We start from the raw sequence: 55,350 nt of genomic DNA, 5'->3' as shown, positions 1-55,350 counted from the left end.
GGCGAGCATCACCGTCCAGGCGCGCAGACCGTCGCGGGTGGCGAGCACGGTCACCGAGTGGAGCAGCGCGGTCGCCGCGAGCCAGGGCATCAGCGAGGCATTCTCGACCGGATCCCAGAACCACCATCCGCCCCAGCCGAGTTCGTAATAGGCCCAATAGGAGCCGGCGGTGATTCCGAGAGTCAGGAAGATCCAGGCACCGAGCACCCAGGGCCGCATCGCCCGGGCGAACGCCGGGCCGACATCGCGCGTGACCAATGCGCCCACCGCGAAGGAGAAAGCGATCGAGATGCCGACATAGCCGAAATAGAGCGTCGGCGGATGGAAGGCGAGGCCCGGGTCCTGCAGCAGCGGGTTCAGGCCGTTGCCCTCGGCCGGCGCCGGGAACAGGCGGTCGAACGGATTCGATGCGAACAGCAGGAAGGCGTAGAAGCCGAGCCCGATCGCCGCCTGGGCGGCGAGGGTCGCAATCAGCGTCCGCTCGGGCAGCCGCCGCTCGAACAGGGCGACGGCGGCGCCCGCGCCGGCGAGCACCGTCACCCACAAGAGCATCGAGCCTTCGTGATTCCCCCAGGCGCCGGCGAATTTGTACAGCCAGGGCTTTGCCGAATGGCTGTTCGCGGCGACGAGCGCGACCGAAAGGTCGGTGCGCAGGAAGAGCTGGATGAGGAGCAGGAAGGCAAGGCCGACGAGCGCCGCCTGCGCGACCGCGACGGGGCGCATCGCCGGCGCCACGTCGCTCCCGCCCGGGCGCAACGCGGCGATGCCGAACAAAAGCTGCAGCAGCGAAAGCGCCGCCGCGAGCCACAGCGCGGCGAGCGCGGTCTCGGCGATCACTTCAGGCTCTCGCTCTTGTGCTCGCCCGTCTTCACGTCGAGCTGCGGCGGCATGTAATTCTCGTCATGCTTGGCGAGGATCTCGTCCGCGACGAACAGCCCGCCCGCTTGGAACCGACCTTCGGCGACGACCCCGCTCTCCTCGCGAAAAAGATCGGGCACGATGCCCTTGAAGCGCACGGGGATAAGGTGCGGGCTGTCGTCGCCGACCAGGAAATCGATCGTCACGCCGTCCGGCGCGCGACGCACCGAACCCTTGCGCACCATGCCGCCGATGCGGACGTTACGGTCCTGCGGCGGGCCCTGGCGGGCGACGTCGGCCGGTGCGTAGAAATAAGCGGCCTGCTCCTTCAGCGCAGACATGGCCAGGAGGACGGCGCCGAGCACGGCGGCGACGGCGAGGACGAGCAGGACCAGACGCTGGTTCTTCGCCTTCACCGCTCGCCTCTCAATGCGTCGGCCTGGCGCTCGGCGCGGCGCATCGCCGTCCAGCTCGCCGCAACCAGCCCGATCGTGCCGGCGCCGGTCACGGCATAAGCGGCCAGGATGAAGCCCCAGTGGCTCATCTCACATTCTCCTCAGCCGGGCTTCGACCTTCTGCCGCGCGAGCGCGGCGCGCATCCGCATCAGCACCACCGCGCCGAACAACAGGGTGAAGCCGAGCGCCGAGGCGAGCAGTGGCCAGAGCATCGAAGCGTCGATGCTGGAGCTCCCGCGCAGGAAGGAGATGCTCTGCCCCTGGTGGAGCGTGTTCCAATATTCGACCGAATAATGGATGATCGGGATGTTCACCGCCCCGACCAGGCCGAAGATGGCGGTGATCCGCCCCTCCCCGCCCCGCTCCCGCTCGGCGTCGTCGAGCGCGATGAAGGCGATGTAGAGGAACAGCAGGATCAGCATCGAGGTGAGCCGCGCGTCCCACTGCCAATAGGTGCCCCAGGTCGGCTTGCCCCACAAAGCGCCGGTAATCAGACAGATCGCGGTGAACGCCGCGCCCGGCACGGCGATCGCGCGGGCGGCCACCGCGGCCAGCGGATGGCGCCAGACCAATTGCATGAAGCTCGCGATCGCCAGGCCCGTCCAGCCGCCCATCCCGAGCCAGGCGGCCGGCACATGGACGTAGAGGATGCGCACGCTCTCCCCCTGGAGATAGTCGGCGGGCGAGGCGAACAGCCCGACGGCGAGCGCCGCGACGATCAGCAGGCCGCCGCTCCAGCCAAGCCACGGCGTCAGCGGGCGTGCGATTTTCAGGAAACGGGCGGGATTCGCGAAGATGTGCATTTTGCACACCCTCTAGAGCCTCGCAGCGCGGCGGGGAAGCGCCTCGCAAGCTTCTCCACGTCCAGGCGGCGGCGATCGCCGCCGGCTCGAGGGCAATCGATGGTAAGGGGTTTCGCGGCCGGCGCGACTAATAGAGAATACCGCAGTTCTTGCGGCCCCGAATCCAGCGCCACGCGATCGGGAGCCTTTCGTGTTGCTCTCGCGTCGCGCGCTTGAGCACGACTTCGCGGTGCTGGCCGCCATTGCCCTGGTAGGTGCAGCGGAAGCGCCCTGCGTCGCCGACTGGCGCGCATTCCAGATACCGGGGGATCTCACACTGGTAGCTCGCGCCGGGCTCGAGGGTCCGCGGCATCGCCGCGCCCATCGCATCGCTCACCTCTCCTGCGGAAGGCCCCGCGACTGGCGCGTCCTTGGGCGGCTGCGTGACCGCGGCGCAGGCGCCGAGCAGCAGGAGGAGGGAGAGCCGGCCGGAGAGCAAGCCGCGTGCCATTCCGCAGGATCGCTCAGTCCCGGCCCGGCCGCAACGGTGGACGTCACCATCCCGGATCGATCCACAAGCGCTTCAGCACGCGCCGCAACGGGCGGAGCCGCGCTCCGGGGTTGCGCACGCCCGCCGCTCCGGCGCAAGGCGGCCCTTGATGGCCTCCCCCGCGCGTCCCGAGCAGAACCGCGTCGTCGGTATCGCCCTACGGCTTTGCGCGGCGACCTGCTTCTCTTTCATGGCGGCGTCGATCAAGCTCGGTTACCGCCACGGCGTCTCGACGCCGGAGCTCGGCTTCTACCGCTTCGCCTTCGGCCTGCCGCCGCTGATCCTGTGGATCGCCTGGAGCCGCAACTGGACGGCCTGGCGCACCGCCCGCCCCCTCGCCCATGTCCGGCGCGCGGTGATCGGCCTCTCGACGATGCTGATGGGGTTCAGCGCCCTCGCCTACCTTCCCCTCGCGGAATCGACGACGATCGGTTTCGCCGCGCCGCTCTTCGCCGTCGCCCTGTCGGCGCTGGTGCTGAAGGAGCCGGTCGGCATCCACCGCTGGAGCGCGGTCGCGATCGGGTTCGCCGGCGTGCTGATCGTCATGCGCCCGGCGGGCAGTCAGTTGCCGGCGCTCGGCCTCGCCCTCGCCACCGGCGCGGCATTCGGGGTCGGCATTGTCACGATCACGATTCGCCAGATCGGCCGGACCGAGGGGACGCAGACCACCGTCCTCTGGTTCACCTGCCTGTCGGTGCTCGCGCTCGGCACGCTGCTGCCGGTCTACGGCCGCGCCCACGACGCGACCACCTGGGCGATCCTGTTCGCGCTAGGGACCGCCGGCGGTCTCGGCCAGCTCTTTCTGACCTCGTCTCTGCGCTACGCCCCGGTCTCGGTGGTCGTGCCGTTCGATTATTTCCAGTTGCTCTGGGCGGTGCTGCTCGGCTGGCTGATCTTCGCCGATCACGCGCCGGCGACCACCTGGGCGGGCGCCGCCGTGATCATCGCCAGCGGCCTCTACACTTTGTATCGCGAGCACAAGCTTGGCCGCGACCGGCCCAAGGCCGACGCGCCGCTCTAATCCTCCCCCAGCTTGCTGGGGGAGGGGGACCGCCGCCGCCAGGCGGTGGTGGAGGGGCAGTCCTGAATCCTCTCCCCGCCCCTCCGCCGCGAGGCTCCGCGTCGCGGTCCCCCTCCCCGAGCAGAGCTCGGGGAGGAATGGCTTATCTTCCGATCAGCCGCATCGCCATCGAGTCGGCGACCTCGGCCGGATTGCGGCCGGTGGCGGCGCTCTCCGCCCAGATCTGCTCGAGCCGGACCGGGACCTGCTCGATCCGCGCCTTCACCCCGGCCGCGTCCGCGTCGCGAAGGTATTCGGACGAGACGTTGATGATGCCGCCGGCATTGATCACATAATCGGGGGCGTAGAGGATGCCGCGCTGGTGGATGCGCTGACCGTCGGCCGGCGTCCCCAGCTGGTTGTTGGCGCCGCCCGCGACCACCGGCACGTTGAGCGCCGCGATCGACTCTTCGGTGAGGATCGCGCCGAGCGCGTTCGGGCTGAGCACGTCGGCGGCGATCGTCATGATCTCTTCCGGCGCCACGACGGTGCCGCCGACCTCGGCCGCCAGGCGGTCGGCGCGGGCGCGGTCGATGTCAGTCAGCGTGATGCGCGCGCCTTCCGCAGCCGCGCGGCGCGCCACGCCGCCGGCGACGCTGCCGGCGCCCTGGATGGCGAGGTGGAGCCCGTTCAGGCTGTCCTTGCCGAGCGCGCGGCGCACCGCCGCCTTGATGCCCAGGAACACGCCATAGCTGGTGTGCGGACCGGGATCGCCGCCGACCTCGCCCTCGCCCACCGGCAGGCCGGCGATGAAGCGGGTGTGCTTCGAGACGGCGTCGAGATCCGCGACGGTGATGCCGACGTCCTCGGCCGTGACATAGGCTCCGCCGAGGCGCTCCACCGCGCGGCCGAAGGCGGCGAGCATCTCCGGAGTCTTGGAGCGGGCCTCGTCGGCGAGGATCACCGCCTTGCCGCCGCCGAGCGGCAGGCCGGCCATCGCGTTCTTGAAGCTCATGCCCCTGGAGAGGCGCAGCGCGTCGCGCACCGCCTCGGCGGGCTCGGCATAATGCCAGAAGCGCACGCCGCCGGCGCCGGGACCGACATGGGTCGAATGCACCGCGATGACGGCGCGAAGGCCGCTCTCGCGGTCCGTGACGAAATGAACGATCTCATGATCGTCGAAGTCGGAATACTCCCACGGCAATTGCATCGACTGGTCCTGTAATTTTTCGGAGGGTGCAGGTGGGGCGATCGAGGGGACTTGAACCCCCGACCCTCGGTACCACAAACCGATGCTCTAACCAGCTGAGCTACGATCGCCACTGCGCACGAGGTGCGGGGGCGCAATTAGGGCGGCGGCCCGGAAGCGTCAAGGAAGTTTCGGCGAGCAGCGTGGAGGCGCGCGCGGCGCCCTCCGGCGCTCAGCCCAACTCGCTGACCCTGGTGCCTTTCGAGGGCAGCTGCAGCTCCGTCACCACGCCTGCCCGCGGATCGATGAAGCCATTGATGATCTGCAGCAGGCCGTCCTTGCCGAACATCTGGTAGAGAGCATGCAGGCCGTTGGCGAGGTCGCCGGTGAACTGCCAGGTGAACTCGTTGAGCCGGCAATTGTCCATCGACAAAGCCCCGCCGCCATAGATGAAATGGACCTTCTCGAAGCTGCAGTCGCGATAGCTGTTGCCGTCCAGCCTGACCTCGCCCTCGAATGCTTGACCGACAAATTCCATGGCCGTCCCTCTCTGTGTCGCGTCTGTCTAGCTTGCCGGTGCCCCCTGTCCAGCCCTCCCGTTCCTGTGTCGAGCACCGGCGTTCAGGACGACGCATGCAGCGCCGCATCTCGCGAAACCTTTCGCGGCACGGCTCATTGGGACTGCGAGCGCAATTTCGGAGGTTCGCCATGCCGAGGCACAAGATCGCGATCGTCGTGGGCAGCCTGCGCAAGGACAGCATCAACCGCAAGGTCGCCCGTTCGATCTGCGCCTTCGCATCGGACAGGCTGGATTGCTCGATCGTCGAGATCGGCAGCCTCCCCCTCTACGATCAGGACAGCGATGCGAACCCGCCCGCCGAATATGTCCGCTTCCGCGAGCAGATCGCGGCCGCGGACGGAATCCTGTTCTGTACGCCGGAATACAATCGCGGCGTCCCCGGCGTGCTCAAGAACGCGATCGATGTCGGCTCCCGCCCCTACGGCGCGAGCGTCTGGGACAAGAAGCCGGCGGCGATCGTCAGCGCGTCTCCCGGCGGCATCGGCGGATTCGGCGCGAACCACCAGCTGCGCCAGGCCTGCGTCTTCCTCAACATGCCGGTCATGCAGCAGCCGGAAGCCTATCTCGGCCACGTCACCGACGACAGTTTCGACGGCGAAGGATGCCTCAGGGAGGGGCCGCTGAAGCAGCTCGTCATGTCCCTCGCCGCCGCCTTCGCCGATTGGGTCGATCTCATCGTCCGCTCGCGCCGCCTGCTCGCCGAGGACCGCGCGCATGTCGACATGGCGGACGGCGTCGCCGGCAACGGCTGAGCGCGCCGTCTGGCCTCAGCAGTCGACGAGCCCGAGCCGCTCGCGGCGGCTCCAGCGGCCGATCATCAGCACGGCGACTGACGCGAGCCCCGTCGCCAGCCCCGTCCAGATGCCGACGCCTCCCCAGCCCAGACCGAAGGCCAGCGCCAGGCTCACCGAGATTCCGATCACCCAATAGCCGAGCGCGGCGTAGATCATCGGCACCTTGGTGTCGTTGAGGCCGCGCAGCATCCCCGCGCCGACGACCTGGGCGCCGTCGACGATCTGGAAGATCGCGGCGACGAACAGGAAGGAGACGGCTAGCGGGATCACCCGCGCGTTCGCCGGATCGGATTCGTGGAGGAAGAAGCCGACGAGCCGCTCCGGCATCGCGAGCATCACCAGGGCGGTGCAGGCCATGAAGCCGACGCCGAGGCCGAAGGCGGTCCAGCCGGCAAGCGCGATCCCGGCCCGGTCGCGGCGGCCGTAGGCGAGACCGACCCGCACCGTCACCGCCTGCGCGAGGCCCATCGGCACCATGAAGGTGAGCGCCGCGATCTGGATGGCGATGGCATGGGCGGCGATCGCCTCGGCGCCGATCAGCCCCATCAGGAAGACGGCGGCGTTGAACACGGTGATCTCGAGGCCGAGCGTGACCGCGATCGGCAGTCCGAGCCGCCAGACCTGGGCGAAGCGTTCCCGGTCAGGGCGCCAGAAGCGTCCGAACAGCCGGTAGCGGCGGAACTTCGGATGGACGCTGACGACCAGCGCCATGCCGGCGAACATCAGGAAATTTGCGGCCGCGCTGCCGATGCCGGCGCCGAGCAGGCCGAAGGCGGGCAGGCCGAACTTGCCGAAGATCAGGGCGTAATTGGCGAGTCCGTTGAACAGCACGGCGGCGAGACCGACGATCAGGGACCAGATCGGCCGCTCGAGCGCCGAGACGAACGAGCGCAGCACCAGATAGAAGAGGTAGGGCAGCAAGCCCCATTGCAGAGCGCGGACGAAGCGTTGTGCATTTTCGGCCAGCACCGGGTCCTGGCCGATTGCGACCAGGATGGCGCCGCTGTTCCACAGTATGATCCAGACCGGCAGAGCAATGGCGATGGCCGCCCACATCGCCTGGCGGACGGTGCGGCGGACGTCGCGCACGCTGTGCCGGCGGGCGCCGAGCTCGCGCGAGATCATCGGCGCGGCGGCGGTGACCAGGCCCATGCCGAAGATCAGGAACGCATAATAGATGTTCACGCCCAGCGTCCCCGCCGCGAGCGTGCGGGGTCCCGCCCAGCCGAGCAGCACGACATCGGTGGCGTTGATCAGCGCCTGGGCGATGTTGGTGAGGATCAACGGCCAGGCGAGCGCGACCGTCGCGCGGACCTCCTCGCGCCACGGAGGGCGTGCAATCGTGCCGCGCTGTTGCATGGCCGCGCCCTAGACGAAGATTGCCTGGCGCGAAACGGCCTTTCCTTGCGGGTGACGGTGGCGAAGTGGCGAGCGCCGGTTGCGGCACGCCCCCTCCCCTCCCATCTCCGCCGCAATGACACCGCTTTCTATTCTCGATCTCGCGCCGATCCCCGAAGGCTCTGACGCCGGCCGGGCCCTCCGCAACGCCCTCGAGCTCGCCCAGGCCGGCGAGCGGCTCGGCTACCGTCGCTTCTGGATGGCCGAGCACCATTCGATGCCCGGCATCGCCAGCGCGGCGACCGCCGTCGGGCTGGCGTTCGTCGGCGCGGGCACCCGCTCGATCCGCATCGGCGCCGGCGGGATCATGCTCCCCAACCATGCGCCCCTCGTCGTCGCCGAGCAGTTCGGAACGCTCGAATCCCTTTTCCCGGGGCGCGTCGATCTCGGTCTCGGCCGCGCTCCCGGTACCGATCGGGCGGCGGCAATGGCGTTGCGCCGCAACCTCGCCTCGGACGAAAACCAGTTCCCGCAGGACGTCGTCGAGCTGATCGACTATTTCAAGCCGGAGCCGCAGCGCCGGGTTCGCGCCATTCCCGGCGAGGGCCTCGTCGTCCCGGTGTGGATCCTCGGCTCCAGCCTGTTCGGCGCGCAGCTCGCGGCGATGCTCGGCCTCCCCTACGCCTTCGCCTCGCACTTCGCCCCGGCGGCGATGATGGACGCGATCCGCGTCTATCGCGAACGCTTCCAGCCGTCCGAGCAGCTCGACCGCCCCTATGTGATGCTCGGCTTCAACGCCTTCGCCGCCGACAGCGACGAGGAAGCGCAATTGCTCGCGACCTCGGTCATGCAGGCGTTCGTCAACCTGCGCACCGGCCGGCCGACGCAGCTGCCGCCGCCGGTCCCGGGCTATCGCGAGAGCCTGCCGCCGGGCGCCCAGGCGATGCTCGACGAAGTCCTGTCCTGCTCGGCGATCGGCGCGCCCGCAACGGTGAAGGCGGCGATCGAGGATTTCGTCGCCCGCACCGGCGCCGACGAGCTGATGGTGACATCGCAGATCTTCGATCCGGCGGCGCGGCTTCGCTCCTATCGCATCGTGGCGGAGGCGGCGGGGCTCGAGCCGCGTCAGGGCTGACGCGCGTCGAGCTCCTTCACCAGCCGCTTGGGGGCCTGGGCGCGATAGCTCTCGTCGACCCAGTCCTTGAGCTGGTCGAGGCTCGGCATCTCCTCCGCCGACGGCGTGAAGGTCACCCACCCGCTCTTGCCGAGGCCATAGCGGGTCGGCCTGGCATAAGGCAGGTCGAGCGCCACCGGGTGCGTGTACGGAAGCTTGACCGAGACGCTGAACGGCTCCCCGGCCGCGGCCAGATAGGCGAAGGTCTTGTCCTTGACGGCAAGATCGTCATGGCCCGGCCAGGGCGATTTCGAATGGGCCCCGGGGAAAGTGAGGCCCCAGGCGCGGATCTGCGCAAGTAGCTCGTCGCCTGTCATTCTTCCTCTCCTTCGTCTGCGAACCAGGCGAGCCAGCGGCCGACACAGGCGTCCAGCCGTGCCCGCTCCAGCACATAAGCACGTTCCCGCCCCCGCCTCTCGACCGACACCAGCCCCGCCTGGCGAAGCAGGCCGAGGTGCCGGCTCGTCGTCGGCCAGGTACAGCCGAACCGGTCCGCGATCTCGCCCGCGGTCATTCTCCCACCCCGGAAGCGCAAGGTCAGCAGGATCTGGCGCCGCGACGGGTGGGCGAGGGCCGCGAAGATCCGGTCCTCCGCGTCGATGCGCGCCCGCGGATCGCCGCCGTCAGGCGCCGCCAAGGGCAAGTGGCCGGAAGCGCGGGAACTCCATCGGCGGCCGCCCGTCGCGCGCCTCGACCATGCCGCCCATCGGCTCCCAGATCGCCATCACCTCGGGCATGCGATGCGCCATGTGCGGCGCCTCGGCATTGGCCCAGCTGAAGATCTCGACGAAGGTCGGCCCCTTCTCGTCGTGGGGGTCCTCCGAAGGAACGGCCTCGAAATGGACGGCCGGTGTCTCGCTGACCAGGCCCGCGGCGTGCAGCGTCGGCCAATGCCGCTCCAGCAGGGCGATGAAATCCTGACGCCGGTCGGCGCGGACTCGATAGGTGCAGATCACGCTGTGCTCGTTCCAGTGCATCTTCGCCTCCTTCGCAGCGGCCCATTTAGCAGTTTCGCTAAATGGCGCCAAGCAGGGGAACCCGAAACCGCCTCGCTCGCTCCTTTACCAAGGAGACGACCATGGCGGACGACAGGACGAAGATCACCAACGGACCCAACGAGCGTGCGGTGAACGAGAACATCGCCGGCACGGCGCCGGGCATTCCCGACGACGCCCGGGGGCCGGGCGAGGAACTGCCGGAGCCGCCGAGTGACGAAGAGGTCGCGCGCGCGGCCAAGACCCTCGGCGCTGCCACTGCCGACAGGCACTGACGTCCTGGACAACCGGACGGCCTCAGCTCGAAACCAGCCGCTGAACCGCCGCGGGCGTGACGCCGCTCACGCTAACCAGCTTCAGCCGCGACTTCTCGCCGGACACGATACGGGCCGCCGAGCGCGGCACGTTCAGGCTTCGGGTGAGAAACGCGATCAGGGCGGCGTTGGCGGCGCCCTCCACCGGCGGCGCGGCCAGCCGGATCGCCAGCGCGGTCTTGCCCTCGCCGACGTCGACCAGGCCCGCGACCTCGTCCCTGCGGGGCGCGCGGCGTCAGCCGAACCGCGATGCGAACCGCGTCGCCGTCGATCGTGTAGCAGGTCATCGCTGGAGAGCCGGCGTGGTGGGCGCGGTAGGGATTGAACCTACGACCCCACCCGTGTGAAGGGTGTGCTCTACCACTGAGCTACGCGCCCACGCCGTATCCGCTGCGGCCTCGTGGCTGTGGCGGACGTGAAGAGCGGCGCTGGATCGCGCCGCTTGCCGGCGTCCTTAATGCCGCTCCCATCCTCTGTCCAGCGGGGAAAACGGCGCACCGGCGATGGCGTTGGGAGGGCCGACGCCCCTCGGGGCGGTCCGCTCGGGGCGCCCCCGCGACCCTCCCCAGAAGGTCAGCGGCCGACAGAATCCTTGAGGCCCTTGCCGGCCTTGAACTTCGGCTGGGTGCTTTCGGCAATCTGCATCGGCTCGCCGGTCCGCGGATTGCGGCCGGTCGACGCCTTGCGGCGGGAGCAGGAGAAAGTACCGAAGCCGACGAGACGAACTTCGTCGCCCCGCTTCAGCGCGTTGGTGATCGCATCGAAGACCCCCTCGACCGCGCGGCTCGCATCCCCCCGGCTAAGCCCGGTCGTCTCGGCAACCTGGCCGATTAGCTCCTGCTTGTTCATCTCTCCCGAACCCCTGTTACTGGACTCGCGGTTGACCCGCGTGGAGGCATGTAAAGTCAGGAGCGCAGCGCGAGTCAAAAGGAAAGCGCGGTTTTCCGGAGAAAACCGCGCCTCCTTGGCACAGGATCGCCGATGCCGCAGGCCTTGGGGGCGGGCCGGTCGGCCCGATTTCGCCCCCCGTCGGCTCCGATGCGCCGACGCGCCACGGCGGTTCAGTGGCGGATCGGAAGCCCCAGCCCTTCGTCCTTCGACGCCAGCTCGGCGGCCGGGACGGTGGCGAGATCGTCGGCCTCCGTCCACTCGATCGGAGTCACCGGCGCGGCGAGCGCCAGGGCGAGCACCTGATCGACATGGGCGACCGGCACGATCTCCAGCGCCGTCTTGATCGAGTCCGGAATCTCGGCGAGGTCCTTCTCGTTCTCCGCCGGGATAAGCACCTTCTTGATGCCGCCGCGCAGCGCCGCGAGCAGCTTCTCCTTGAGGCCGCCGATCGGCAGGACGCGGCCGCGCAGGGTGACCTCACCGGTCATCGCGACGTCGCGGCGGACCGGGATGCCCGACAGCGTCGAGATGATCGCGGTGACCATGCCGATGCCGGCCGACGGGCCGTCCTTCGGCACCGCCCCTTCGGGCAGATGGACGTGGATGTCCTTGCGGCCGAAGATGCTCGGCTTCACCCCGTAGCTCGGGCTGCGCGCCTTCACGAACGAGAAGGCCGCCTGGATCGACTCCTGCATGACGTCGCCGAGCTTGCCGGTGGTGCGGATCTGCCCCTTGCCCGGGACGGTGACCGCCTCGATGCTGAGCAATTCGCCGCCGACCTCGGTCCAGGCCAGGCCGGTGACCGCGCCGATCTGGTCCTCCTCCTCGCCGACGCCGTGGCGGAAGCGCTGGACGCCGGCGAAATCCGCCACATTCTCGGGTGTGACCTCGACCCTCTCCGCCTTGCCTTCGAGGATCCGGCGCAGAGCCTTGCGCGCGACCTTGGCAATCTCGCGCTCCAGCGTACGGACGCCGGCCTCGCGGGTATAGTGGCGGATCAGCGTGCGCAGCCCCTCCTCGGTGAAGCTGAGCTCGCCTTCCTTCAGGCCATGCGCCTCGATCTGCTTGCCGATCAGGTGGCGGCGGGCGATCTCGACCTTCTCGTCCTCGGTATAGCCTTCGAGCCGGATGATCTCCATGCGGTCGAGCAGCGGCTGGGGCATGTCCATCGTGTTCGCCGTGGTGACGAACATGATGTCGGAGAGATCGTAGTCCAGCTCCAGATAATGGTCCTGGAACTTCGAATTCTGCTCAGGATCGAGCACCTCGAGCAGCGCCGAGGCGGGATCGCCGCGGAAGTCCTGGCCGAGCTTGTCGATCTCGTCGAGCAGGAACAGCGGGTTCGAGGTGCCGGCCTTTCTCAGGTTCGAGACGATCTTGCCGGGCAGTGAGCCGATATAGGTGCGCCGGTGGCCGCGGATCTCGGCCTCGTCGCGCACGCCGCCCAGCGACTGGCGGACGAACTCGCGGCCGGTGGCCTTGGCGATCGAACGGCCGAGCGAGGTCTTGCCGACGCCGGGCGGGCCAACGAGGCAGAGGATCGGGCCCTTCAGCTTGTTGGTCCGCGCCTGCACGGCGAGATATTCGACGATCCGGTCCTTGACCTTCTCGAGGCCGTAATGGTCCTCGTCGAGGATCGCCTGCGCCTCGGCGATGTCCTTCTTGACCTTGGACTTCTTGCCCCACGGCAGCCCGAGCAGGACGTCGAGATAGTTGCGCGAGACGGTCGCCTCCGCCGACATCGGCGCCATCGCCTTCAGTTTCTTGAGCTCGGAGGTCGCCTTCGCCTTGGCTTCCTTGGACAGCTTGGTGCGCTCGATCTTGCGGCCGAGCTCGGCGAGCTCGTCGCCCTCGCCTTCCTCGCCCTCGTTGCCGAGCTCGCGCTGGATCGCCTTCAACTGCTCGTTGAGATAATATTCGCGCTGCGTCTTCTCCATCTGCCGCTTGACGCGGCTGCGGATCTTCTTCTCGACCTGGAGGACACCGAGCTCGCCTTCCATGAACGCGAAGGTCATCTCCAGGCGGCGGACCGGATTGAGCTCGGCGAGCAGGGTCTGCTTGTCCGAGACCTTGATGTTGATGTTCGCGGCGACCGCGTCGGCGAGGCGCGACGGCTCCTCGATCTGGCCGAGCTGGACCGCCGTCTCGGCGGGCAGCTTCTTGTTGAGCTTGGAATAATTCTCGAACTGCTCGACCACGGAGCGCATCAGCGCCGAGACTTCGGCGCCGCTCGGCTCCTCGACCTCGATCTCCTCGATCTCCGCGACGAGGTGCGCGCCCTCGCTGGCGATCGACGTCAGCGAGGCACGGCGCTGACCCTCGACCAGCACGCGAACGGTGCCGTCGGGCAGTTTGAGCAGCTGGAGAATGGTGGCCACGACGCCGAGATCGTAAAGCGCATCGCGATCGGGATCGTCCTCCGCCGGGTCGAGCTGCGAGACGAGGAAGATCTGCTTGTCCTCGGCCATCGCGCTCTCCAACGCAGCCACCGATTTGTCGCGCCCGACGAACAGGGGCACGATCATCTGCGGGAACACCACGATGTCGCGAAGCGGGAGGACGGGGAATTTCTGAGTCATTGGCACTCCACTGGGCCCGTGCGGCCTTGTCCCATCATATATGGGAAAGCCGCCGAGGGCATCAATGGACACCCTGCCCTTCCCGGGCACCCGATCAGTTGAAAGCGGGCAGCCTGCCGCCGCCCCCTGCCGGGGCGGCGGCAGCGCGGATCAGAACTTCACCGAAGCTCCGAACTTGAAGTTCCGCCCGAGGATGCCCGGGAAGTAGGTCACGGTGCCGCCGAGTGCCGGAGTCGGGAACGGGTTCTTCGTGTCGAACACATTGTCGACCACCAAGCGCACGGAGAAGCGGTCGTTCACCTCGTAGCGAAGCGACGTATTGAAGAACAGGAAGTCGTCGACCCGCGGGAACTCGTACGTATTCTCCTCGGCGTCCGGGTCGTTCAGCGTCGGTCCAATATACTGCGCCTGCCACTGCCAGGTGAGGCCCTCGTTCTTGTAGGTCGCATTGGCGGTGAACTGGTGCTTGGAATAGCCGATGCTGTTGCGCAGCGTGGTCAGGTCGCCCTGGCCGACCCGGAACTCGAGCTCGTTGTTGTAAATGTAGTTGACGCCGAGGTTCACCGTGCTTCCGCCGCCGAGGACCGGGGTGTTAAGCCGCCAGGCGAGCTCGGCGACCAGCCCTTCGAACTTGCGGGACGCGGCATTGGCATAGCCGGTCCTGACAAAGGTCACCTGCCCGCCGGCATCGCGATCGATCTGGTCGCAGATCGGGCCGGGGAAGTTCGGATCGTCGTAGCACGCCTCGAGCGTTGTCTCCATGTCGAGGCTCTCGATCGCATCCTTGAGCTCGATGTCTACCCAGTCGACCGCCAGCGTGAGGTTCGGAAGGAAGCGCGGCCGCAGCACCGCGCCGACGGTCCAGGCGTTCGCCCGCTCGTTGCGCAGGTTGGTGTTGCCGGAAAGCGAGCCGCGCGAGGTGAAGTCGACGACGTTGGACTGGAAGTCTGCCGGCAGCCCGGCGGCGGCACAATTGGCCTGGCGGGTCGCCGGGTTGGGACCCGCATCGAGGAAGCGAGAATCGCACGGGTCGTTCGCCGTGTCGAAGATCTGGCTGGTCGGGTTGAACAATTCCGTGATCGCCGGCGCGCGCACCGAGCGGGTGAAATTGCCGCGGAAAGTGATGTCGCGGATCGGCTGCCAGGTCGCGCCTACCGTGTAGGTCGGATCGCCGCCGGCCAGCGAGTGCCAGATGTAGCGGCCGGCCGCATTCAGCTCGAGCGAATGGATCAGCGGGATGTTCTGCTCCTCGCCGATCAGCGGAATGGTGAGCTCGCCAAACAGCTCGTCGGTGTTGAAGTTGCCCGCCACCGGGTCGATCGGGATCGAGCGGCCGAACTGGGTCCTGTCGGCGGTCGGATCGTTCGGATCCGGCTGGCCGAAGTAAAATACGCCCGGATCGAAGTCGGCGCTTTCGCGGCGATGCTCGTAGCCGAGCGCGAAGCCGACGCCGCCGCCCCACACGTCGAACAACGTGCCCGAGAGCGAGGCCGTCGCCACCCACTGGTCGTTCTCGGCCCGGGGGTCGGCGATGGTGGTGACATAATCCTTCGCCGCCTGGCTGATCTGCTGGCCGAACGGGTTGAGCGGCGCGCAGGTCGAGTTGATGGTGGCGATCGGCGCGTTGGTGTGCGGCGCGCAGACGACGTTGCCGCTGGCGTCGCGGACCGCGTTCAAGGCGTTCTCCAGATTCTGCTGGACGAGCGCGCGCTCGCGTCCCTGGCTGACCGACTTGCCGTAATTGCCCACCACCTCGAACGTCATCTCGCGGCCGAGCGCGTTGAACGTACCGTCCAGGCCGCCGACGAATCGATAGACCTCGACCGTCGAGGATCCGGCGCCGGAAATGAGATCGGTGTTGGCGCGGGTCAGCAGGAAGGTGTCGTCGTCGTCGGCAAACGGGCTGGTCGCCAGGTTCTGCTGGATGATCGAACGCGCCTGCGAACTGAGGAACGGGTTATTGATGCTGATGATGTAATTGCCGTCGGTCCCGCCGGCGACGTCGAACAGCGCCGTGTTGTAGACCGGCTGGTCGCGCAGCTGCCGCCCCTTGCTGTTGGCGTACCAGGCTTCGCCGAACAGGCGGATCCGGTCGGCGACCTCATATTGCGCGAGCGCCGTCGCCAGATAGCGCCGGGTTGGGGTAAGCAGATTGAACGGCAGGACGAAACCGTTGCCGCCGTTGAAGTTGATCAAATTGCCGGTCTGCTCGCCGAACTGGATGGGAATCAGCTCGCCCTGGGCGTTGAATGCCAGCGCCTGTCCGGAAGCATCCACGACACCGGGCTGGAATCCGCCGAAGTCGGCGACTTGGCCCGGTGAGAGTGCGATGAAGTCGGTGACCAGCGGAATGCCGAACTCCGACAGGGCGGGGATCCGGCGATCCTCGATGAAGATGTTGCCGAACGGCGAATCCGGATCGAGCGGCGTGGTGAAGAAGCTGTTCAGCCGGTTGTTCGGACGATCCGTACCGACGAGGCCGCCGCGCCTATTCCATTCGCCGGCAATGACGATGCTGCCGCGCTCGCCGCCGAACGTCATCCCGGCAATGCCGCGGACCCGATATTCGGGCACGTCGCCTTCGTCGGTGATCGCGGTCTGCGCGTCGAGCTGGATGCCCTCGAACGTACGCTTGGTGATGATGTTGACGGTGCCCGCGATCGCGTCGGCGCCGTAGATCGGCGCGCCGCCGACCGCGATCGTCTCGATGCGGTCCGCGATGATCGACGGAATGACGTTGAAGTCGACCTGCGAACCGGCGCCGGTCACGCCGAAGATCGAGGCGGTGTTCGAGCTGACGAAGCGCCGGCCGTTCACCACCGTCAGGGTGCGCTGGTCGCCAAGGCCGAAGAAGTTGACGAAGGTCTGGCCGGCGCCGAACGCACCGGACTGGCCACCGACCGCGTTGTTGCCGGGAACGCCGAAGGCAGGCAGCTCGTCGAGCGCCTCGCCGAGATTGGTGTAGCCCCGGATCTCGATCTGCTCGCCGCCGAGGACGACCGCCGGCACCGGCGTGTCGAAATTGGCCCGCGGGATGCGTGATCCGGTGACCACGATCGATCCTTCCTCCTGCGCATCACCGGGTGCGGGCGGAATGTTCTGGGCGGTGAGGCAGGCGTCGCGATCGGCGCCGGTCAGGTCGCTGCACGCTTCCTGCGTTTGGGCAGCATCGACCTGCTGCTCCTCCGTCTGGGCAAGAGCGGGTGTCGCAGCGGCTGCGACGGCAATGGCGAAAAGAGACGCAACCGACGGAGACATGAAGCTGAAGCGCATGGCTAACCTCGCCTGTTCTGGTGCAGGTGAATCATGAGCCAATAATCGGGCACAGGAAAGCCCGAACCTGCCCAAGCACTTGCCGGAACTTGCTCGATGTATCCTTCGTGCAACAATCTTCGTTAGCGTAACGAAAAAAGGCCGGTGCCGTCCGCGACGGCACCGGCCTGACTTTTTACACGAAGCCCGCGCTTAGTAGCGGTAATGCTCCGGCTTGAACGGACCTTCCACCGGAACGCCGATGTAGGCGGCCTGCTTGTCGGTCAGCTTCGACAGCTTGACGCCCAGCTTCTCGAGGTGAAGCGCGGCGACCTTCTCGTCGAGGTGCTTGGGAAGCACGTAGACGTCGTTCTTGTAGGCGTCGGCCTTCGTCCAGAGCTCGATCTGGGCGAGCACCTGGTTGGTGAAGGACGAGGACATGACGAAGCTCGGATGCCCGGTGGCGCAGCCCAGGTTGACCAGGCGGCCCTTCGCCAGGACGATGATCTTCTTGCCGTCCGCGAACTCGACCTCGTCGACCTGCGGCTTGATCTCCGTCCACTTGTAGTTGTTGAGCGACGCGATCTGGATCTCGCTGTCGAAGTGGCCGATGTTGCAGACGATCGCCATGTTCTTCATCTCGCGCATGTGATCGAGCGTGATGACGTCGGCATTGCCGGTGGCGGTGACGAAGATGTCGGCGCGCTTCGCCGCCTCTTCCATCGTCACGACCTCATAGCCTTCCATTGCCGCCTGCAGCGCGCAGATCGGATCGATCTCGGTGACGAGCACGCGCGCCCCGCCGTTGCGCAGCGACGCCGCCGAGCCCTTGCCGACGTCACCGAAGCCGGCGACGCAGGCCACCTTGCCGGCCAACATCACGTCGGTGGCGCGGCGGATCGCGTCGACCAGCGACTCCTTGCAGCCGTAGAGATTGTCGAACTTCGACTTGGTGACCGAGTCGTTGACGTTGATCGCCGGGAACGGGAGCTTGCCCTTCTTGGCGAGCTCGTAGAGGCGGTGGACGCCGGTGGTGGTCTCTTCCGAGACGCCCTTGATCGTCTCGACCGTCTTGGTGAGATAGCCCGGACGCTCGGCGAGGAAGCGCTTCAGCGTCGCCACGAAGATCTCTTCTTCCTCGTTGGTCGGGGCGAACAGCTCTTCCCCCGCCTCGACGCGCGCGCCCCAGAGGGCGAACATGGTCGCGTCGCCACCGTCGTCCAGGATCATGTTGCAGGTCTGGTCCTGGCCCCAGTCGAAGATGCGGACGACATAGTCCCAATATTCCTCGAGCGTCTCGCCCTTGACGGCGAACACCGGCACGCCCGAGGCGGCGATCGCGGCGGCGGCGTGGTCCTGGGTCGAGAAGATGTTGCACGAGGCCCAGCGGACGTCGGCGCCGAGCGCGGTCAGCGTCTCGATCAGCACGGCGGTCTGGATCGTCATGTGCAGCGAACCGGTGATCCGCGCGCCCTTGAGCGGCTGCGACGCGCCATATTCGGAGCGGAGCGCCATCAGGCCCGGCATCTCGGTCTCGGCGATTTCGATCTCCTTGCGGCCAAAATCGGCAAGCGAGATGTCGCGGATCACATAGTCGTCAAAGCTGGTCTGGGGCTGGGTCGCCACGGACGGTCTCCTGAAAAGAAAAAGCCGCCAGAGGCGGGCGGCCGAATGGTGCGCGCTCTACAGGCAACGCTCCGCCGATGCAAATATAAAGATATCTTTATATGTGCGATCCAGCGTCTTCCGGCAAGGCCGCCGCCCGGCGTCAGCCGGGACCCGTCCCGCGCCCATAGATGCGGTCGAGCAGGGCAGCGACCTCCACCAGGCGCTCCGCCGCCGGATCGAAGCGCGCCCCCTGCCCCAGCCGCGTCGCCCAGTCGGCGGCCGCGCGTCCACCCCATTCGTCCGGCGGGGAGACCAGGGTTTCGCTGGTCGTGCCGTGGAAGCGTTCCGCGGTGAAATCGTAGAAGGAGCCGCCGACGTTGCGCAGCGCGGCGCCGCCGCCCGTGCCGTAGAAGGCGGCGGAGATCACCGCCTCGCAGCCGGCCGGCAGCCGCCAGGAGCAGGCGAGCCGCACCGAGGCGCCGCTCTCCAGGCCGATCTGGGCGACGGCATAATCCTCCACGCTGCCCGGGGCGAGCGGCGCCCCTCCGGAAAGCAGCTGGGACGACACCGAAGTCACCTTCGGGAAATCCAGCGCCCAAAGCGCCAGATCGACGAGGTGGACGCCGAGATCCATCACGCAGCCGCCGCCGGACAGCGCCGGATCGTAGAACCATGGCTTGTCCGGGCCATAGGCATTGTGGAAGACGAGATCGGCGGCAAAGACGGTGCCGAGCGCGCCGCCGTCGAGCAGTTCGCGGATCCGCCGCATGCCTTCGGTGAAGCGGTAGGAGAGATCGACCGCGAGCAGGCGGTCGGCGGCTCTGGCCGCCGCCACGACGGCGGCCGCCTCGGCCGCGTCGCGTCCCAGCGGCTTCTGGCAAAAGACGGCAGCGCCGGCCTCGAGGGCGCGGATCGACTGCTCGACATGGAGCGCGCTCGGCGTCGCAATCACGATGCCGTCGACCCCTTGGGCGAGCAGCCCGTCGAGACCGTCGACCAGCGCAGCGCCCGGCGCGAGCTTCCGGGCCTCGGCGGCCATGTCCGGAGACGGATCGGCAATCGCCGCCGCCTCGATCGCGCCGGTACGAAGCATGGCCTCCATGCGCTGACGGCCGATCCAGCCGACGCCGAGAAAGCCGACGCGGGGACGCTGCGAGGAGTCCGCCATCAGACCGTCACCAGCGCCTTGAGGAAGCCGTCCGGCCGATCGCGGGTCGCGTCGAGCGCCTCGCCGAGCCGCTCGAGCGGATAGGCATGGGTGTAGAGGGGCGACGGATCGAGGCGTCCCGACGCGACTGCGTCCACCGCGTCGCGTATCCCCTGCATCGCCACCTCGGGATCGCGCTCATGGGCATTGATCACGTCGATGCCCTTCCAGTTCCACATCTGCATGTTGATTTGGCGCGGCCCGTCCTGGTGATAGCCGGCGACGATCAGCTTGCCGCCCTCGCGGACGAGCTCGCCGGCAAGGTCGAGCGGCCATTGCTTGCCGACCGCCTCGACGACGCGGTCGCAGAATTTGCCGTCGGTCAGTGCCTTCACCTGCTCGATGATCCGCCAATGATCGTCCATCGCGATCGTCTCGACCGCGCCGAAGCGGCGGGCGACGTCGAGCGAGAACGGGCGCCGGGATACCGCGATCACGCGGGCGCCCGCGTCGGTCGCGAGACGGGTGAGGATCGCGCCGAGGAAGCCGATGCCGACGATCGCCACCGTCTGGCCGGCCCGGATGTCGCTGCGGCGGAAGATGTTCATCGCGCAGCCCAGAGGCTCGCCCGGGAAGGGCTTTCCGGCGAGCGCCTCGGGGAGCTTCACCACCGCGTCGGCCTCGGCCACGTCATATTCGCCGTAGCTCTTGAACGACAGGGCAGCGACTCGGTCGCCGACCGCGAGGCCGTCGACCCCCTCGCCGACCGCGTCGATCACGCCCCAACCCTCGTGGCCGAGCGCCCCCGGCTCGGTCGGAAACTGCATCCATTCCGGTCCTTGCCACGGCGTGAGGTTAGACGCGCACACGCCGCAGCCCTCGAGCCGCACCCGCACCTGCCCGGCGCCCGGCAAGGGCACGTCCACCTCGGCCACCTTCATCCGCCCCGGTCCTTCGAGGACCGCGGCGCGCATCCGACTTGCCAAATTGATCTCCACCCCAGAGGAAAGGAACGCCCATTCGAACCCGGGCAGACCCCGCAACGCATGTAGAAGAAGAAGGTTGCGGCCCCGAAATGCAGCGGCGGCCGCTGGAGACAGATGGATCGGAAGAGCTCGTTCGCGCCCGTCGCCGATGCCCGCTGCCGAATCCTCGTCCTCGGCAGCCTGCCGGGCGAGGAGTCGCTCGCACGGCGACGATATTATGCCAATCCCCGCAATCAGTTCTGGCGGCTCATTGGCGGCGTGATCGAACAGGATATCGAGGCGCTGGATTATGGGCGCCGGCTCGAGGCCCTGCTGCGCGCGGGCATCGGCCTGTGGGACACGGTGGGTTCGGCGACACGCCGCGGCAGCCTCGACGGCGCCATTCGCGACATCAGCGTCAACCCGCTCGCACCGTTCGTCGCAACCCTGGCGGAGCTGCGCGCCGTCGCCTTCAACGGCGGCCGCTCGGCGGCGCTGGGCATGAAGCAGCTGGCCGGAGCCGGGCCAGCGCTGGTCGCGCTCCCCTCGAGCAGCCCTGCCTACACTCTGCCCTTCGATGCCAAGCTGGAGCAATGGCTGGCGCTTCGCGTCTATCTCTGACCCGCTCCCGCACGATCACGAGCCGTCTCGTTCACCTTACAGACAGCTTCGCGGCGCAATGGCGCCCAGCCTGAGTAACATTATCTCATCGTCGCTCACAGGAAGGTCCTTCGCCTTGAACACGTCCCAGCTGCTTGCCGGCACCGCACTTCTTCTGATCGCCGGCCCGGCTCTTGCCCAGCAGACGGAGGCTGCGGCGCCGGTCCAGGCGCCGGAGAGCGCGGCGCCGGACGCCGACGAGGCGCATGCCGATCATACTCAGGAGATCATCGTCACCGGCTTCGCCCGCAACAAGGAAGACGTGCTCTCCGGCACCTCGGTCGTGAGCGGCGTCGAGCTCATCCGCGAGCTGCGGCCGTCGATCGGCGAGACCCTCGCGCGCCAGCCGGGCGTCTCCGCGACCTCCTTCGGCCCGAATGCCTCGCGGCCGGTGCTGCGCGGCTTCCAGGGCGAGCGCGTGCGCGTCCTCACCGACGGCATCGGCAGCCTCGACGCTTCGAACACCAGCGTCGATCACGCGGTGGCGGTGAACCCGCTGACGGCGGAGCGGATCGCGGTGCTGCGCGGTCCCGCCGCCTTGCTGTTCGGCTCCTCCGCGATCGGCGGTGTGGTCAACGTCATCGATTCCCGCATCCCGCGCCGGGTCCCCGACGAGACGGCGCATGTCGAGGCGATCCTCACCTACGGCTCCGCGGCGGACGAGCGCTCGACCAACGCAACGCTCGACGTGCCGGTCGGCGACGGCTTCGTCATCCACGCGGACGGCAATTACACCAAAACCAACGACCTCGAGATCGGCGGCTACGTCCTCTCGCCCGAGCTTCGCGCCGAGGCGCAGGCAAGCACCGACCCCGCGATCCGCGCTCTCGCCGACATGCGCGGGCGCCTTCCGAACACCGCGGCCGAGACGTCGGACGTTGCGCTCGGCGCCGCCTGGATCTCGGGACGGACCAACGTCGGCTTCTCGGTCAATCGCTACGACAGCCTCTACGGCGTGCCGATCCGCTACTCGCTCGATCCTGCCGAGGAAGCCGAGGCGCCGCGCATCGACGTTAAGCAGACACGGGTCGACGGTCGCGCCGAGATCGCGATGGGCGGCGGCTTCCTCGACCGCATCCGCCTGCGCGGCGGCTATTCCGATTACCGCCACAACGAGCTCGAGGAGACGGGCGACATCGGCACCACTTTCCTCACCGAGGGCGCCGAGGGCCGGCTCGAGTTCGTCCAGGCGCAGCGCGGCGCCTGGGGCGGCGGCTTCGGCGCCCAGCTCTTCCGGCGCGATCTCGACGTGATTGGCGAGGAGAAGTTCCTGCCGGCGAACCGCACCAGCCAATACGGCCTCTTCAGCGTCCAGAACTATCGTCGCGGTCCGCTCCGGGCGGAGGTCGGTGCCCGCTACGAGCACCAGAACGTGCGCGCGGAGGCGGATGCCGATCTCGGCACGCCAGCCCTCCGCCGCAGCTTCGACGCCTTCTCCGGCTCCGTCGGCGCCAATTACGAGATCCTTCGCGGCGTCCGCCTCGGCGTCAGCGGCTCGCACAGCCAGCGTGCGCCGTCGGCCGAGGAGCTGTTCGCCAACGGGCCGCACGCAGGCACGCAGAGCTTCGAGATCGGCGAGCCGGGCCTATCGAAGGAGAAGAGCTGGGGAGTCGAAGGAACGATGACCGCGGAGGGCGACGGCTTCAGCCTGTCCGCCTCGATCTTCCGCAGCTGGTTTGACGGCTACATCTACGAGCAGCGAACCGGGACGATCGAGGACGGCCTGCCCGTGTTCCAGATTACCCAGGGCGATGCCCGTTACTCGGGCATCGAGCTGGAAGGCTCGCTCCGCGTCACGCAGCTCGGCGAATTCGCGATCAACCTGGATGGCGTCGCCGATTATGTCCGCGCGACAATCGAAAGAGTCGGCCCAGCCCCGCGCATCCCGCCGCTCCGGCTGATGGGCGGGATCGAGGCGCAGTCGGACCGCCTGCAGGGCCGGCTGGAAGTCGAGTGGACCGACGCGCAGGGCCGCCTCGCCGAACTGGAGACGCCGACGGACGGCTTCACCCTGGTCAATGCCTCGGTCTCGTGGAAGCCGCTGCCGACGCTGCCGAACACCAGCCTGAGCGTGTCGGCCAACAACATCTTCGACGTCGATGCGCGCCGCCACGCCAGCTTCCTCAAGGACGTGGCGCCGCTCGCCGGCCGGGATATCCGGCTGACCGCACGCATGAGCTTCTGAGCCGTTCCGGGAGTCCGTCGCAACGCCCGCACGCCCCGTCGCGCGCCGATCATCCTTAATCTAGCGGAAAGCCGCGGATTAGTATGATGAATCCATTCGGGCATAAGGGCTTAGGAGCGGTTTAGTGGCTTTGGAATCTCGTCGTCTCGCGCGCATCAACATGAAGCACGCGGTGCTCGCGTCCGTGCCCGTCCTCGGCCTCGTGGCCGGCATCGTCCACCAGCCCGCGCAGAGCGCGCCGGCGGCCAAGCCGCAGACGGCGCGGGTCCAGCAACTCGCCCAGGCCGTCTCGACGGTCGCGGAGACGCCGGCGCAGCGGGCGCTGGCGGCGCAGATCCGCGCCCTGGGTCAGGCGTTCAACGGCGATATCGGCATTGCGGTGCGCGACGTGCAGACCGGCTGGGCCACCGCCTATGACGGCAACACCTATTTCCCCCAGCAGAGCGTCAGCAAGTTCTGGGTCGCGCTCACCGCGCTCGACAAGGTGGATCAGGGCGCGCTCAGCCTCACCCGCCCGGTGACTCTCACCAAGGCCGACATGACCCTGTTCCACCAGCCGATCGCGCGGCAGATCGGGGCGAGCGGCTATACCACCAACATCGGAACGCTGATGACGCGCGCCCTGCAGCAGAGCGACAACACCTGCAACGACGCGGTGCTGTGGCGCGCGGGCGGCCCCGAGGCGGTCCGCGCCTTCCTGCGCGAGAAGGGCATCAGCGGCATCCGCTTCGGTCCGGGCGAGCGCCTGCTGCAGAGCGAGATCGCCGGCATCGAGTGGAAGCAGTCCTACGCCTATAACGGCGCCTTCTACACCGCCCGCGACGCCCTCCCCCTCGCCAGGCGTCGCGCGGCGTTCGAGAAGTACATCGCCAGCCCGATGGACGGCGCCACCCCGCTCGGCGTCGTCGATGCGCTGGCGCGCCTGAAGCGCGGCGAATTGCTCTCCCCGGCCTCGACCGAGCGCCTGCTGTCGATCATGTCGCACACCAAGACCGGCCCGCAGCGCCTCAAGGGCGGCCTCGCGCCCGGCTGGCAGCTCGCCCACAAGACCGGCACCGGCCAGATCCTCGGCGGCGTCCAGGCGGGCTATAACGACATCGGCGTGATCACCGCGCCGGACGGCCATGCCTATGCGATCGCCGTGCTGATCCGCCGCACTTCGGCGCCGCTCGGCGAGCGCATGGCCGCGATGCAGAAGACGGTCCGCGCCACCATTGCCTTCCACGAGAGCGGCGCCCATGGCGATTACGCCGGCCGCCGCGACGCCCGCAGCGTCGGCACGCACTGAGAATCGCCCTCGATTCACAGCCCATTCGGGCTGAGCCTGGCCCCCATCTGGTACTCTTGCAGAGGAGGAGAAGGGGTGAGTGTCGACCGGCTCAGCCTGAACGCTGTTGGTGACCAACCCCGCTTTGGCGACGCGGCTGCGCGGCTCGCCTCAGGCGTCGTAGTCGAGCTCGAGGCCCTCGCCGCTCGGCACCGACTGGCAGGTCAGCACATAACCTGCGGCGATCTCCTCGTCGGTGAGGCCGTAGCGCGCGGCCATCTCGACGCTTCCTGAGACCACCCGGGCCCGGCAGGTCGCGCAGACGCCGGCCTTGCAGGCGAACGGCGCCGGCAGCCCGGCGGCGCGGGCGCTGTCGAGGATGTTGCCCGCTTCGGCGCTGAACGGCACGCGCCGCGTCCGCCCGTCGAGCGTCACGCTCATCGTCAGCCCCTGCGCCTGGCTCTGCAGCGCCTGCATCTGCGCCTCGAGCGCGGCAGACGGCCTGTCGGCGGTGAACCGCTCTATGTGGATCTTCTCGGCCGCGACTCCGTGGGCGACCAGCGCCGCCTCGGCCGCATCCATCATCGGTCCCGGCCCGCAGATGAAGAAGGCGGTGACCTCCTCCGGATCGACGAGATGGGCGAGCACCTCGTCGCATTTCGCGCGATCCAGCATGCCGTTGTAGAGCTCGATATCCTCCGATTCCTCCGCGAGGAAATGGTGGATCTCCAGCCGTCCCATGTAGCGGTTCTTGAGCCGCGCCAGCTCCTCGAGGAAGATCACCGACTGGCTGTCGCGATTGCCGTAGAACAAGGTGAAGCGGCTCGCCGGCTCGGCCGCCAGCGCCGTCTTCAGCAGCGAGATCACCGGCGTGATCCCCGATCCGCCCGCGAAGCCGACATAATGGTTGGCCGCCTCCGGCTCGAACTCCCAGGTGAACGAGCCGTGCGGTTCCATCACGTCCAGCCGGTCGCCCGGCTTCAGGGTGTCGTTCAGCCAGTTCGAGAACAGGCCGCCGGCGATCCGCTTGACGGTGACCTTGAGCTGACCCTCGTCCGGCGCAACGCAGAGCGAATAGTTGCGGCGCACGTCCTCGCCGCCGATCTCGGCCCGGAGGGTGAGATGCTGGCCCGGGCGAAAACGGAACAGTGGCGCGAGCTCGGGCGGCAGGTCGAAGCGGATCGATTTGGCGTCGGCGGTCTCGGAAACGAGCTCGGCGACGGCCAGGCTGTGAAAGGTGACGCTCATCTCAGTGGCATTTGAACAGGTCGAACGGCTCGGCGCAGTCGAGGCAGCGCCACAGGGACTTGCACGGCGTCGATCCGAAGCGGCTGATCTCGTCGGTGTGGGCCGATCCGCAGCGCGGGCATTCCGGCGTCCCTTGCCCCGGCGCGGTCGGCGGCGCGATGCCATAGGCATGGAGCTTGGCGCGGCCTACCGGCGTGATCCAGTCGGTCGTCCAGGCTGGGGAAAGCGCGGTCTCGATCCGCACGCGCCGATAGCCGGCCGCGTCCAGCGCCGCCCGCACGTCGCGCTCGATGACCTGGGTCGCCGGACAGCCGGTGTAGGTCGGCGTCAGCACCACCCTCTCCGCCTCGACCGCGCGGACGATGCCGAGATCGACGATCGACAGCACGGGGATCTCGGGATCGGGTACGCTCTCGAGCACTGCCCAGATCGGCTCTAAGCCCCTCCCCTTGATGGGGAGGGGTTGGGGAGGGGTGGAGTCTCCGGAGACGCGCCGGCCTGCATTGACGCCGCCCCCACCCTTCCCTCCCCCATCAAAAGGGAGGGTTAGCGGCGGCGAATCAACCCGCGCCTTCCCTGCCGCTACCATGTCGCGTCCGGGTAGGTGCGGGGGAGGAACTGCATGGTGCAGAGCAGGTGGCCGAGATGCTCGCTATGATGGCCGCGCCGCCCGCCGAGGATCGGGCGCTGGTCGGCCGGGACGCGCAGCGTCGCTTGCTCGATCACGCTGCGCACGCGCCGGTCCCAGGCCGGGCGCAGCGCCGCGAGATCGGCGCCGAGGCCGTGCTCGGCGACGAAGGCGGCGAGCGGATCCATGTCGAACAGCTCCGGCACGAAGCGCCACATCCACTCGAGCCCGTCCTGCATCCGCCGGCGGCTCTCCTCCGTGCCGTCGCCGAGGCGGATCACCCATTCGGCGGCGAGCTCCTCGTGATAGGTGACTTCCTTCACCGCTTTCTCGGCCACGGCGGCGACGGTCGCGTCACGCGATCCCAGCAGCGCCTGGAACAGCAGTTTCTGCCAGCCGGAGAAGAGGAGCTGCCGGGCCATCGTCTGCGCGAAATCGCCGTTCGGCTGCTCGACCAGCCAGCAGTTGCGGAAATCGAGGACGTCACGGCGGAACGCCAGCGCGTCGCCGTCGCGGCCCTTCCCTTCCACTTCCCCGGCATGGTTGAGGAAATGGGTCGCCTGTCCGACCAGGTCGAGCGCGATGTTGGCGAGGCTGAGGTCGACCTCGACCGAAGGCGCGTGGCCGGTCCATTCGGACAGACGCTGGCCCAGGATCAGGCTGTCGTCGCCGAGCCGCAGCAGGAAACCGAAAAGGACGTTGTTCTCGCCGCCCTCGGCAAGAGCGTCGAAGGCGCCGGCGCCGGTCGCGCCGCGCGGAAGGTCGATGGGCGGGAGCGAAGCCATCAGATGTGCTTCACGTCGTCCGGAATCGAATAGAAGGTCGGATGGCGATAGACCTTGTCGGCCGCCGGATCGAACATCGCCGCATCGTCCGCCGGATCGGAGGCGACGATCTGCGCCGACGGCACGACCCACAGGCTGACGCCTTCCATCCGCCGCGTATAGGTGTCCCGCGCGTGACGGAGCGCGATCTCCGCATCGGGGGCATGTACCGAGCCGACGTGACGGTGCGAAAGCCCGCCGCGCGAGCGCACGAACACCTCCCAGAGCGGCCAGTCCTTCGACATCAGGCCGCCTCCGCCTTGCGGGCATGCTTCTCGGCATAAGCCGCGGCGGCCTCGCGCACCCAGGCGCCCTCCTCCCAGGCGTCGCGGCGCGCCTTCATCCGCTCCTTGGCGACCGGGCCCTCGCCGCGGACGACCGCGTAGAATTCCTCCCAGTCGATCTCGCCGAAATCGTGACCGCCCTTCTCCTCGTTCCAGGCGAGCACCGGATCCGGGACCGAGAGGCCGAGCGCCTCGGCCTGGGGCACGGTGATGTCGACGAACTTCTGGCGCAGCTCGTCATTGGTCTCGCGCTTGATCCGCCAGCGCATAGACTGCGCCGTGTTCGGGCTGTCCGCATCGGGCGGGCCGAACATCATCAGCGACGGCCACCACCAGCGGTTGAGCGCGTCCTGCGCCATCCTTTTCTGCTCGGGCGTGCCGGCGGCGAGATGCATCATGATCTCGTAGCCCTGGCGCTGGTGGAAGCTCTCCTCCTTGCAGACCCGCACCATCGCCCGCGCATAGGGGCCGTAGGAGGTCCGCTGGAGCGGCACCTGGTTCATGATCGCGGCGCCGTCGACCAGCCAGCCGATCGCCCCGATGTCCGCCCAGGTCAGCGTCGGGTAGTTGAAGATCGTCGAGTATTTCGCCTTGCCGGAGTGCAGCGCCTCGATCATCTCCTCGCGGCTGGTGCCGAGCGTCTCGGCCGCCGAATAGAGGTAGAGACCGTGCCCCGCCTCGTCCTGCACCTTGGCGAGGAGGATCGCCTTGCGGCGCAGCGACGGCGCGCGGGTGATCCAATTGCCTTCCGGGAGCATGCCGACGATCTCGCTATGGGCATGCTGCGAGATCTGCCGGGTCAGGGTCCGGCGATAGGCTTCCGGCATCCAGTCCTTGGGCTCGATGAACTCGTCCGCGGCCACGCGCGCCTCGAAGGCAGCAAGCTTATCCGGATCCTCGGTGCCCGCCACGGCCTTCGTCTTTTGAAGCTCGGTCGTATACATCTCACTCTCCTGCCGCCCGCACTAGCAGCGGGCACGGCTCTCGGCAAACAACGCACGAGAGGGAGCGAGGAACCCGATCAGACGAAGGCGTGCGCCTGTTCCGTTGGGGCGGCGCGGCTCGAGACGATCGTCGCCCGGGCGGCGCTGCTCCACGACGGCGCCGCCAGCGGACGCCGCGGGAGCGGACGAGGCGCCCTGCCCGCCTCGTCCTCGATCGCGCCGCTCCGCCGGTCGAACAGGCGAATCTCGCCCTGCTCGCCGAATGCGGCGGAGGTGAAAGAGATGAACCGTCCGTCCTCGGAAACGGAATAATGCGCCGCCGAGCCCTGCGGGACCGTGATCGGCAGCGCGCGTGTCGTGGCGCTCGCCAGATCGTGGACGTGCAGCCGCCCGGTCGCGGCATCGGTGAAGAAGACGGCGCCGCCGTCGCCGCTGATCGCGACATTGCGGCACGGGCTCAGCGGCGCCGGATTGACCTGCGAAAGCAGCCCCGCCCGAAGATCGTAGACGAACACGTCCGCTTGGCCGGGAAAGCCCCTCGCCTTCTCGGCGACGAAGGCGATTCGCTCGCCGTCGGCCGAGAGCGCGACCTCGCGGATCATCGGAACCGTGCTCAGGATCGGGTCGAGCTCGCCCGCCGCGCCGAAGCGCGCGCAGCGTCCGGAGACCTCATCGTAGAGATGGAGATCGGCATAAGGGTTGATCGTGAGCCCCCCTTCGCCGCTTTCGCCGGCGGCGACGACGAACGCGATCACTCTGCCGTCGGCGCTGACCGCGATGTCCTCGATCGTCGCTTCGGCCTCGCCTTCATCTGCAGCGGACCAGACGACGCGTCCCGCGCGCAGGTTGCGATCGTACATGACAAGCTCGCTCCCCTTGTCGTCACGGCGCCGCGCATAAACCGCCGGCGTCCCCGCGCCGGCGACGCTGGCGGCGCGCGCTTGCGATACCATCATCATCGTCTCCCCAGTCCCCAGGAAGCGATTAACCAGAACGTTAACCAAGATCATTCCGGCTTCGTCGAAGCCCGCGCGACCTGAGACGGAGCGCTGGCCGCTGCGACGAAGGCGTCGCCCACCGCGACGAAAATGTCGGCACTCTCGGGCGTGATCGTGCAGACGGCATTCCGCCACGATCCGCGGGCACCAGCAAGCAAGCGTCTGAAGCGCCGCCAAGTCCCTGTCCGAGCCGTGATGTTTCGCCGACGATTGAAACGCCGACGCAGCGCGCCCCTTTCGAACGCTGCGCCGGGCGTCCCACGGTCCCCCCTGAGCGGACGGCGCGATCATATCCGAAACGGGCCGGGCAGCCATTGACGCTGCGTCCCAATTGCTTGGCTTTGCGTCCCGCGCGGAGCCGCAGAGGCTTGATTTCGCTGCCTTCCCGGGGGGCAGAACTCTCCGGCCATTCCGAACCGGACGGACAGGTCAGGCGCGGGTATCTTCCCAGCGGTTGAAGCGCGCCGGCGCGGGATCGCACTCTACCGTGGGTGTCTTCGTCCCGGCATCTTCCCCGGCGCGCCGCCGCAGCGCCTGCGGTCCGTAGCCGAAGGTGCGGCGGAAAAGCCGGCTGAAATGGGCGCTGTCGGGGAAGCCGTGCGCCGCCGCCAGTTGCGCGATCGAGCTGCGTTCGGCCGGATCCGAGAGCAAGCGGTGGACCCGCTTGAGCCGCTCGACGGTGACATAGCGGCCGACGCCGCCGTCGCGCTCGAACGCGCGGTACAGGCGGGAGCGGGAGACGCCCAGCGCCTCGCAGAGGCTGCGCACGTCGAGCGGCGCCGAGAGGTTCTGGCGGATGTAGCGATGCGCCCGGATCTTGAGCGTCGCATCGCTCGCCTGCCGGCTCGCCGGAGCGGACCGGCGCACCGCCGCCGCGACTAGGTCGCGCAGCAGGCGCGCGAGTTCGCCGCTCTCGCCTTGGTCGGCGGCAAGAACCTGAGTCAGCGAGGCGAGAAAGGCGGCGAGCGGCAGGGCAAGTCCGTCGCGCAGCACCAGCCCGTGCACGGCGACCCCGGGCAGCCGCTCCTCCAGGAAGGCGCGCGGCATCGAGACGGTGACGTTTCGACCGGCCGAGAGCACGCCGGAAAAAGCCCGGGCGCGATCGTGAAGGACGATCTCGCCGGAGCGCGCAACCGTCTCTTCCCCCTCGAACTCGGCGACGAGGGAGGAGCCGTCGAGCAGCTGCAGGACCAGGTCGTCGCGGCCGTCGGTGCGGATGTGCTCGTCGGTCCGGGCGACGGAGACCTCGCTCATCATCGCATCCACGACGATCACCGGTGGCAGGAGCCAGGCGCGGATCCGCGCCTCGAAGGCGCACGGCTCCGGCGTCGACACCGCATAGAACGGCATCGCCGAGGCCCAGGCGGAGAAGCGTTCCTCGATCGGCAGCGACGCGGTGTCGAACTCGAGACCGTCGCCTGCCATGTCCAGGAGTGTCGTCATCGCGCGCGTTGATGCCAGTCCGCGTTCAGGCGCGCAACGCCCGCTCAGACCCGCTCGATGACCATGGCGATGCCCTGGCCGACGCCGATGCACATCGCGCAGAGCGCGTAGCGGCCGCCGCGGCGGTGCAGTTCCTCCGCCGCGGTCATCGCCAGCCGCGCGCCCGACATGCCGAGCGGGTGGCCGAGCGCGATCGCGCCGCCGTTCGGGTTCACGTGCTCCGCGTCGTCGGGAAGCCCGAGTTCGCGCAGCACCGGCAGCGCCTGGGCGGCGAAAGCCTCGTTGATCTCGATCACGTCCATGTCGCCGATCGAAAGGCCGAGCCGGGCGAGCAGTTTCTGGGAGGCCGGCGCGGGGCCGATGCCCATGATCCGCGGCGGCACGCCAGCGACGGCGGCGCCGACGAAGCGCGCCCGCGGCGTCAGGCCGTTGCGCCGGGCGGCCGCCTCGGTGGCGACGATCATCGCCGCCGCGCCGTCATTCACTCCGGAGGCGTTGCCCGCGGTGACGGTGCCGTCGCCGCGAACGATCGGCTTCAGCCTGGCCAGCGCCTCGACACTGGTCTTGCGCGGGTGCTCGTCGCGATCGACGACGATGGGATCGCCCTTCCGTTGCGGGATGGTGACCGGCACGATCTCGGCGGCGAAGCGGCCGCTCTCCTGCGCGCGGCTGGCCCTCTCCTGGCTGCGCACGGCCATAGCATCCTGGTCGGCGCGGCTGACCTGCCATTCCTCGGCGACATTCTCCGCCGTCGAGGGCATCGTGTCGTCGCCATAAGCGTGCTTCATCTTCGGATTGACGAAGCGCCAGCCGATCGTCGTGTCGTACATCTCGGCGTTGCGGTCGAAGGCGCTGGTCGCCTTCGCCATCACGAACGGCGCGCGGCTCATGCTCTCCGATCCGCCGGCGACGATCAGGTCGGCCTCGCTGCCGCGGATCACCCGCGCCGCCATCGCCACCGCGTCCATGCCGGAGCCGCACAGCCGGTTGAGGGTCACCCCGCCCGAGCGGTCAGGCAGGCCGGCGAGCAGGCCGGCCATCCGCGCCAGATTGCGATTGTCCTCGCCGGCCTGGTTGGCGCAGCCGAGGATCACGTCGTCCACCTCGTTCCAGTCGACGCCGGGGTTGCGCTCGATCAGGGCGCGGATCGGGATGGCCGCGAGATCGTCCGCCCGGACGTGCGCGAGGCTGCCGCCGTAGCGTCCGATCGGGGTACGTACGGCGTCGCAGATGAAGGCGTCGGTCATGCAAGAGCTCCGGGCGACATTGGTTCTCGCGCGCCCATAACAGCCCCTCTCCCGCAAGAGGAGAGGGGCTGTTAAGAGCAGCACATGCCCCGCTACGCCACCATCCTCTTCGACAATCAGGGCGGCATTGCCCGCCTGACCCTCAACCGGCCCGATCGCCTCAACAGCTTCACCGTGGCGATGCACGAGGAGGTCGCCGATGCGCTCGGTCGCCTCGACGGCGCCCGTGTCCTCGTCCTGACCGGCGCCGGCCGCGGCTTCTGCGCCGGCCAGGATCTCGCCGACCGCGCCGTGGCGCCGGGCGAGGCCGTCGATCTCGGCGAATCGGTCGAGCAACGGTACAATCCGCTGATCCGCCGGCTGACCACCCTTCCCTTGCCGGTCATCGCGCGGGTGAACGGGGTCGCGGCGGGCGCCGGCGCGAACGTCGCCCTGGCCTGCGACATCGTCATCGCGGCGCGGTCGGCGAAGTTCATCCAGTCGTTCGCCAACATCGGCCTGATCCCGGACAGCGGCGGCACCTGGGTGCTGCCGCGCCTCGTCGGCCAGGCGCGCGCCCTCGGCCTCGCCCTCACCGCCGAGCCGCTGCCGGCCGAGCGCGCCGCCGAATGGGGGCTGATCTGGAAGGCGGTGGACGACGAGTCGCTCGACGCCGAGGTCGACGCTCTGGCCCGGCGCTTCGCCGCCGCGCCGACCCGCGGCCTCGCCGCCATCAAGCGGATGATCCGCGACAGTTGGGGCCACAGCCTCGACGAGGAGCTCGATCTCCAGCGCGACGCAATGCGCGCACTCGGCTACAGCGACGATTATCGCGAAGGCGTCGCGGCGTTCATGGAGAAACGGACGCCGCGGTTCACCGGCAGATGAGATCCAGCTCCGTTCGGCCTGAGCCTGTCGAAGGCCGCTCCTTCCTCCGTGGAAGGTGGGAAAAGATGATGAGAGGGCTTCGACAGGCTCAGCCCGAACGGAGTTTGGGACTTTGAAGACGCAGACGCTGCTCAATTACGCGCGGGACGAATGGTACGCGGCCTCGACCTCGCTCGCCGAGGTGCAGAGCGCCGTGACCGGGGAGACGATCGCCGTCACCGGCAGCGCCGGGCTCGATTTCGCCGCGATGCTCGATCACGCCCGCCGTGTCGGCGGGCCGGCGCTGCGCCGCATGACCTTCCACGAGCGCGCGCACATGCTGAAGGCGCTCGGTCTCGCGATCATGGCGCGCAAGGAGGAATTGTACGAGCTCTCCTGGCAGACCGGCGCGACCCGCACCGACGGCTGGATCGACATCGAGGGCGGCGCCGGGACGCTCTTCTCCTTCTCGTCGAAGGGCCGCCGCGAGCTGCCCAACAGCCGCATCCTGGTCGACGGCAATGTCGAGATGCTGTCCAGGCATGGCAGCTTCGTCGGCCAGCACGTCTTCACCCCGCTGCAGGGCGTCGCCCTGCACATCAACGCCTTCAACTTCCCGGTCTGGGGCATGCTCGAGAAGCTCGGGCCGACCCTGCTCGCCGGCGTGCCGGCGATCGTCAAGCCGGCCTCGTCGACCGGCTATGTCGCCGAGCACGCCTTCCGGATCATGATCGAGTCCGGCATCCTGCCGCCCGGCGCGCTGCAGCTGATCATGGGCGGCGTCGGCGATCTGTTCGAGCATCTGACGCTGCAGGACGTGGTGTCGTTCACCGGGTCCGCCCAGACCGCGATGAAGCTCCAGAGCCATCCGGTCATCGCCCGCGAGAGCGTCCGCTTCATCGCCGAGCGCGACAGCCTCAACGCCTCGGTGCTCGGCCCCGACGCGGCGCCCGGCACGCCGGAGTTCGATCTCTTCGTCAAGGAGGTCGCACGCGAGATGACGGTCAAGGCGGGGCAGAAATGCACCGCGATCCGCCGCGCGATGGCGCCGGCCGCGCATATCGACGCGCTCGAGGAGGCTCTGCGCCAGCGTCTCGCCAAGGTCCGGATCGGCGATCCACGCGAGGAAGGCGTGACGATGGGCGCGCTCGCCAGCCGGGCGCAGCTCGCCAGCGTCCGCGCGGCAGTGACGGAGCTGACCCGCTCGGCGCGAATCGTCGCCGGCGACCCTGACGCCTCGCCGGTCGCCGGCAACGGCGCCTTCATCAGCCCGATCCTGCTGCGCACCGATGATCCCTGGGGCAGCCCCGCGGTCCATGACGTGGAGGCGTTCGGTCCGGTCTCGACGATCATGCCCTATCGCGACCTCGCCGACGCGGTGGCGCTCGCCAATCGCGGCATGGGCAGCCTCGCTCTGTCGCTGTTCACCTATGACAGCGCGGTGGCCGAGGAGTTCGTGCTCGGCGCCGGCGCCTATCACGGGCGGATGATGATCCTCGATCGGACCAGCGCGAAGGAATCGACGGGCCACGGCTCGCCCCTCCCCGTCCTCGTTCACGGCGGTCCCGGCCGCGCCGGCGGCGGCGAGGAGATGGGCGGCGTGCGCGGCGTCACCCACTACATGCAGCGCACCGCGCTGCAGGGCGCGCCGGAGATGCTGTCGCGGGTGGTGCGGCAATGGCTGCCCGGCGCCGCCAAGGCCGAGGGCGAGATCCACCCGTTCCGCAAGCGGATTTCCGAGCTCGAGATCGGCTATACGCTGAAGACGGCGAGCCGGATCGTGACGCTCGAGGACATCGAGCATTTCGCGGAATTCACCGGCGACAATTTCTACGCCCATATGGATGAGGAAGCGGCGAGAGCGAACCCGATCTTCGACGGACGCGTCGCCCACGGCTATCTGATCCTGAGCTTCGCGGCGGGCCTGTTCGTCGATCCCGCGCCGGGACCCGTGCTGGCCAATTACGGCCTCGAAGGCCTGCGCTTCCTGACGCCGCTTTATCCGGGGGACGCGATGCGGGTAGAGCTGACCGTCAAGACCAGGTCGGTCCGCAACGAGGAGATGGGCGAGGTGCGCTGGGCGGTGTTCGTGTTCAACCAGAAGGACGAGGTGGTCGCGTCCTACGACCTCCTGACGATGAACCGGCCGTGATCCGCGCGGCCCTCCTCCTCTTCCTGCTGGTCGCCACCGGCTGCTCCGCCTTCGCGCGGGAGACTCCGGTCTATGGCTACAAGGTCGTCGCGACCTACCCGCACGATCCGGGCGCCTTCACCCAGGGGCTGATCTGGCTCGACGGCAAGCTCTACGAGAGCACCGGCCTCAACCGTCGCTCGACGATCCGCGAGGTGCGGCTCGAGGACGGCAAGGTGCTGCGCTCGGTCTCGCTGCCCAGCCGCTATTTCGGCGAAGGCATCGTCGATTGGGGCGACGAGATCATCAGCCTCACCTGGCAGCACGAGATCGGCTTCCGCTGGAAGCGTGGCGATTTCCAGCAGACCGCCGCCTTCCATTATCCGGGGGAAGGCTGGGGCCTCACCCGGGACAAGAGCCACGTCTACATGAGCGACGGCACCGCGCAGATCCGCGTGCTCGATCCGCTGACCATGGCGGAGCGGAAGCGGATCGACGTGACCGACAACGGCCAGCCGGTGGCGAGCCTCAACGAGCTCGAATGGGTGAAGGGGGAGATCTTCGCCAACGTCTGGATGACCACCCGTATCGCCCGGATCGATCCGAAGAGCGGCCGGGTGAAGGGCTGGATCGATCTTGCGCCGCTGGTCCGCGAGGCGGCGCCGGGGAGCGACGACGCCGTGCTCAACGGCATCGCCTATGACGAGGCCCGCGACCGCCTGTTCGTCACCGGCAAGAACTGGAGCAAATTGTTCGAGATCGACCTGCTGCAGCCGTCCCGGCAGCGCTGAACCACGCGATCAGGATCAGGACGCGGCGAGCGCCGCCGCGGCTCCGGCCAGGTTCGCCGAGCGGCTGTCCAGCCACGCCGTCGGCACCGCCTCCAGCTGGCGCGCCATGCGGCCCTTGCCGGCGAGCTGGCTGCGGAACGGTCCCGACGCCAGGATCTGCACCATCTCGCCGAGCATAGGCTCGACAAGGAACACGCCGTCCCAAGCGCCGGCGGTGAGCACCTGGTTGCCGACGAACGCGCCGAGGATGCCGGCGTAGAGGCGCCCGGCACGCACCGCCAGCGGGTCGGTGCCCGAGATCGCCGCCGCGATGATCCGGCTGGACGGGCTCGGTGCGGCGGCCGGGCGCGAGGCTTCGGCGGCGAGCGCGTCGTAGAGGTTTTCGAGGCCGGTCCGCGACAGCAGCCGCTCGAACGAGACGTGGCCGAAGCGGCGGCGAAGCGTCGCCAGAAGCGCGTCTTCGTCGGCATTCTGCGGCGCGAAGCTGGCATGGCCGCCTTCGCTCTCGATCACGACCACATTGCCGTCGCGTCCGATCGACAGGATCGCCATGCCGAGGCCGCTGCCGGTGCCGACGATCAGATAGGTCCCCCGCTCCCGTGGCGGCGCCACTGGCCGCGAGCCGATCCGGACCAGCTGGCTCGAACCGACGTTCGGGAGCGCCCAGGCCGTGGCCGCGAAATCGTTGAGGATGAGCGGGTCGCTGCGCAGGAAGGCGCGAAGGCCGCTCACCGAGACGAACCAGCGGCAATTCGGCAGGGTAATCACGTCGCCGCGCGAGACCCCGGCAACGGCGAGGCCGAAGCGGATGCTCTCCGTCGAGAGCCCGTGGGCGCGGATATAGTCCTGGAGCGCGTCGGTGAAGGTCGGAAAGGCGGTGGTCGGCGATCGCCGCACCTCCTCGATCCGCGGCCCGTCCGTGCCGGTGCCCGCATCCTTGATGAGCGCGAACGCGACGTCGTCGCCGTCGATCGCGCCGACAAGCCTTCGCTCCATCGGTCCCTCTCCCCCGACGGCGACCTAGCCGGACGAGGCTAACAAGCCGTTAACCCTGTCCAGAGAGCGCTACAGCTCCTCCTTGACCTGGGCATGGGCGAGCATCGCGAACAGACCCGTGCCGCCGACGATGTTGCCGGCGAGCGCCGGCAGCAGGAAGCCGGCGAGTACCCAGGCGGGCGAGCCGTGGCCGCTCCACAGCAGGAAGAAAGCCTCGGCCGCGCCGGCGATTACATGGGTGAAGCCGCCGATCGCGATCGCATAGGTGAGCGCGAGCACGATCCAGAAGCCGTTCTCGTTCGCGGCCGAGCGGATCCACGCGACCGAGGCGATCAGGAAGCCGGCGGGAATGGCCTGGAGGAAGGTCGCGGCGGGCGTCTTCTCCTGGAGCTTGGCCGAGACCTCGATCATCGCGCCCGTCATCTCCTCCGACTGGAGGTGGCCGAACACGGCTGCCGCCGTGATCAGGGCAACGCCGACCAGATTGCCGCCGAACACCGCGCTCCACAGGCGCGCCACCCGTCCGAGCCGGGCGAAGCTCGGCGACTGGGCGAGCGGCAGCACCGCCACCATGGTCTGCTCCGTGAACAATTGCATGCGGCCGAGGATGACGATCAGGAAGCCGAGGCTGTAGCCGAGCCCCGAGACTGCCTCGCGCCAGGGCGCATCGGGCAGGCGATGGTGGAGGCCCGCCTCGGTCGACAGCGACGCCATGATCGCGACCCCGGCGGCCACGCCCGACCAGAACAGGGAGGAGAGCGGCCGCTCGAGCTCGTCCTTGCCCTGGCGCACCACGGCCGCGTGGACGATCTTGGCCTTGGGCGCGCTGCGCTCCTCGACGTCGCGTTCCTCGGTCTCGCTGAGTGGAGTATCGTCCTCGGCCATCAGCGCTTCTCCGGGCTGTCGCCGCGGCCAATCGTCCGCGCCGCGCCGAAGTTCCGCTCAATCGGCGGGCCAGCTCTCCAGCACCTCGACGAAGCGGGTCAGCCAGGCATTGGTCTGGTGACCGTCGACGACGCGATGGTCGATGGTCAGCGAGACATAAGCCATCGGCCGGATCAGAATCGCGTCCTGGCCGCCGATCTCGCGCACCACCACCCTCTTCTCGAGCTTGCCGATGCCGAGGATCGCCGATTGCGGCTGGGCGATGATGATCGGACTGGCGAACAGCGAGCCGGAGACGCCGTGGTTGGAGATGGTGAAGGTGCCGCCCGAGACGTCGCGCGCGGTGAGGCTCTCGCTGCGCGCCTTCTCGACCAGCGCCTCGAGTCCGGCGGCGACCCCCTCCAGCGACAGCGCCTGGACCCGCCGCAGAACCGGGACGATCAGCCCCTTCTCGCCGAGCGCAGTGCCGACGCCGATGTTGACGTCGTCGAAGATCTCGAGCCGGTCGGAATGCCAGCGGCTGTTGATCGCCGGGGCGACCTTCATCGCCTCGGCCGCCGCAGCGACGAAATAGGCGCTGTAGGTGAGCCTGACGCCGCGCGCCGCGAAGGAGGCCTTGTGCCGTTCGCGATGGGCGATGATCGCGCTGAAATCGGCCTCGAACACGGCGGTGACGTGCGGCGCCTGGGTGACCGAGCTCAGCATGTTCTCGGCGATCTTCAGCCGCATGCGGTCATGCGGCACGTCGTGCGAGCGGATCGCGCCGTCGGACGGCGCAGCGGCGCCTGCGGGCGCCTTTGCCGGTGCGCGCCGCGCCTGCTCGACCGCGCGGTCGACGTCGGCGCGTGTCACCCGCCCGTCACGACCGCTGCCCGCAATCGTCTTGGGATCGATATTGTGCTGCAGGCAGGCCCGCTTCACCGCCGGCGAGAGCCGGAGCTCGGGATCGCGAAGGTCGGGCCGGGGCTCCGCGGCCGCCGCTGCCGCCGGCGCCGTCTCGCGCGTCACGGGCGGAGGCTCGTGACCGATCACCTCGGCGACGGGGGCGATGCGGCCGAGGATCGCGCCCGGCACCGCCTCGGCGTCGCTGTCGAGGAGGATCTCGCGCAGCACGCCGGCCGCGGGCGCCGGAACCTCCATGGCGACCTTGTCGGTCTCGAGCTCGACCAGAGGATCGTTGACCTCGACGCGGTCGCCGACCTTCTTCAGCCAGGCCCGGACGACCGCCTTGGTGCCCTCCTGCTCCATCGGGACGATGACGTCGAACATCAAAAGCCCACCAGCTCGTCGATCTTGGCGCGAATCCGCTCCACGCTCGGCACCGCCCAGTTGAGCAGCACCGGATTGTGCGGGCTCGGTATGTCCGGCATCGTCACCCGCGCGACTGGCGCGTCGAGGTCGAGGAAGGCCTCGTCGGCCACCACCGCGGCGATCTCGGCGCCGAAGCCGCCGGTCTTCAGATCCTCGTGGACGATCAGGCAGCGGCGGGTGCGGCGCACCGAATCCAGCACCATCTCGCGATCCCAGGGCACCAGGGTCCTGAGGTCGATGACGTCGGCCGAGACGTCCTTCGCGGCCTCCTCGCAGCGGGGCACCATCGCGCCCCAGGTGACGATCGTGATGTCGTCGCCCTGCCTGGTCTTCTTCGCTCGCCCGAACGGCAGGACGTAGCCGTCGCCCGGATAGGGCCGGCGCGCCCAGGAATCGTCGAGCATCGCGCGATGCTCGAAGAAGATCACCGGATCGTTGCCGCGGAGGCCCGCGCGGAGCAGGCCGACGGCATCCTCGGCGTTCGACGGCACCGCGACCAGCCAGCCGGGATTGTGGACGAACTGCACCTCGTTGGTCTGGCTGTGCCAGGGATCGCCGCACTTGAAGAAGCCGCCGGGAATGCGCAGCACCATCGGCGCGGCGAAGCGGTTGGCGGTGCGCCAGCGCATCGTCCCGCAATCGTTGATCTGCTCGGTCGCCGGCTCGGCATATTTGCGGAACTGGATCTCCGGCACCGGCATCAGCCCGGCGAGCGCCATCCCGACCGCGCGGCCGATGATCCCTTCCTCGTTGAGGCTGGTGTCGAACACACGGCTCGCGCCATATTTCTCCTGCAGACCGAGCGTCACGGCATGGACGCCCCCCTTGGGGCCGATGTCCTCGCCGAACAGCAGGACGCGCGGGTTGATCTCGAGCTCATGGTCGAGCGTGCGCCGGATCGCGGTCACCATGTTGATCCGCTGGCCGTCCGGCTTCGGCTCGTCATGGCATTTCGGCGCGCGATAACCGTGGGTCCACTGGCCGCCGACACGCTGCATCTCGCCTTCGTAGAAGACGTTTTCCATCACGGTCGCCGGATCGGCCACGCCGCGCGCCTCGGCGGCCGCCCGCGCCGCCTCGACAGCGGCTTCGGCGGCTTCGGCGATGCCGTCCCATTGCGCCTCGCTGAGGACCGAGCCGACCAGGAAGTCCTTGAGCTTGGGCAGCGGGTCGCGGGCCCATTCGCCGCGCACCGTCTCGTCGCTCTTGTACGCCTGCGTGTCCTGGAAGCTGTGGCCCTGGAGCCGCGGCACCCGCAGGTGGAGCAGCGCCGGCCCCGCCCCGCTGCGCACGTGCGCGGTGGCGGCGAGGACGAGCCGCGCCGCCTCGGCCGGATCGGTGCCGTCGCCGGAGAAGATCTCGAGGCCGCCGAAGCTCGCCAGGTTCTTCGAGATGTCGGCGCCCGGCGTCTGGTAGGCGGCCGGGACCGAGATGCCGTATTGATTGTCCTCGACGTAGAACAGCATCGGCAGCGTCTGGGTGGTGGCGATGGTCAGCGCCGACCAGAAGCCGCCGGTCGCGACCGAGGCGTCGCCGCCCAGCACCAGCGCCATCGCGCCATCGTGCGCCCGGCTACCGAGCACTTCGCGATAATAATCGATCGCCTGCGCCCAGCCGGCGGTCGGCGTATATTGCGCGCCGACCCCGCCCGACATCGGCAGCGCCGGCGGCCCGCCCGGGTTCGGATAATTGAACACAACGCCGATGTCGCGGCCGTCCGAATAGCCGCCCTCCCGGCCCATGCCGGAGGCGAGCGCGTCCTCGAGCGGCACGCCGAGCGCCAGCAGCAGCGGCCTCGAGCGGTAATAGCCGCAGGTCGCGTCCTTGGCGTGGGTCAGGCGCGAGCCGAGCAGGATCTGGGCGAGATCGTGGCCCCGGGCGGAGAATTGGTAGAGGACCTTGCGCTCGGGAACGAGCCTTTCCTCCTCCAGCCGGTCCATCGCCCGGCTGACGTGGACCAGATAGGCGATGTGGTCCCAGTCGAAGGCGGGATCGGGCGCATCCGCGCGGGCCTCCGTCTCGACCAGGGTCCCGTCAGCCATCCATTTTCTCCACCACCGCGCGCGCGAACCGGTCGACGCTCTCGTCCGAGAGGCCGACGATGTTGATGCGGGCGGAATCCGCCATGTAGATACCGTGGTCGTCGCGCAGCGCGAGGACCTGCTCCTTCGACAGCGGCAGCATCGAGAACATGCCGTTCTGCCGGTCGATATAGGCAAGGCGCGGGTCGGCCGCGGCGAGGCGGGCGCGGATCGCGCGAATCCGGGCGCACATCTCGTCGAGCTCGGCGCGCCAGTCGCGGCGCAGGTCGGCATCGTCGAGGACGATGCGCACCGCCGCCGCACCGTGATCCGGCGGCATCGACCACATGGTGCGGGCGAGGCCGAGCAGATTGCCCATCACCACGCCGGCGCCACGCGCGTCGGACGCCTTGACGAACAGGCAGCCGGTCCGTTCGCGATAGATTCCGAAGTTCTTGTCACAGCTCTGCGCCACCAGCGCCTGTTCGGCCGCCTCGACGACCAGGCGGGTGCCTTCGGCGTCCTGCTCGAGGCCGTTGCCGAGGCCCTGATAGGCGAGGTCGACGAACGGCACGAGGCCGCGGCGGGCGACCAGCTCGGCGATCGTGCGCCACTGGTCGGGCGCCAGATCGGCGCCGGTCGGATTGTGGCACGAGCCGTGGAGGAGGATCAGATCGCCGGCATTGGCGCCTTCGAGCGCGTCCATCATCGCGTCGAACGTGATCGTCTGCGTGTCGCGGTCGTAATAAGGATGGGCGACCATCTCGACGCCGGCGCATTCGATCAGCGGCGCATGGTTGGGCCAGGTCGGCTGGCCGACGAAGATGCGGGCGGCGCGGTTCGCCTTGACGATCAGCTCGGCGCCGAGCCGCAGCGCGCCGCAGCCGCCGGGGGTCTGCACGCCGACGATGCGGTCGTCGGCCGCGGCGGCCTCGCCGAACACGATCGGCTTGATCAGCTCGACGAAGCGCGCGTCGCCCTGTGAGCCGAGATAGGATTTGGTGTCCTGCGTCTCGAGCAGGATCTTCTCGGCCTCCTTGACCGCGCGCAGGATCGGCGTGCCGCCGGCCGCGTCGCGATAGACGCCGACGCCGACGTCGATCTTCTCTGCGCGGGGATCGGCGTTGCACAGCGCGATCAGCTGCAGGAGGCTGTCCGATTTCTGCTCCTCGAGCCTGTCGAACAGACCGGGCCTGCCGTTCGAAGTCGCTGCGTCCGCCAATTGAACCTCCTGCCTGGACCGCCCCCCGCGGGCGGCTCGGCATGCTCCTACGCTTATCCCGCAGGGCATGAAAATGCTTATCTGATCTCGCGGTCTCGGCAGTGGAATTGAAACGTTCGTTCCGCTACATCAACGAACATGAAAGAAAGCGATCAACTCGATGCGATCGACCGCCGAATCGTCCGCGAGCTGCAGCGCGACGCCGGCCTCAGCCACGCCGCGCTCGCCGAACGGGTCGGCGCCTCGGCCGCCTCGGTCTGGCGCCGCGTCCGTCAGCTCGAGAAGGACGAGGTGCTCGGCCGCGCCGTCCGGCTCGCCAGCCCGCAGGCGCTCGGCCGCGCGGTCAACGTGCTCTGCCAGGTGCGGATGACTCGGCAGACGGTGGAATCGCGCGCCGAGTTCGAGGACTTCATCCAGTCGCGCGAGGAGATCGTCGAATGCTACGCGATGTCGGGTGAATGGGACTATCTGCTGCGCATCGCCGTGCGCGACGTCGCCGACTACGACCGCTTCATCATGCGCGGCGTCCTCGCCCATCCGAGCGTCGCCCACGCCGCCAGCAACTTCGCGCTGCGCCAGGTCAAGTACACGACCGAGATCCCCGTCTGAGCAGCAGCGGGAGGGGGGCCAGGGCGCTTGCCTCGCCCCGACGCGCTCGGCATCATCGCGCCATGACCAAATATCTGATCTCCTTCCCCGCGGACGCGATGCAGGTCGGCGCCGACGAGCTCCCGGCGGTCGGCGACGCGGCGCGTGCGGTGATCGAGGAGGCCAAGGCGGCCGGCGTCTACGTCTTCGCCGGCGGCATCGACGAGAGCGTCGAACCGATCCTCGTCTCCGCCGACGGTGCGGCCTCCGCCGAAACCTATCCCGGCGTCCAACTGACCGGCGGCTTTGCCGTGCTCGAGTTGCCGACCCGCGAAGCCGCCCTCCACTGGGCGCGGAAGCTCGCAACCGCCTGCCGCTGCCCGCAGGAACTCCGCGCCTTCATGTACGACCCGGCGAGCTGATCCCAAATCGGGGACACAATACTTATCTCCGCCGTCCGACCGGCAATCGCTCGCCCTCTTCGCGGCCCGGACCGGCGATCTCGCCGATCCGGCCTTGCATCGCGGTTCCCTTCCACGTAAACACTGAACCATATGGTTCAGTTTGTCGACGCCCGCCTCGATGCCTCGTTCGCCGCTTTGTCGGACGCGACGCGGCGCGGCGTGCTCGAGCAGCTGCGCCGCGCCGACGCCTCGATCTCGGATCTCGCCGACACCTTCCGCATGACCCTCACCGGCATGAAGAAGCACGTCGCCGTGCTCGAACGGGCGGGGCTGGTCGCGACCGAGAAGGTCGGCCGGGTGCGCAGATGCCGGCTCGGCGCCCGCGGCCTCGCCGAAGAGGCGGCCTGGATCGAACGCTATCGGCAGGTCTGGGACGCGCGCTTCGCCGCCCTCGACACCGTCGTCGAAGACATGATCAGAAGGGAGACGGACAATGAACGAGGCAGCTAGGCCGGTCGCCGCGAGCAATGCGACCAATGTGGAACGGCGCTCCGACCGTGAGCTGGTGGTGACGCGGACCGTCAACGGCCGCGCCCGGATCGTGTTCGAGGCGTGGAGCCGGCCCGAATTGTTCCAGCTTTGGTGGGTGCCCCAGTCGTTCGGCCTTACCCTCGTCTCGTTCGAGGCCGACGTCCGCACCGGCGGCAGCTACCGCCTGGTCATGCGCCATCCATCGATGGAGCAGCCGATGGCCTTCTTCGGCCGCTACCTCGAGGTCACGCCGCCCAGCCGCATCGTCTGGACCAACGAGGAAGGCGACGAGGCCGGCGCGGTCACCACCGTCAGCTTCGAGGAGCGCGGCGGCGCGACCCTCGTCGTCGTCTCTGAGCTCTATCCGTCCAAGGAGGCGCTCGACGAGGCCGTCGCCTCGGGCAGCACCAGCGGCTGGGGCGAGCAGCTCGAGCAGCTCGAGGCCCTGGTCGGTACGCTGGCCGCGGAGAACGACCGCTAGAGCCAGTGAGGGGCGCGGCGTCGCCGGCGGCAACCCCGCCGGTGCCCTCGCTCAGGCGACGTCCTCGACTTGGTCGAGATAGGCGCCATAGCCCTGCGCTTCCATCTCCTCGCGCGGCACGAAGCGGAGCGAGGCCGAGTTGATGCAATAGCGCAGGCCGCCGCGGTCGCGCGGCCCGTCCTCGAACACATGGCCGAGGTGGCTGTCGCCATGCGCCGAACGGACTTCGGTGCGCACCATGCCGTGGCTGGTGTCGCGCAGCTCGGCGACATGCGCGGGCTCGATCGGCTTGGTGAAGCTCGGCCAGCCGCAGCCGGATTCATATTTGTCGGACGAGGCGAACAGCGGCTCGCCCGAGACGATGTCGACATAGATGCCGGGCGCCTTGTTGTGGAGATATTCGCCGCTGCCCGGCCGCTCGGTGCCGCTCTCCTGCGTTACCCAATATTGCTCCGGCGTCAGCGCGGCGATCGCCGCCTCGTTCTTCTCGTATCGGCTCATGCGCGTCTCCCTTCCCGCCCGATATGGGGTCGGCCGGGCGGGAGTGCCACATCCCACCGTCGTCGGGCTCCGCCGCTCGCGCGCCCCAAGGAACCCGCGCCCCTTCCGTCGATTGAATCGGATACGAATCGATCCGGAGTGACAAAAGATGGCGGCACGCGCCTATTGGAAGGGGCAGATCAGGCTGGCCCTGGTCTCGATCCCGGTCGAGATCTTCAGCGCGACGAAGAGCGGCGCGTCGATCGCGTTCAACCAGATCCACGAGCCGACCGGCAAGCGGATCAAGTACGAGAAGGTCGTGCCCGGCGTCGGGCCGGTCGATCCCGAGGAGATCGTCAAGGGCTATCAGTACGAGAAGGGCTCCTACGTGCTGCTCAACGACGAGGAGCTTGAGGCGGTGAAGCTCGAATCGAAGAAGACGCTCGAGCTCACCCAGTTCGTCGATTATGACGAGATCGACGTCCTTTATTACGAAAAGCCCTATTTCGTCGTGCCGGCTGACGATCTCGCCGAGGAGGCGTTCATCGTGCTGCGCGAGGCGCTGCGCCGGACGCGCAAGGTCGGCGTCGGCCAGCTGGCGCTCAGGGGCCGCGAATATCTGGTCAGCGTCAAGCCCTGTGGCCGGGGCCTGGTGCTCGAGACCCTGCGCTACGCCGACGAGGTCAACAAGGCACGCGACTATTTCCGCGACATCTCCGACGCCAAGCCGGACGAGGAATTGCTCGACCTTGCCGAGACCCTGATCGAGCGCAAGACCGACGAGTTCGAGCCGTCCAAATATCACGACCGCTACATCGAGGCGCTGCAGGAGCTGATCGAGCGCAAGCGCAAGGGCAAGACCATCCACGCCGAAGAAGACGCCGCCCCGGCGCGCGGCACCAACGTCATCGACCTGATGGCCGCCTTGAAGCGCTCGATCGAGAAGCCGGGCGGCAGCGGCGCGGACACGGACGGCAGCAAGAAGGCCGCGTCGGCGAAGAAGCCCGCCGCCAAGGCGCCTGCGAAGAAGGCGCCGGCGAAGAAAACCGCCGACAAGGCGCCGCCGACGAGGACGCGCGCGTGAGATCTGGGCATGTGATTGGGCAGTCTCGACAAACCTCCGGCGAACCGAGCATCCCTCTCCTCCCCTCGAAAGGGAGGATCTAGGTGGCTGTCAAACCCGCCGACCCGCTCGAGACCTATAATCGCAAGCGGGATTTCTCGAAGACGGCGGAGCCGAAGGGCAGTTTCGACTCTCTCTCCTGGGGCGAGGGGCACGGCTTCATGGTCCAGAAGCACGACGCCACCCGACTCCACTGGGATTTCCGGCTCGAGCTCGACGGCGTGCTGAAGAGCTGGGCGGTGCCGAACGGTCCGAGCCTCAACCCCGCCGACAAGAGGCTGGCGGTGCGCACCGAGGATCACCCCCTCTCCTACGCGACCTTCGAGGGCACCATCCCCAAGGGCGAATATGGCGGCGGCACGGTGATGCTGTGGGACCGCGGCATCTGGCTCCCCCATCCCGGCAAGGACCCGCGCAAGACGCTGGAGGAAGGCCATCTCCACTTCACCCTCGACGGCGAGCGGATGAAGGGCGAGTGGGTCATGTTCCGCCTGAAGGGCCGCCCCCGCGACCGCGCCGAGAACTGGATCCTGAAGAAGGTCACCGACGAGCATGCCGGCGGCTCGATGGGCCTCGTCGAGCAATATCTCACCAGCATCAAGACCGGCCGCACGATGGGCGAGATCGCCGCGGGCCGGACGCGCAAGGAGCTGAAGAGCTGGGTGGACGGGCTGAAGCCGAGCAAGAAAGATCCTCCCCGAGCTCGCCTCGGGGAGGGGGACCGATCGCCGAAGGCGAGCGGTGGAGGGGCTGGCAATGACTCCGTGCCAGCCCCTCCACCACGCCGCTCCGCGGCGCGGTCCCCCTCCCCGAGCAAAGCTCGGGGAGGATTACCCGCCTTCCGCGAGCCGCAGAAGGCGACGCTCGCCGATCACGTGCCGCCCGGGTCCGGCTGGATCCACGAGATGAAGTACGACGGCTATCGCTGCCTGCTGGCGATCGGCGGCGGCAGAGCGAAAGTCTACACGCGCTCCGGCCTCGACTGGTCGGACAAATTCCCCGAGATCGTCGAGACCGCGGCGTCGCTGGAGGTCGGCTCGGCGCTGCTCGACGGCGAGATCGTCAGCCTCGACGACAAGGGCTCGAGCAATTTCTCGGCGCTGCAGCAGGCGATCGGCGAGGGCGGCCGCGGCCTCACCCTGTTCCTGTTCGACGCACTCGAGATCGACGGCGAGGATCTGACCAGGCTGCCGAACATCGAGCGCAAGGCGCGGCTCGCCGCGCTCGTCGGCGAGGGCAAGCCCCCCACCCTCCTCTACGCCGAGCATATCGTCGGCCATGGCGAGGAGCTTTTCCAGGCGATGTGCGAGGCGGCCCAGGAGGGGATCATCTCCAAGCGCGCCGAGGCGCCCTATCGCTCGACCCGCACCAGATGCTGGCTGAAGGTGAAGTGCATCCAGCGCCAGGAGTTCGTCATCATCGGCTGGACTCCCAGCGAGGCGAAGGCGCGCGGTTTCCGCTCCCTGCTGCTCGCCGTCAACGAGGGCGGGTCGCTGCGCTACGTCGGCAAGGTGGGCACCGGCTTCTCGATGGCGACGATCCAGGACCTGCTGAAGCGGATGCGGCGGATCGAGGTGAAGACGCCACCCACCGCGGTGCCGCGGCCCGACGCCCGCGGCGCGCACTGGGTGCGGCCGGAGATGGTCGCCGAGGTCGCCTTCACCGAATTCACCTCGGAAGGCGTCGTCCGCCACCCGAGCTTCCTCGGCCTGCGCGCCGACAAGGCGGCCGAGGAGGTGGTGCGCGAGCTGCCCCAGCCCCTGCCGGCGCCGCGCGACGACGGCATCAGGATCACCAATCCCGAGCGGGTCATCTTTCCCGATTCCGGCGTCACCAAGCAGGAACTGGTCGATTATTATCGAGTCGTCGGCCCGCTGATGGCGGTCTGGTCCGCGAACCGGCCGCTGAGCCTGGTGCGCTGCCCCCAGGGGCGCGGCAAGAAATGCTTCTTCCAGAAGCACAATACCGGCAGCTTCGGGCCGCAGGTCCACCAGATCGAGATCGAGGAGAAAAAGGGCGAGATCGAGGATTACGTCTATGTCGAGGATGTCGCCGGGCTGATCGCCTGCGTTCAGATGGGCACGATCGAGTTCCACGGCTGGGGCTCGTCGGTCGCCGACGTCGAGAAGCCGGACCGGCTGATCTTCGACATCGATCCGGACGAGGGGCTCGATTTCGCCGAAACCAGGCGCGCGGCGCGCGATCTCCACCGCTATCTGGCCGACATGGGGCTGGTCAGCTTCCCGCTGCTGACCGGCGGCAAGGGGCTCCACGTCGTCGTGCCGCTCACCCCCGAGGCCGAGTGGCCGGAGGTCAAGGATTTCGCCCAGCGCTTCTGCGTCGCCCTCGCCACGGCGGAGCCGGAGCGCTTCACCGCCAATCTCGCCAAGGCCAAGCGCAAGGGCCGGATGTTCCTCGACTATCTGCGCAACCAGCGCGGCGCGACCGCGATCATGCCCTATTCGAGCCGCGCCCGCGAAGGCGCGCCGGTCTCTGCGCCAATCAGCTGGGACGAGCTCGACGAGATGGAGAGCGGCGCCCGCTTCACCGTGCGCGATTCCGCTCTCCTGCTCGAACGCGTCTCGAGCCGCGCCCTGGAGGGCTGGGGCGAGACGTCGCAAGTGCTGCCGGATCTGTGAGGAGCGACGATGGCAATCGACATCAACCAGGCGAGCCAGGACGAGTTCGACGCGCTGGAGGGCCTGAAGGGCCACGGGCACGAGATCGTGCGCTACCGCGAGGAGCGCGGCGGCTTCACCGAGCTGCGCGAGCTCGACGAGGTGCCTGGCCTGACCGGCAAGGTCGACGAGGCGACGCTGAAGCAGCTCCGGGTATGACACGGCCGGCGCGCGGGGAGCCGCCCGCCTGTCCCGGCAAGCCGGTCTTTGTGCTCTGTTTCGTCCAGGGAACATCTGCTAGCGCCGCCGGACACCGGGCCCGCCGGGGAAGCGGCCGCTCGACCTCGGAAGGATCATGATGGCCGCGGAGAAGGAACTGCTCGACGAAGGCGGCCCCGTGTCGTCGGGACTCCGGCCACTGGATGACATCCTCGCCGGCGGCTTTGCGGCCAATCGCGTCCATCTGGTCGAGGGCGAGCCCGGCTCGGGCAAGACGACGCTCGGCCTGCAATTCCTGCTCGAGGGCAAGCGCAAGGACGAGCGCTGCCTCTACATCACCCTGTCCGAGAGCCGGAACGAGATCCTGCACGGCGCGGCCGCGCACGGCTGGAGCCTCGACGGCATAGAGATCTTCGAGCTGATCCCGCCCGAGCTCAGCCTCGACTCCGAGCGCGAGCAATCGATCGTCTACGCCTCCGATCTCGAGCTCGGCGAGACGGTCGGAATGGTGATGGAAGAGGTCGAGCGCGTGGCGCCGGCGCGGATCGTGTTCGACAGCCTTTCGGAGATCCGCCTCCTGGCGCAGGGGCCGCTGCGCTTCCGCCGCCAGGTGCTGGCGCTGAAGCATTACTTCGCGCAGCATAATTGCACCGTGCTGTTCCTCGACGATCTCACCCAGAACGAGGACGATCTCAGCCTTCACAGCCTCGCGCACGGCGTCATCCGCCTCGATCAGATCGCCGTACCCTACGGCGCCGAGCGCCGGCGGCTGCGCGTCTGGAAGATGCGCGGCCGCGCCTTCCAGGGCGGCTATCACGACATCCGCATCCGCACCGGCGGCATCGAGATCTTCCCGCGCCTGGTCGCCGCCTCCCACCCCGATGCGGGAAATGCCCATGCCCAGGCGGCGAGCGGCATCCGCGAGCTCGACGCTCTGGTCGGCGGCGGTCTCGATCACGGCACGACCAACCTCGTCGTCGGCCCGTCCGGCGCCGGCAAGTCGACCCTCGTCCTCCAATATGTGCACGCCGGGCTGGTGCGCGGCGACCGCGCCTTCTTCGTCAGCTTCGACGAGACCGAGGCCGTGTTCATGCGCCGCGCCCGTGGCCTCGGCATGGATCTCGCGCCGTTCGTCGAGAATGGCTGCTTCACCTTCCGCCAGGTCGATCCTGCCGAGCTCTCCCCGGGCGAGCTCACCGGCCTGCTCCGCCAGCAGGTCGAGGACGGCGTCTGCATCGTCGTGCTAGATTCGCTCTCCGGCTACCAGCACGCGATGCCGCACGAGCAGTTCATGCTGCTCCAGATGCACGAGATCGTCACCTATCTGAACCAGCAGGGCGTGCTCACCTTCCTGATCCTCGCCCAGAGCGGGATGATCGGCTCGATGCAGTCGCCGGTCGATCTCACCTACCTCTCCGACGCCGTCATCCTCCTGCGCTTCTTCGAGGCGCGCGGCGAGATCCGGCGCGCGCTCTCGATGCTGAAGAAACGGACCGGCCCGCACGAGTCGACCATCCGCGAGCTGATGATCGACGGCGGCGGTATCCGCGTCGGCAGCAGGCTGGAAGGCTTCCGCGGCGTGCTCACCGGCGTGCCGGTGCTCGAAGGGAATAATGACGACCTCCTGGTGAACCGTGGTGACCGGCCGGCCTGAGGACGACGCCTTCCTGGTGATCGCGCCGTCGGGGCGCGACGCTCAGGTGATCGGCGAGCTGCTCGCCAGCGCCGGCCTTTCCTGGCGCGCCGATCATGACGGCGAGGCGCTGCTCGCCGCGCTGATCGCCGGCGACACCGCCGGCGCGATCGTCACCGACGACGCGCTGTCGCGCATCGACAGCGCCCAGCTGCGCGAGGCGCTCGACCGGCAGCCGCCCTGGTCCGATTTCCCGTTCGTGCTGCTCAGCCGGCGCGGCGAGACGCGCCAGGGCTCGCGGTCGCTCGAGGAGCTGGTCAACGTCACCATCCTCGAGCGGCCGCTCCACCCCGCCTCGCTGATCAGCGCGGCGCGCGCGGCACGGCGCGGCCGCCGCCGTCAGCGGCTCGCTGCGCAGCATCTCGCCGATCTCGAGACCGCCCGGGCGCAACTGCGCGAGCTCGCCGACACGCTCGAGGCCAAGGTCGCCGACCGCACCCGCGACCTCGCCGCCGCCAACGACCGGCTGACCGCCGAGATCGCGGAGCGCGAGCGGGCCGAGGCGCGGCTGGTCCAGGCCCAGAAGATGGAGGCGGTCGGCCAGCTGACCGGCGGCATTGCCCACGATTTCAACAATCTGCTCACCGCCGTGGTCGGCTCGCTCGACCTGCTGCTGCGCCGCACCGACGACGAGAAATTGCGCCGCCTCGCCGGCAACGCGCTCCAGGCCGCCGAGCGCGGCGCCCGGCTGACCGCCCAGCTCCTCGCTTTCTCCCGCCGCCAGCGCCTGTCCCCGACCCCGCTGCAGCCCAACGACATCATCTCCGGCATGGGCGATCTGCTCGCCCGCACGATCGGCCGCCACGTGCGCGTCGAGACCCGGCTCGAGCCCAATCTCTGGCAGGCGCTCGCCGATCCGACCCAGCTCGAGGTGATGATCCTCAACCTCGCGATCAACGCGCGCGACGCGATGCCCGCCGGCGGCCGCCTCACCATCGCGACCGCCAATCAGGAGAGCGTGCCCCCCGCTCTGGCCGGCGAGCTCGCCCCGGGCGAATATGTCGCCCTCTCCGTCTCCGACACCGGCACCGGCATGTCGCCCGCCGTGCTCGCGCGCGCCTTCGAACCCTTCTTCACCACCAAGGAGCAGGGCAAGGGTACCGGCCTCGGCCTCGCGCAGCTCTACGGCTTCGCCCGCCAGTCCGGCGGCACCGCGCGCATCGAGACCTGCGAGGGCGAAGGGACCACCGTGACCATCTATTTGCCGCGCACCGAACAGGCTCGTGAGACGGCGCAGCCCGCCTATCTCGAGGTGCGCCCGCGTCCGCGCACCCGCATCCTCGTCGTCGACGACGACGACGATGTGCGCCTCGTCGCCGCCGCGATGATCGAGGAGCTCGGCTATGAGGTGGAGGCGGCGAACGGCGGCGACGCCGCGCTGAAGGCGCTCGAGGCGGACGGCTTCGCCCTTCTGCTCACCGACGTGGCGATGCCCGGGATCAACGGCGTCGAGCTCGCCCGCCGCGTCCGCGAGCTTCGGCCGGACCTGCCGGTCGTCTTCGCCACCGGCTATGCCGATTTCCAGACCTTCGGTGCCAGTCTCTCCGACGAGCGGCTGCTCAAGAAACCGTATCGGATCGCCGAGGTCGCGGCGCTGATCAGCGAGGCGCTGGCCGAAGCCCCGCCGGGCGGCAACGTCGTCGAGCTCCGCCGCCCCTGACCGGGTGTTCAGAGCACTGCCGAGCCGCCGCGCCGGCCACTGACTTAGACATACAACACACTAGCCCCTTGCGCTAAGCGGCCCGCCTGCCCCATCTAGCGACAAGCACCCAAGGGAGGGAATGGATGGCCACCGACACCAAGCTCAAGCTGGAGGCGCCCGAGGCGCTCGCCACGGTCGAGCCGGAGCAGGCCGCCGGCCTGGTGCCGATCGAGGAAGGCGTGAAGTCGAAGCTCGAGACCGTTGCCGACAAGTTCGTCGCCGAGCTTGTCGCCGTTGACGCGAACAGCCCCGAGTTCGGCCGCAAGGTCGACGAGCTCACCAACATGGGCCGCAAGCAGATCGCCGAGGCGGCGGGCGCCTCGAACCGCTTCCTCGACCGGCCGGTCAAGGCGATCGATTCCGATACCGGCATCGGCGCCGATCTCACCGAGCTGCGCCGCACCGTCGAGGATCTCGATCCGGGCAAACAGGGCAATCTCCTCGCGCCCAAGAAATTGTTCGGGATCATCCCGTTCGGCACCAAGTTGCGCAATTATTTCGACGGCTACAAATCGGCGCAGAGCCACATCTCGACCATCCTCGCCCGGCTCGGCTCGGGCAAGGACGAGCTGCTGATGGACAATGCCGCGATCGACACCGAGCGCGCGTCGCTGTGGAAGACGATGGGCCAGCTCGAGCAGATGATCCACATCTCGAAGCTGCTCGACGCCAAGCTCGAGGAGAAAGCGAACGATCTCGACGCGACCGAGCCGGCGAAGGCCAAGGCGATCCGCGAGAGCGCGCTGTTCTACACCCGCCAGCGCACCACCGATCTGCTCACCCAGATGGCGGTGACGGTGCAGGGCTATCTCGCGCTCGATCTCGTCAAGAAGAACAATGTCGAGCTGATCAAGGGCGTCGACCGCGCCTCGACCACCACGGTCTCGGCGCTGCGCACCGCGGTGACCGTCGCCCAGGCGCTGACCAACCAGCGGCTCGTGCTCGATCAGATCACCGCGCTCAACACGACGACCGCCAACATCATCGACACCACCGGCAATCTGCTGAAGAGTCAGACGGCGACGATCCACCAGCAGGCCGCCTCGTCGACGATCCCGCTCGAGACGCTGCAGCGCGCCTTCCAGAACATCTACGACACGATGGACTCGATCGATCAATTCAAGGTCGAGGCGCTGTCGAGCATGAAGCAGACGGTGAACACGCTGACCAGCGAGGTCGAGAAGAGCCGCGGCTACATCGCCCGGGCCGAGGGCGTCGAGCAGAACCGCCTCGCCGGCGGCAGCGCCACCCAGTCGCTGCTCGCACCGATCGAGCGGTGAGGACGGACACTAGATGCCCCGCCACCCCCGCGGTGTAGACCAGGCGATCGCCCGCTTCGACGAGGTGGTCGCGCGCTACGACGGCAACGCCTCGCAGGCGGCGGCCGCCGCCCGGCGCCGCGGCTATGCGCGGACCGCGCGCTCGGTCGGCAAGCGCCTCGCCGGCATGGGCGCCGCGATCACGGCCCTGATCGTCGCGACGATCGCCTTCGGGCTGATCGTCGGGCCGATCGGCATCAACGGCCTGTTCGTCGTCGCCTTCCTCACCCTCGTGATCCTCTTGCTCTTCTCCTTCTGGCCGGCCGAGCCGAAACGCGTCGCCTATAGCGAGGACCTGCCGACCCGCACCGTCGTCCGCCAGCTCGACAGCCTGCTGGTTCGCGAGCGCGCCGCGCTGCCGGCCCCCGCCGCGCGCCGGGTGGACGAGATCAGCGCCACCCTGCCCCTACTCGAATCGCGGCTCGGCGAGCTTGATCCGCTCGATCCGCTGGCGCAGGATGCGCGCCGGCTGATGGGCAAGCACCTTCCCGACCTGCTCGAGCGCTACGAGCGCGTCCCCGCCGCTTATCGCAGCGAGCGCGACGGCGAGGGCCTGACCGTTGACGAGCGCCTCGTCTCCAGCCTCGACGCCGCCCGCGGCAGCCTCGACGACATCGCCGCCAAGCTCGCCGAGAGCGAGCGGCAGAAGTTCGAGACCCAGGGTCGCTTCATCGAAAGCCGCTACAAGGACAGTGGCGGCCTCGACGGCCAATGATCGGCCTCGGCGACGCGTTCAGGGCGGCCGAGGAGTTCGTCCGCCGCCACATCAAGACGAAGGCCGTGCGCGACGCCGAGAAGCGGCGGCAGGAGCGCCGGCAGCGCCAGGCGATGCAGAACGCAAAGAAGGCGGGCGCGGTCGCCGGCGTGTTCGCAGTCGGGGCATTCGGCGTCGGCATCGCCTTTGCGCCGGTCACCTCCGCGGCGCTGGCAGCGGGCGCCGCGGCGGTCGCAGGGCTCGCCGCGTCCGGCCTGCTGCCGAAGCGGCGGACGTCCTCTTTCTCCCGCGAGGAGCTGGCGGCGCTGCCCGGCCAGGCCGAGGAGTGGCTGCTCGACCAGCGCATGCATCTGCCGCAGACCGCCGCCGCAGCGATCGACGCGATCCTCGTCAACCTCGGCGATCTGCCGCCGCATCTCGGCCGCATCGACCCGGGCTCGTCGCTCGCCTGGGATGCGCGCAAATTGCTCGGCGAGCACCTTCCCAACCTCGTCCAGGCGTGGTGCAACCTGCCCTCCCAGACCCGCGAGACCGACGTCGAGACCCGAGTGCGCTTCGAGCGGGGCCTCGGCACGATCGCGGAGGAAGTGGCGCGGCTGACCCACGAGGCGAGCCGCGACGAGCGCATGCGCGTCGAGACCCACGGCCGCTACCTCGACGCCCGCTACCGCGACGACCTCGGGCACTGAACTCTGTCCAGCGGATGGGTGGGTGACACTTTAGACCGGATAGATGGGTGACAGATTTGGAGACTGGGTGTGCCCGCGCGCGGGCACACCCAGTCTTCGAAGACGCTTCTGCCGGAGGTCCAGCACGGCCAGGGGTGTATCGAAAAAGCGCATGCGCAACTCGCCATCGGCGGTTTCTTCGATCGCGACCACCTCGCCGATCAGGGCTTCGGACACGTAGATCAGACCGCCTGGCCATCGTATTTCGCCGCTCGAGCGTACCCGTCGCACAATGGCCTCACGCGGATAGTCTGGCTCGGCAAGCTGCTCCGGCAGCTGACGCGAGGACGGCGTGTAGTGCTGCGCCGGAGGCGTCTGGCCGAGCGCCTCATGCGGTCGTTCGTGG

At 68.6% G+C, this 55,350-nt stretch carries 54 protein-coding genes, 2 tRNA genes and 1 pseudogene (1 of these 57 only partly in view); 22 read left to right on the top strand and 35 right to left on the bottom strand.

Annotated elements, in window-relative coordinates; translation table 11 throughout:
* From E2493_RS11315 to E2493_RS11295, 5 genes are all read right to left on the bottom strand, one after another.
* Positions 1-837, bottom strand: the beginning of a protein-coding gene (locus tag E2493_RS11315) for a heme lyase CcmF/NrfE family subunit (RefSeq protein WP_135086803.1). Its footprint begins 1,083 nt before the window's first position; the window shows 837 of its 1,920 coding nt (coding positions 1-837); its start codon is at positions 835-837; its stop codon lies beyond the left edge, outside the window.
* On the bottom strand, positions 834-1,274 hold the full coding sequence (gene ccmE / locus E2493_RS11310) for a cytochrome c maturation protein CcmE (protein ID WP_135086801.1): 441 nt from the start codon (positions 1,272-1,274) through the stop codon (positions 834-836). The genes E2493_RS11315 and ccmE overlap by 4 nt, the downstream gene beginning before the upstream one ends.
* The gene (locus E2493_RS11305) at positions 1,271-1,402 is read right to left on the bottom strand and encodes a heme exporter protein CcmD (RefSeq protein WP_135086799.1); all 132 of its coding nucleotides are present in this window, start codon (positions 1,400-1,402) and stop codon (positions 1,271-1,273) included. The genes ccmE and E2493_RS11305 overlap by 4 nt, the downstream gene beginning before the upstream one ends.
* A 1-nt stretch (position 1,403) precedes the next feature.
* Complete coding sequence (ccmC, locus tag E2493_RS11300; protein ID WP_135086797.1) at positions 1,404-2,117, bottom strand: heme ABC transporter permease CcmC; 714 nt, start codon at positions 2,115-2,117, stop codon at positions 1,404-1,406.
* A 127-nt stretch (positions 2,118-2,244) separates the two neighbouring features.
* The gene (locus E2493_RS11295; protein ID WP_135086795.1) at positions 2,245-2,607 is read right to left on the bottom strand and encodes a hypothetical protein; all 363 of its coding nucleotides are present in this window, start codon (positions 2,605-2,607) and stop codon (positions 2,245-2,247) included.
* A 148-nt stretch (positions 2,608-2,755) separates the two neighbouring features.
* On the opposite strand from E2493_RS11295, the gene E2493_RS11290 reads away from it, so the two are divergent.
* Complete coding sequence (locus tag E2493_RS11290; protein WP_135086793.1) at positions 2,756-3,667, top strand: DMT family transporter; 912 nt, start codon at positions 2,756-2,758, stop codon at positions 3,665-3,667.
* A 142-nt stretch (positions 3,668-3,809) separates the two neighbouring features.
* Here the strand turns inward: E2493_RS11290 and E2493_RS11285 are convergent, their stop codons facing one another.
* The 3 genes from E2493_RS11285 to E2493_RS11275 form a co-directional block, all read right to left on the bottom strand.
* On the bottom strand, positions 3,810-4,856 hold the full coding sequence (locus E2493_RS11285) for a Leu/Phe/Val dehydrogenase (RefSeq protein WP_135086791.1): 1,047 nt from the start codon (positions 4,854-4,856) through the stop codon (positions 3,810-3,812).
* Between the two features lie 33 nt (positions 4,857-4,889).
* Positions 4,890-4,966 (bottom strand) — tRNA-His (locus tag E2493_RS11280).
* A gap of 101 nt (positions 4,967-5,067) precedes the next feature.
* Positions 5,068-5,373, bottom strand: a complete 306-nt coding sequence (locus tag E2493_RS11275) for a hypothetical protein (RefSeq protein ID WP_135086789.1) — start codon at positions 5,371-5,373, stop codon at positions 5,068-5,070.
* Positions 5,374-5,543: 170 nt separating this feature from the next.
* Here E2493_RS11275 and E2493_RS11270 point away from each other — a divergent pair, with 170 nt between their 5' ends.
* Complete coding sequence (locus E2493_RS11270; RefSeq protein ID WP_135086788.1) at positions 5,544-6,167, top strand: NADPH-dependent FMN reductase; 624 nt, start codon at positions 5,544-5,546, stop codon at positions 6,165-6,167.
* Between the two features lie 15 nt (positions 6,168-6,182).
* Here E2493_RS11270 and E2493_RS11265 read toward each other — a convergent pair whose 3' ends face one another.
* Positions 6,183-7,568 (bottom strand): MATE family efflux transporter, encoded by a 1,386-nt coding sequence (locus E2493_RS11265; protein WP_135086786.1) that lies wholly within the window; start codon positions 7,566-7,568, stop codon positions 6,183-6,185.
* 115 nt (positions 7,569-7,683) lie between these two features.
* On the opposite strand from E2493_RS11265, the gene E2493_RS11260 reads away from it, so the two are divergent.
* Positions 7,684-8,682, top strand: coding sequence for an LLM class flavin-dependent oxidoreductase (locus tag E2493_RS11260; RefSeq protein ID WP_135086784.1), 999 nt, complete (start codon positions 7,684-7,686; stop codon positions 8,680-8,682).
* Here the strand turns inward: E2493_RS11260 and E2493_RS11255 are convergent.
* The 3 genes from E2493_RS11255 to E2493_RS11245 are packed head-to-tail and all read right to left on the bottom strand — an operon-like array spanning position 8,673 to position 9,698.
* Positions 8,673-9,038 (bottom strand): MmcQ/YjbR family DNA-binding protein, encoded by a 366-nt coding sequence (locus tag E2493_RS11255; RefSeq protein WP_135086782.1) that lies wholly within the window; start codon positions 9,036-9,038, stop codon positions 8,673-8,675. The genes E2493_RS11260 and E2493_RS11255 overlap by 10 nt on opposite strands.
* A complete protein-coding gene (locus E2493_RS11250; protein ID WP_225421396.1) occupies positions 9,035-9,358 on the bottom strand; it encodes a metalloregulator ArsR/SmtB family transcription factor in 324 nt (107 codons plus the stop codon). The genes E2493_RS11255 and E2493_RS11250 overlap by 4 nt, the downstream gene beginning before the upstream one ends.
* On the bottom strand, positions 9,345-9,698 hold the full coding sequence (locus E2493_RS11245) for a hypothetical protein (protein WP_135086780.1): 354 nt from the start codon (positions 9,696-9,698) through the stop codon (positions 9,345-9,347). The genes E2493_RS11250 and E2493_RS11245 overlap by 14 nt, the downstream gene beginning before the upstream one ends.
* Positions 9,699-9,799: 101 nt before the next feature.
* Between E2493_RS11245 and E2493_RS11240 the strand changes: the two genes are divergently transcribed.
* The gene (locus tag E2493_RS11240) at positions 9,800-9,991 is read left to right on the top strand and encodes a hypothetical protein (RefSeq protein ID WP_135086778.1); all 192 of its coding nucleotides are present in this window, start codon (positions 9,800-9,802) and stop codon (positions 9,989-9,991) included.
* Positions 9,992-10,013: 22 nt separating this feature from the next.
* Here the strand turns inward: E2493_RS11240 and E2493_RS11235 are convergent, their stop codons facing one another.
* From E2493_RS11235 to E2493_RS11200, 8 genes are all read right to left on the bottom strand, one after another.
* A complete protein-coding gene (locus E2493_RS11235; protein ID WP_263854081.1) occupies positions 10,014-10,196 on the bottom strand; it encodes a DUF167 domain-containing protein in 183 nt (60 codons plus the stop codon).
* Between the two features lie 137 nt (positions 10,197-10,333).
* Positions 10,334-10,408: transfer RNA gene (locus E2493_RS11230), tRNA-Val, on the bottom strand.
* 195 nt (positions 10,409-10,603) lie between these two features.
* Positions 10,604-10,879 (bottom strand): HU family DNA-binding protein, encoded by a 276-nt coding sequence (locus E2493_RS11225; protein WP_135086776.1) that lies wholly within the window; start codon positions 10,877-10,879, stop codon positions 10,604-10,606.
* A gap of 212 nt (positions 10,880-11,091) precedes the next feature.
* Positions 11,092-13,500, bottom strand: coding sequence for an endopeptidase La (gene lon / locus E2493_RS11220; protein WP_135086774.1), 2,409 nt, complete (start codon positions 13,498-13,500; stop codon positions 11,092-11,094).
* Between the two features lie 150 nt (positions 13,501-13,650).
* Positions 13,651-16,773 carry a TonB-dependent receptor domain-containing protein gene (locus E2493_RS11215; RefSeq protein WP_135086772.1) on the bottom strand — a complete coding sequence of 1,041 codons (3,123 nt, stop codon included), beginning with the start codon at positions 16,771-16,773 and terminating at the stop codon, positions 13,651-13,653.
* Between the two features lie 192 nt (positions 16,774-16,965).
* The gene (gene ahcY / locus E2493_RS11210) at positions 16,966-18,378 is read right to left on the bottom strand and encodes an adenosylhomocysteinase (RefSeq protein WP_135086770.1); all 1,413 of its coding nucleotides are present in this window, start codon (positions 18,376-18,378) and stop codon (positions 16,966-16,968) included.
* A gap of 142 nt (positions 18,379-18,520) precedes the next feature.
* Positions 18,521-19,528, bottom strand: a complete 1,008-nt coding sequence (locus E2493_RS11205; protein WP_135086768.1) for a Gfo/Idh/MocA family protein — start codon at positions 19,526-19,528, stop codon at positions 18,521-18,523.
* Complete coding sequence (locus tag E2493_RS11200; protein WP_135086766.1) at positions 19,528-20,481, bottom strand: MDR/zinc-dependent alcohol dehydrogenase-like family protein; 954 nt, start codon at positions 20,479-20,481, stop codon at positions 19,528-19,530. Before E2493_RS11200 ends, E2493_RS11205 begins: the two co-directional genes overlap by 1 nt.
* Positions 20,482-20,607: 126 nt before the next feature.
* Between E2493_RS11200 and E2493_RS11195 the strand changes: the two genes are divergently transcribed.
* From E2493_RS11195 to bla, 3 genes are all read left to right on the top strand, one after another.
* The gene (locus E2493_RS11195; protein ID WP_135086765.1) at positions 20,608-21,093 is read left to right on the top strand and encodes a DNA-deoxyinosine glycosylase; all 486 of its coding nucleotides are present in this window, start codon (positions 20,608-20,610) and stop codon (positions 21,091-21,093) included.
* A gap of 58 nt (positions 21,094-21,151) precedes the next feature.
* Positions 21,152-23,317, top strand: a complete 2,166-nt coding sequence (locus E2493_RS11190; RefSeq protein WP_135086763.1) for a TonB-dependent receptor — start codon at positions 21,152-21,154, stop codon at positions 23,315-23,317.
* Positions 23,318-23,441: 124 nt separating this feature from the next.
* Positions 23,442-24,605, top strand: coding sequence for a class A beta-lactamase (bla, locus tag E2493_RS11185; RefSeq protein ID WP_225421392.1), 1,164 nt, complete (start codon positions 23,442-23,444; stop codon positions 24,603-24,605).
* A gap of 150 nt (positions 24,606-24,755) precedes the next feature.
* Here the strand turns inward: bla and paaE are convergent, their stop codons facing one another.
* The 8 genes from paaE to pcaF all read right to left on the bottom strand — a co-directional run bounded on the left by paaE (position 24,756) and on the right by pcaF (position 32,200).
* A complete protein-coding gene (paaE, locus tag E2493_RS11180; RefSeq protein ID WP_135086761.1) occupies positions 24,756-25,832 on the bottom strand; it encodes a 1,2-phenylacetyl-CoA epoxidase subunit PaaE in 1,077 nt (358 codons plus the stop codon).
* A 1-nt stretch (position 25,833) separates the two neighbouring features.
* Positions 25,834-26,253 (bottom strand): 1,2-phenylacetyl-CoA epoxidase subunit PaaD, encoded by a 420-nt coding sequence (gene paaD, locus E2493_RS11175; protein ID WP_263854080.1) that lies wholly within the window; start codon positions 26,251-26,253, stop codon positions 25,834-25,836.
* 161 nt (positions 26,254-26,414) lie between these two features.
* Complete coding sequence (paaC, locus tag E2493_RS11170) at positions 26,415-27,245, bottom strand: 1,2-phenylacetyl-CoA epoxidase subunit PaaC (RefSeq protein WP_135086757.1); 831 nt, start codon at positions 27,243-27,245, stop codon at positions 26,415-26,417.
* On the bottom strand, positions 27,245-27,529 hold the full coding sequence (gene paaB, locus E2493_RS11165) for a 1,2-phenylacetyl-CoA epoxidase subunit PaaB (protein WP_135086755.1): 285 nt from the start codon (positions 27,527-27,529) through the stop codon (positions 27,245-27,247). Before paaB ends, paaC begins: the two co-directional genes overlap by 1 nt.
* Positions 27,529-28,512: a 1,2-phenylacetyl-CoA epoxidase subunit PaaA gene (gene paaA / locus E2493_RS11160; protein WP_135086753.1), complete on the bottom strand. Its 984-nt coding sequence runs from the start codon at positions 28,510-28,512 to the stop codon at positions 27,529-27,531. Before paaA ends, paaB begins: the two co-directional genes overlap by 1 nt.
* Before the next feature lie 77 nt (positions 28,513-28,589).
* Positions 28,590-29,468, bottom strand: coding sequence for a TolB family protein (locus E2493_RS11155; protein ID WP_167737489.1), 879 nt, complete (start codon positions 29,466-29,468; stop codon positions 28,590-28,592).
* Positions 29,469-29,939: 471 nt separating this feature from the next.
* On the bottom strand, positions 29,940-30,953 hold the full coding sequence (locus E2493_RS11150) for an AraC family transcriptional regulator (RefSeq protein ID WP_135086749.1): 1,014 nt from the start codon (positions 30,951-30,953) through the stop codon (positions 29,940-29,942).
* A gap of 44 nt (positions 30,954-30,997) precedes the next feature.
* A complete protein-coding gene (gene pcaF / locus E2493_RS11145; RefSeq protein ID WP_135086747.1) occupies positions 30,998-32,200 on the bottom strand; it encodes a 3-oxoadipyl-CoA thiolase in 1,203 nt (400 codons plus the stop codon).
* Positions 32,201-32,284: 84 nt separating this feature from the next.
* Here pcaF and paaG point away from each other — a divergent pair, with 84 nt between their 5' ends.
* The 3 genes from paaG (at position 32,285) to E2493_RS11130 (ending at position 35,968) form a co-directional block, all read left to right on the top strand.
* The gene (gene paaG / locus E2493_RS11140) at positions 32,285-33,067 is read left to right on the top strand and encodes a 2-(1,2-epoxy-1,2-dihydrophenyl)acetyl-CoA isomerase PaaG (protein ID WP_135086745.1); all 783 of its coding nucleotides are present in this window, start codon (positions 32,285-32,287) and stop codon (positions 33,065-33,067) included.
* Between the two features lie 112 nt (positions 33,068-33,179).
* Positions 33,180-35,198, top strand: a complete 2,019-nt coding sequence (gene paaZ / locus E2493_RS11135; protein ID WP_135086743.1) for a phenylacetic acid degradation bifunctional protein PaaZ — start codon at positions 33,180-33,182, stop codon at positions 35,196-35,198.
* Entirely contained in the window at positions 35,195-35,968 is a 774-nt protein-coding gene (locus E2493_RS11130; RefSeq protein ID WP_135086741.1) for a glutaminyl-peptide cyclotransferase, read from the top strand. Before paaZ ends, E2493_RS11130 begins: the two co-directional genes overlap by 4 nt.
* Positions 35,969-35,983: 15 nt before the next feature.
* Here the strand turns inward: E2493_RS11130 and E2493_RS11125 are convergent, their stop codons facing one another.
* From E2493_RS11125 to E2493_RS11105, 5 genes are all read right to left on the bottom strand, one after another.
* Complete coding sequence (locus E2493_RS11125) at positions 35,984-36,964, bottom strand: glucokinase (protein ID WP_135086739.1); 981 nt, start codon at positions 36,962-36,964, stop codon at positions 35,984-35,986.
* A gap of 69 nt (positions 36,965-37,033) precedes the next feature.
* Complete coding sequence (locus E2493_RS11120; RefSeq protein ID WP_135086737.1) at positions 37,034-37,849, bottom strand: formate/nitrite transporter family protein; 816 nt, start codon at positions 37,847-37,849, stop codon at positions 37,034-37,036.
* Between the two features lie 57 nt (positions 37,850-37,906).
* A complete protein-coding gene (locus E2493_RS11115; protein WP_135086735.1) occupies positions 37,907-39,118 on the bottom strand; it encodes a dihydrolipoamide acetyltransferase family protein in 1,212 nt (403 codons plus the stop codon).
* Complete coding sequence (locus E2493_RS11110) at positions 39,118-41,202, bottom strand: alpha-ketoacid dehydrogenase subunit alpha/beta (protein WP_135086733.1); 2,085 nt, start codon at positions 41,200-41,202, stop codon at positions 39,118-39,120. The genes E2493_RS11115 and E2493_RS11110 overlap by 1 nt, the downstream gene beginning before the upstream one ends.
* Positions 41,195-42,403 (bottom strand): amino acid aminotransferase, encoded by a 1,209-nt coding sequence (locus E2493_RS11105; protein ID WP_318531692.1) that lies wholly within the window; start codon positions 42,401-42,403, stop codon positions 41,195-41,197. The genes E2493_RS11110 and E2493_RS11105 overlap by 8 nt, the downstream gene beginning before the upstream one ends.
* 138 nt (positions 42,404-42,541) lie before the next feature.
* Here E2493_RS11105 and E2493_RS11100 point away from each other — a divergent pair, with 138 nt between their 5' ends.
* The 4 genes from E2493_RS11100 (at position 42,542) to E2493_RS11085 (ending at position 44,407) form a co-directional block, all read left to right on the top strand.
* Positions 42,542-43,012 (top strand): Lrp/AsnC family transcriptional regulator, encoded by a 471-nt coding sequence (locus E2493_RS11100; protein WP_135086729.1) that lies wholly within the window; start codon positions 42,542-42,544, stop codon positions 43,010-43,012.
* Positions 43,013-43,074: 62 nt separating this feature from the next.
* Positions 43,075-43,413, top strand: a complete 339-nt coding sequence (locus E2493_RS11095) for a YciI family protein (RefSeq protein ID WP_135086727.1) — start codon at positions 43,075-43,077, stop codon at positions 43,411-43,413.
* 132 nt (positions 43,414-43,545) lie between these two features.
* Positions 43,546-43,905 (top strand): ArsR/SmtB family transcription factor, encoded by a 360-nt coding sequence (locus tag E2493_RS11090; protein WP_135086725.1) that lies wholly within the window; start codon positions 43,546-43,548, stop codon positions 43,903-43,905.
* Positions 43,889-44,407 carry an SRPBCC domain-containing protein gene (locus E2493_RS11085; RefSeq protein ID WP_135086724.1) on the top strand — a complete coding sequence of 173 codons (519 nt, stop codon included), beginning with the start codon at positions 43,889-43,891 and terminating at the stop codon, positions 44,405-44,407. Before E2493_RS11090 ends, E2493_RS11085 begins: the two co-directional genes overlap by 17 nt.
* 51 nt (positions 44,408-44,458) lie before the next feature.
* On the opposite strand, the gene msrB is transcribed toward E2493_RS11085, so the two are convergent.
* On the bottom strand, positions 44,459-44,908 hold the full coding sequence (gene msrB / locus E2493_RS11080) for a peptide-methionine (R)-S-oxide reductase MsrB (protein ID WP_135086722.1): 450 nt from the start codon (positions 44,906-44,908) through the stop codon (positions 44,459-44,461).
* Between the two features lie 148 nt (positions 44,909-45,056).
* Between msrB and ku the strand changes: the two genes are divergently transcribed.
* The 8 genes from ku (at position 45,057) to E2493_RS11040 (ending at position 54,965) form a co-directional block, all read left to right on the top strand.
* On the top strand, positions 45,057-45,971 hold the full coding sequence (gene ku, locus E2493_RS11075; protein WP_135086720.1) for a non-homologous end joining protein Ku: 915 nt from the start codon (positions 45,057-45,059) through the stop codon (positions 45,969-45,971).
* An 83-nt stretch (positions 45,972-46,054) separates the two neighbouring features.
* Positions 46,055-48,649 (top strand): DNA ligase D, encoded by a 2,595-nt coding sequence (gene ligD / locus E2493_RS11070; protein ID WP_135086718.1) that lies wholly within the window; start codon positions 46,055-46,057, stop codon positions 48,647-48,649.
* Positions 48,650-48,658: 9 nt separating this feature from the next.
* Entirely contained in the window at positions 48,659-48,847 is a 189-nt protein-coding gene (locus E2493_RS11065) for a ComEA family DNA-binding protein (protein ID WP_135086716.1), read from the top strand.
* A gap of 139 nt (positions 48,848-48,986) precedes the next feature.
* The gene (locus E2493_RS11060; RefSeq protein WP_135086714.1) at positions 48,987-50,501 is read left to right on the top strand and encodes an ATPase domain-containing protein; all 1,515 of its coding nucleotides are present in this window, start codon (positions 48,987-48,989) and stop codon (positions 50,499-50,501) included.
* Complete coding sequence (locus E2493_RS11055) at positions 50,485-52,200, top strand: response regulator (protein WP_135086712.1); 1,716 nt, start codon at positions 50,485-50,487, stop codon at positions 52,198-52,200. Before E2493_RS11060 ends, E2493_RS11055 begins: the two co-directional genes overlap by 17 nt.
* A gap of 125 nt (positions 52,201-52,325) precedes the next feature.
* Positions 52,326-53,522 carry a toxic anion resistance protein gene (locus E2493_RS11050; protein WP_135086710.1) on the top strand — a complete coding sequence of 399 codons (1,197 nt, stop codon included), beginning with the start codon at positions 52,326-52,328 and terminating at the stop codon, positions 53,520-53,522.
* Positions 53,523-53,535: 13 nt separating this feature from the next.
* Complete coding sequence (locus E2493_RS21225; RefSeq protein WP_167737488.1) at positions 53,536-54,276, top strand: MFS transporter; 741 nt, start codon at positions 53,536-53,538, stop codon at positions 54,274-54,276.
* A complete protein-coding gene (locus tag E2493_RS11040; protein ID WP_135086708.1) occupies positions 54,273-54,965 on the top strand; it encodes a hypothetical protein in 693 nt (230 codons plus the stop codon). Before E2493_RS21225 ends, E2493_RS11040 begins: the two co-directional genes overlap by 4 nt.
* A gap of 30 nt (positions 54,966-54,995) precedes the next feature.
* Here the strand turns inward: E2493_RS11040 and E2493_RS21220 are convergent.
* Positions 54,996-55,350, bottom strand: a pseudogene (locus E2493_RS21220) (hypothetical protein); the annotation flags it as partial.

Source organism: Sphingomonas parva (ex Maeng et al. 2020), from assembly GCF_004564275.1.
In the GTDB taxonomy this organism is placed as follows: Bacteria; Pseudomonadota; Alphaproteobacteria; order Sphingomonadales; family Sphingomonadaceae; genus Allosphingosinicella; species Allosphingosinicella parva.
This window is presented reverse-complemented; position numbering and strand designations above follow the sequence as displayed.

Excerpts from the sequence above, each read along its gene's own strand:
- E2493_RS11305 (WP_135086799.1), bottom strand. The coding sequence starts at position 1,402 with ATGAGCCACTGGGGCTTCATCCTGGCCGCTTATGCCGTGACCGGCGCC.
- ccmC (WP_135086797.1), bottom strand. The coding sequence starts at position 2,117 with ATGCACATCTTCGCGAATCCCGCCCGTTTCCTGAAAATCGCACGCCCG.
- E2493_RS11295 (WP_135086795.1), bottom strand. The coding sequence starts at position 2,607 with ATGGCACGCGGCTTGCTCTCCGGCCGGCTCTCCCTCCTCCTGCTGCTC.
- E2493_RS11290 (WP_135086793.1), top strand. The coding sequence starts at position 2,756 with ATGGCCTCCCCCGCGCGTCCCGAGCAGAACCGCGTCGTCGGTATCGCC.
- E2493_RS11285 (WP_135086791.1), bottom strand. The coding sequence starts at position 4,856 with ATGCAATTGCCGTGGGAGTATTCCGACTTCGACGATCATGAGATCGTT.
- E2493_RS11275 (WP_135086789.1), bottom strand. The coding sequence starts at position 5,373 with ATGGAATTTGTCGGTCAAGCATTCGAGGGCGAGGTCAGGCTGGACGGC.
- E2493_RS11270 (WP_135086788.1), top strand. The coding sequence starts at position 5,544 with ATGCCGAGGCACAAGATCGCGATCGTCGTGGGCAGCCTGCGCAAGGAC.
- E2493_RS11265 (WP_135086786.1), bottom strand. The coding sequence starts at position 7,568 with ATGCAACAGCGCGGCACGATTGCACGCCCTCCGTGGCGCGAGGAGGTC.
- E2493_RS11260 (WP_135086784.1), top strand. The coding sequence starts at position 7,684 with ATGACACCGCTTTCTATTCTCGATCTCGCGCCGATCCCCGAAGGCTCT.
- E2493_RS11255 (WP_135086782.1), bottom strand. The coding sequence starts at position 9,038 with ATGACAGGCGACGAGCTACTTGCGCAGATCCGCGCCTGGGGCCTCACT.
- E2493_RS11245 (WP_135086780.1), bottom strand. The coding sequence starts at position 9,698 with ATGCACTGGAACGAGCACAGCGTGATCTGCACCTATCGAGTCCGCGCC.
- E2493_RS11240 (WP_135086778.1), top strand. The coding sequence starts at position 9,800 with ATGGCGGACGACAGGACGAAGATCACCAACGGACCCAACGAGCGTGCG.
- E2493_RS11225 (WP_135086776.1), bottom strand. The coding sequence starts at position 10,879 with ATGAACAAGCAGGAGCTAATCGGCCAGGTTGCCGAGACGACCGGGCTT.
- lon (WP_135086774.1), bottom strand. The coding sequence starts at position 13,500 with ATGACTCAGAAATTCCCCGTCCTCCCGCTTCGCGACATCGTGGTGTTC.
- E2493_RS11215 (WP_135086772.1), bottom strand. The coding sequence starts at position 16,773 with ATGCGCTTCAGCTTCATGTCTCCGTCGGTTGCGTCTCTTTTCGCCATT.
- E2493_RS11205 (WP_135086768.1), bottom strand. The coding sequence starts at position 19,528 with ATGGCGGACTCCTCGCAGCGTCCCCGCGTCGGCTTTCTCGGCGTCGGC.
- E2493_RS11200 (WP_135086766.1), bottom strand. The coding sequence starts at position 20,481 with ATGCGCGCCGCGGTCCTCGAAGGACCGGGGCGGATGAAGGTGGCCGAG.
- E2493_RS11195 (WP_135086765.1), top strand. The coding sequence starts at position 20,608 with ATGGATCGGAAGAGCTCGTTCGCGCCCGTCGCCGATGCCCGCTGCCGA.
- E2493_RS11190 (WP_135086763.1), top strand. The coding sequence starts at position 21,152 with ATGGCGCCCAGCCTGAGTAACATTATCTCATCGTCGCTCACAGGAAGG.
- paaE (WP_135086761.1), bottom strand. The coding sequence starts at position 25,832 with ATGAGCGTCACCTTTCACAGCCTGGCCGTCGCCGAGCTCGTTTCCGAG.
- paaC (WP_135086757.1), bottom strand. The coding sequence starts at position 27,245 with ATGGCTTCGCTCCCGCCCATCGACCTTCCGCGCGGCGCGACCGGCGCC.
- paaB (WP_135086755.1), bottom strand. The coding sequence starts at position 27,529 with ATGTCGAAGGACTGGCCGCTCTGGGAGGTGTTCGTGCGCTCGCGCGGC.
- paaA (WP_135086753.1), bottom strand. The coding sequence starts at position 28,512 with ATGTATACGACCGAGCTTCAAAAGACGAAGGCCGTGGCGGGCACCGAG.
- E2493_RS11155 (WP_167737489.1), bottom strand. The coding sequence starts at position 29,468 with ATGATGGTATCGCAAGCGCGCGCCGCCAGCGTCGCCGGCGCGGGGACG.
- E2493_RS11150 (WP_135086749.1), bottom strand. The coding sequence starts at position 30,953 with ATGACGACACTCCTGGACATGGCAGGCGACGGTCTCGAGTTCGACACC.
- pcaF (WP_135086747.1), bottom strand. The coding sequence starts at position 32,200 with ATGACCGACGCCTTCATCTGCGACGCCGTACGTACCCCGATCGGACGC.
- paaG (WP_135086745.1), top strand. The coding sequence starts at position 32,285 with ATGCCCCGCTACGCCACCATCCTCTTCGACAATCAGGGCGGCATTGCC.
- E2493_RS11125 (WP_135086739.1), bottom strand. The coding sequence starts at position 36,964 with ATGGAGCGAAGGCTTGTCGGCGCGATCGACGGCGACGACGTCGCGTTC.
- E2493_RS11120 (WP_135086737.1), bottom strand. The coding sequence starts at position 37,849 with ATGGCCGAGGACGATACTCCACTCAGCGAGACCGAGGAACGCGACGTC.
- E2493_RS11115 (WP_135086735.1), bottom strand. The coding sequence starts at position 39,118 with ATGTTCGACGTCATCGTCCCGATGGAGCAGGAGGGCACCAAGGCGGTC.
- E2493_RS11110 (WP_135086733.1), bottom strand. The coding sequence starts at position 41,202 with ATGGCTGACGGGACCCTGGTCGAGACGGAGGCCCGCGCGGATGCGCCC.
- E2493_RS11100 (WP_135086729.1), top strand. The coding sequence starts at position 42,542 with ATGAAAGAAAGCGATCAACTCGATGCGATCGACCGCCGAATCGTCCGC.
- E2493_RS11095 (WP_135086727.1), top strand. The coding sequence starts at position 43,075 with ATGACCAAATATCTGATCTCCTTCCCCGCGGACGCGATGCAGGTCGGC.
- E2493_RS11090 (WP_135086725.1), top strand. The coding sequence starts at position 43,546 with ATGGTTCAGTTTGTCGACGCCCGCCTCGATGCCTCGTTCGCCGCTTTG.
- E2493_RS11085 (WP_135086724.1), top strand. The coding sequence starts at position 43,889 with ATGAACGAGGCAGCTAGGCCGGTCGCCGCGAGCAATGCGACCAATGTG.
- msrB (WP_135086722.1), bottom strand. The coding sequence starts at position 44,908 with ATGAGCCGATACGAGAAGAACGAGGCGGCGATCGCCGCGCTGACGCCG.
- ku (WP_135086720.1), top strand. The coding sequence starts at position 45,057 with ATGGCGGCACGCGCCTATTGGAAGGGGCAGATCAGGCTGGCCCTGGTC.
- E2493_RS11065 (WP_135086716.1), top strand. The coding sequence starts at position 48,659 with ATGGCAATCGACATCAACCAGGCGAGCCAGGACGAGTTCGACGCGCTG.
- E2493_RS11060 (WP_135086714.1), top strand. The coding sequence starts at position 48,987 with ATGGCCGCGGAGAAGGAACTGCTCGACGAAGGCGGCCCCGTGTCGTCG.
- E2493_RS11050 (WP_135086710.1), top strand. The coding sequence starts at position 52,326 with ATGGCCACCGACACCAAGCTCAAGCTGGAGGCGCCCGAGGCGCTCGCC.
- E2493_RS21225 (WP_167737488.1), top strand. The coding sequence starts at position 53,536 with ATGCCCCGCCACCCCCGCGGTGTAGACCAGGCGATCGCCCGCTTCGAC.
- E2493_RS11040 (WP_135086708.1), top strand. The coding sequence starts at position 54,273 with ATGATCGGCCTCGGCGACGCGTTCAGGGCGGCCGAGGAGTTCGTCCGC.